The 57671-nt window shown below is 34.0% G+C and carries 50 protein-coding genes, 1 tRNA gene, 1 other RNA gene and 5 pseudogenes (2 of these 57 cut by a window edge); 23 read left to right on the plus strand and 34 right to left on the minus strand.

All coding sequences use genetic code 11. The features are described from left to right. The 3 genes in view from ACE38P_RS04510 to ACE38P_RS04520 are tightly spaced (at most 9 nt apart) and all read right to left on the minus strand, a layout consistent with a single transcriptional unit that may run on beyond the window. On the minus strand, window positions 1-443 hold the beginning of the coding sequence (locus tag ACE38P_RS04510) for a type IV secretion system protein (RefSeq protein WP_374699586.1). 2122 nt of this gene lie to the left of the window's left edge; 443 of the gene's 2565 nt are visible here — the first part of the coding sequence; the start codon lies at window positions 441-443; its stop codon lies off the left edge, out of view. After that, window positions 436-2841: a VirB4 family type IV secretion/conjugal transfer ATPase gene (locus ACE38P_RS04515; protein WP_010402460.1), complete on the minus strand. Its 2406-nt coding sequence runs from the start codon at window positions 2839-2841 to the stop codon at window positions 436-438. The genes ACE38P_RS04510 and ACE38P_RS04515 overlap by 8 nt, the downstream gene beginning before the upstream one ends. Before the next feature lie 9 nt (window positions 2842-2850). Continuing rightward, complete coding sequence (locus ACE38P_RS04520; protein WP_006015054.1) at window positions 2851-3147, minus strand: type IV secretion system protein VirB3; 297 nt, start codon at window positions 3145-3147, stop codon at window positions 2851-2853. A gap of 64 nt (window positions 3148-3211) precedes the next feature. Between ACE38P_RS04520 and ACE38P_RS04525 the strand changes: the two genes are divergently transcribed. Beyond that, entirely contained in the window at window positions 3212-4789 is a 1578-nt protein-coding gene (locus ACE38P_RS04525) for a lysine--tRNA ligase (protein WP_374699587.1), read from the plus strand. A gap of 348 nt (window positions 4790-5137) precedes the next feature. Here the strand turns inward: ACE38P_RS04525 and ACE38P_RS04530 are convergent. From ACE38P_RS04530 to ACE38P_RS04555, 6 genes and pseudogenes are all read right to left on the minus strand, one after another. After that, window positions 5138-5305 (minus strand): annotated as a pseudogene (locus ACE38P_RS04530) (IS630 family transposase); the annotation flags it as partial. Window positions 5306-5311: 6 nt separating this feature from the next. Then, entirely contained in the window at window positions 5312-6769 is a 1458-nt protein-coding gene (locus tag ACE38P_RS04535; RefSeq protein WP_374699293.1) for an IS4 family transposase, read from the minus strand. Window positions 6770-6829: 60 nt separating this feature from the next. Next, a pseudogene (locus ACE38P_RS04540) lies at window positions 6830-7679 on the minus strand (IS630 family transposase); the annotation flags it as partial. A gap of 53 nt (window positions 7680-7732) precedes the next feature. Further along, entirely contained in the window at window positions 7733-8941 is a 1209-nt protein-coding gene (locus tag ACE38P_RS04545; protein ID WP_374699588.1) for a hypothetical protein, read from the minus strand. A gap of 355 nt (window positions 8942-9296) precedes the next feature. Then, a complete protein-coding gene (locus ACE38P_RS04550) occupies window positions 9297-9557 on the minus strand; it encodes a transposase (protein WP_374699589.1) in 261 nt (86 codons plus the stop codon). A 193-nt stretch (window positions 9558-9750) separates the two neighbouring features. After that, window positions 9751-10047, minus strand: a complete 297-nt coding sequence (locus ACE38P_RS04555; protein ID WP_265041731.1) for a transposase — start codon at window positions 10045-10047, stop codon at window positions 9751-9753. A 311-nt stretch (window positions 10048-10358) separates the two neighbouring features. Here ACE38P_RS04555 and ACE38P_RS04560 point away from each other — a divergent pair, with 311 nt between their 5' ends. Beyond that, window positions 10359-11012, plus strand: coding sequence for a glutathione S-transferase family protein (locus tag ACE38P_RS04560; protein WP_010403901.1), 654 nt, complete (start codon window positions 10359-10361; stop codon window positions 11010-11012). Here ACE38P_RS04560 and ACE38P_RS04565 read toward each other — a convergent pair. Next, window positions 10984-11661, minus strand: a complete 678-nt coding sequence (locus ACE38P_RS04565) for an O-methyltransferase (protein WP_264686759.1) — start codon at window positions 11659-11661, stop codon at window positions 10984-10986. The two genes, ACE38P_RS04560 and ACE38P_RS04565, sit on opposite strands and share 29 nt — an antisense overlap. Window positions 11662-11912: 251 nt before the next feature. On the opposite strand from ACE38P_RS04565, the gene ACE38P_RS04570 reads away from it, so the two are divergent. After that, complete coding sequence (locus tag ACE38P_RS04570) at window positions 11913-12191, plus strand: DUF2671 domain-containing protein (protein ID WP_010403908.1); 279 nt, start codon at window positions 11913-11915, stop codon at window positions 12189-12191. Window positions 12192-12219: 28 nt separating this feature from the next. On the opposite strand, the gene ACE38P_RS04575 is transcribed toward ACE38P_RS04570, so the two are convergent. The 3 genes from ACE38P_RS04575 to ssrS form a co-directional block, all read right to left on the minus strand. Then, window positions 12220-12912, minus strand: coding sequence for a thioredoxin domain-containing protein (locus ACE38P_RS04575; protein ID WP_179945644.1), 693 nt, complete (start codon window positions 12910-12912; stop codon window positions 12220-12222). Between the two features lie 53 nt (window positions 12913-12965). Then, the gene (locus ACE38P_RS04580; protein ID WP_254229976.1) at window positions 12966-13427 is read right to left on the minus strand and encodes a type II toxin-antitoxin system RatA family toxin; all 462 of its coding nucleotides are present in this window, start codon (window positions 13425-13427) and stop codon (window positions 12966-12968) included. A 17-nt stretch (window positions 13428-13444) separates the two neighbouring features. Continuing rightward, window positions 13445-13606: non-coding RNA, 6S RNA (ssrS, locus tag ACE38P_RS04585), on the minus strand. A gap of 117 nt (window positions 13607-13723) precedes the next feature. On the opposite strand from ssrS, the gene ACE38P_RS04590 reads away from it, so the two are divergent. Continuing rightward, window positions 13724-14308, plus strand: coding sequence for a phospholipid-binding protein MlaC (locus ACE38P_RS04590; RefSeq protein ID WP_179945643.1), 585 nt, complete (start codon window positions 13724-13726; stop codon window positions 14306-14308). After that, window positions 14305-15603, plus strand: coding sequence for a bifunctional folylpolyglutamate synthase/dihydrofolate synthase (locus ACE38P_RS04595; protein WP_064085350.1), 1299 nt, complete (start codon window positions 14305-14307; stop codon window positions 15601-15603). Before ACE38P_RS04590 ends, ACE38P_RS04595 begins: the two co-directional genes overlap by 4 nt. A gap of 308 nt (window positions 15604-15911) precedes the next feature. Here ACE38P_RS04595 and tnpC read toward each other — a convergent pair whose 3' ends face one another. From tnpC to ACE38P_RS04620, 5 genes are all read right to left on the minus strand, one after another. Next, window positions 15912-17294: an IS66 family transposase gene (tnpC, locus tag ACE38P_RS04600; protein WP_374699327.1), complete on the minus strand. Its 1383-nt coding sequence runs from the start codon at window positions 17292-17294 to the stop codon at window positions 15912-15914. A gap of 51 nt (window positions 17295-17345) precedes the next feature. Next, window positions 17346-17489, minus strand: coding sequence for a hypothetical protein (locus ACE38P_RS04605; protein WP_374699590.1), 144 nt, complete (start codon window positions 17487-17489; stop codon window positions 17346-17348). A gap of 368 nt (window positions 17490-17857) precedes the next feature. Continuing rightward, window positions 17858-18001, minus strand: coding sequence for a hypothetical protein (locus ACE38P_RS04610; protein WP_264686763.1), 144 nt, complete (start codon window positions 17999-18001; stop codon window positions 17858-17860). Between the two features lie 821 nt (window positions 18002-18822). Beyond that, window positions 18823-19302: a DUF4231 domain-containing protein gene (locus tag ACE38P_RS04615; protein ID WP_264376144.1), complete on the minus strand. Its 480-nt coding sequence runs from the start codon at window positions 19300-19302 to the stop codon at window positions 18823-18825. A 62-nt stretch (window positions 19303-19364) separates the two neighbouring features. Beyond that, window positions 19365-19449, minus strand: a tRNA-Leu gene (locus ACE38P_RS04620). A gap of 62 nt (window positions 19450-19511) precedes the next feature. Between ACE38P_RS04620 and tldD the strand changes: the two genes are divergently transcribed. Further along, the gene (gene tldD, locus ACE38P_RS04625) at window positions 19512-20942 is read left to right on the plus strand and encodes a metalloprotease TldD (RefSeq protein WP_264686764.1); all 1431 of its coding nucleotides are present in this window, start codon (window positions 19512-19514) and stop codon (window positions 20940-20942) included. 608 nt (window positions 20943-21550) lie between these two features. Here tldD and ACE38P_RS04630 read toward each other — a convergent pair. The 4 genes from ACE38P_RS04630 to ACE38P_RS04645 all read right to left on the minus strand — a co-directional run bounded on the left by ACE38P_RS04630 (window position 21551) and on the right by ACE38P_RS04645 (window position 27330). Next, window positions 21551-21967 carry a transposase gene (locus ACE38P_RS04630; protein WP_374699591.1) on the minus strand — a complete coding sequence of 139 codons (417 nt, stop codon included), beginning with the start codon at window positions 21965-21967 and terminating at the stop codon, window positions 21551-21553. A gap of 181 nt (window positions 21968-22148) precedes the next feature. After that, the gene (locus ACE38P_RS04635; RefSeq protein WP_264730231.1) at window positions 22149-22445 is read right to left on the minus strand and encodes a transposase; all 297 of its coding nucleotides are present in this window, start codon (window positions 22443-22445) and stop codon (window positions 22149-22151) included. 424 nt (window positions 22446-22869) lie between these two features. Continuing rightward, entirely contained in the window at window positions 22870-26343 is a 3474-nt protein-coding gene (locus ACE38P_RS04640) for an ankyrin repeat domain-containing protein (protein ID WP_374699592.1), read from the minus strand. Window positions 26344-26352: 9 nt separating this feature from the next. Then, window positions 26353-27330, minus strand: a complete 978-nt coding sequence (locus ACE38P_RS04645; protein ID WP_264376140.1) for a hypothetical protein — start codon at window positions 27328-27330, stop codon at window positions 26353-26355. A gap of 98 nt (window positions 27331-27428) precedes the next feature. Here ACE38P_RS04645 and priA point away from each other — a divergent pair, with 98 nt between their 5' ends. Both priA and ACE38P_RS04655 read left to right on the plus strand, forming a co-directional pair. Continuing rightward, window positions 27429-29726 carry a primosomal protein N' gene (gene priA / locus ACE38P_RS04650; protein ID WP_374699593.1) on the plus strand — a complete coding sequence of 766 codons (2298 nt, stop codon included), beginning with the start codon at window positions 27429-27431 and terminating at the stop codon, window positions 29724-29726. A 115-nt stretch (window positions 29727-29841) separates the two neighbouring features. Next, window positions 29842-30621: a hypothetical protein gene (locus ACE38P_RS04655; RefSeq protein WP_374699594.1), complete on the plus strand. Its 780-nt coding sequence runs from the start codon at window positions 29842-29844 to the stop codon at window positions 30619-30621. A 200-nt stretch (window positions 30622-30821) separates the two neighbouring features. Here ACE38P_RS04655 and ACE38P_RS04660 read toward each other — a convergent pair whose 3' ends face one another. From ACE38P_RS04660 to ruvA, 5 genes are all read right to left on the minus strand, one after another. Then, window positions 30822-32234, minus strand: coding sequence for a hypothetical protein (locus ACE38P_RS04660; RefSeq protein WP_374699595.1), 1413 nt, complete (start codon window positions 32232-32234; stop codon window positions 30822-30824). 26 nt (window positions 32235-32260) lie between these two features. Then, window positions 32261-32425 carry a hypothetical protein gene (locus tag ACE38P_RS04665; RefSeq protein ID WP_353281433.1) on the minus strand — a complete coding sequence of 55 codons (165 nt, stop codon included), beginning with the start codon at window positions 32423-32425 and terminating at the stop codon, window positions 32261-32263. Window positions 32426-32810: 385 nt separating this feature from the next. Continuing rightward, a complete protein-coding gene (locus ACE38P_RS04670; protein ID WP_374699596.1) occupies window positions 32811-34022 on the minus strand; it encodes a hypothetical protein in 1212 nt (403 codons plus the stop codon). A 268-nt stretch (window positions 34023-34290) separates the two neighbouring features. Continuing rightward, entirely contained in the window at window positions 34291-35280 is a 990-nt protein-coding gene (gene ruvB / locus ACE38P_RS04675; protein ID WP_007302374.1) for a Holliday junction branch migration DNA helicase RuvB, read from the minus strand. Next, a complete protein-coding gene (gene ruvA, locus ACE38P_RS04680) occupies window positions 35277-35849 on the minus strand; it encodes a Holliday junction branch migration protein RuvA (RefSeq protein ID WP_374699597.1) in 573 nt (190 codons plus the stop codon). The genes ruvB and ruvA overlap by 4 nt, the downstream gene beginning before the upstream one ends. Before the next feature lie 299 nt (window positions 35850-36148). Here ruvA and ACE38P_RS04685 point away from each other — a divergent pair, with 299 nt between their 5' ends. Next, window positions 36149-36673: a c-type cytochrome gene (locus tag ACE38P_RS04685; protein ID WP_007302376.1), complete on the plus strand. Its 525-nt coding sequence runs from the start codon at window positions 36149-36151 to the stop codon at window positions 36671-36673. Between the two features lies 1 nt (window position 36674). Beyond that, window positions 36675-37430 (plus strand): alpha/beta hydrolase, encoded by a 756-nt coding sequence (locus ACE38P_RS04690; protein ID WP_007302377.1) that lies wholly within the window; start codon window positions 36675-36677, stop codon window positions 37428-37430. Window positions 37431-37472: 42 nt separating this feature from the next. Here the strand turns inward: ACE38P_RS04690 and ACE38P_RS04695 are convergent, their stop codons facing one another. Continuing rightward, the gene (locus ACE38P_RS04695) at window positions 37473-39386 is read right to left on the minus strand and encodes an ATP-dependent helicase (RefSeq protein ID WP_374699598.1); all 1914 of its coding nucleotides are present in this window, start codon (window positions 39384-39386) and stop codon (window positions 37473-37475) included. Window positions 39387-39556: 170 nt separating this feature from the next. Between ACE38P_RS04695 and ACE38P_RS04700 the strand changes: the two genes are divergently transcribed. From ACE38P_RS04700 to ccmE, 9 genes are all read left to right on the plus strand, one after another. Then, a complete protein-coding gene (locus tag ACE38P_RS04700; RefSeq protein WP_374699599.1) occupies window positions 39557-40897 on the plus strand; it encodes a hypothetical protein in 1341 nt (446 codons plus the stop codon). Window positions 40898-40961: 64 nt separating this feature from the next. Continuing rightward, window positions 40962-41549 carry an NADH-quinone oxidoreductase subunit J gene (locus ACE38P_RS04705; protein WP_029237644.1) on the plus strand — a complete coding sequence of 196 codons (588 nt, stop codon included), beginning with the start codon at window positions 40962-40964 and terminating at the stop codon, window positions 41547-41549. Continuing rightward, entirely contained in the window at window positions 41540-41848 is a 309-nt protein-coding gene (nuoK, locus tag ACE38P_RS04710; protein WP_064085801.1) for an NADH-quinone oxidoreductase subunit NuoK, read from the plus strand. The genes ACE38P_RS04705 and nuoK overlap by 10 nt, the downstream gene beginning before the upstream one ends. Window positions 41849-41852: 4 nt before the next feature. Continuing rightward, window positions 41853-43700: an NADH-quinone oxidoreductase subunit L gene (gene nuoL / locus ACE38P_RS04715; protein ID WP_064085802.1), complete on the plus strand. Its 1848-nt coding sequence runs from the start codon at window positions 41853-41855 to the stop codon at window positions 43698-43700. A gap of 3 nt (window positions 43701-43703) precedes the next feature. Then, complete coding sequence (locus tag ACE38P_RS04720) at window positions 43704-45146, plus strand: NuoM family protein (protein ID WP_374699600.1); 1443 nt, start codon at window positions 43704-43706, stop codon at window positions 45144-45146. Further along, window positions 45143-46531: an NADH-quinone oxidoreductase subunit N gene (locus ACE38P_RS04725; protein ID WP_353281443.1), complete on the plus strand. Its 1389-nt coding sequence runs from the start codon at window positions 45143-45145 to the stop codon at window positions 46529-46531. Before ACE38P_RS04720 ends, ACE38P_RS04725 begins: the two co-directional genes overlap by 4 nt. A 48-nt stretch (window positions 46532-46579) precedes the next feature. Next, window positions 46580-47797: a hypothetical protein gene (locus tag ACE38P_RS04730; RefSeq protein WP_374699601.1), complete on the plus strand. Its 1218-nt coding sequence runs from the start codon at window positions 46580-46582 to the stop codon at window positions 47795-47797. Window positions 47798-47823: 26 nt separating this feature from the next. Next, window positions 47824-48669, plus strand: coding sequence for a biotin--[acetyl-CoA-carboxylase] ligase (locus ACE38P_RS04735; RefSeq protein ID WP_374699602.1), 846 nt, complete (start codon window positions 47824-47826; stop codon window positions 48667-48669). A gap of 117 nt (window positions 48670-48786) precedes the next feature. Next, window positions 48787-49179, plus strand: coding sequence for a cytochrome c maturation protein CcmE (gene ccmE / locus ACE38P_RS04740; protein ID WP_265041769.1), 393 nt, complete (start codon window positions 48787-48789; stop codon window positions 49177-49179). 75 nt (window positions 49180-49254) lie between these two features. On the opposite strand, the gene ACE38P_RS04745 is transcribed toward ccmE, so the two are convergent. From ACE38P_RS04745 to tnpA, 4 genes and pseudogenes are all read right to left on the minus strand, one after another. After that, complete coding sequence (locus ACE38P_RS04745; RefSeq protein WP_374699603.1) at window positions 49255-49722, minus strand: hypothetical protein; 468 nt, start codon at window positions 49720-49722, stop codon at window positions 49255-49257. Window positions 49723-49812: 90 nt separating this feature from the next. After that, window positions 49813-50118: a hypothetical protein gene (locus ACE38P_RS04750; protein WP_374699604.1), complete on the minus strand. Its 306-nt coding sequence runs from the start codon at window positions 50116-50118 to the stop codon at window positions 49813-49815. Window positions 50119-50200: 82 nt separating this feature from the next. Beyond that, entirely contained in the window at window positions 50201-51703 is a 1503-nt protein-coding gene (locus ACE38P_RS04755) for an MgtE intracellular N domain protein (RefSeq protein ID WP_374699605.1), read from the minus strand. Between the two features lie 275 nt (window positions 51704-51978). Beyond that, window positions 51979-52370 (minus strand): annotated as a pseudogene (tnpA, locus tag ACE38P_RS04760) (IS200/IS605 family transposase). A 240-nt stretch (window positions 52371-52610) separates the two neighbouring features. On the opposite strand from tnpA, the gene ACE38P_RS04765 reads away from it, so the two are divergent. The 3 genes and pseudogenes from ACE38P_RS04765 (at window position 52611) to ACE38P_RS04775 (ending at window position 55578) form a co-directional block, all read left to right on the plus strand. Continuing rightward, on the plus strand, window positions 52611-53999 hold the full coding sequence (locus ACE38P_RS04765) for an ankyrin repeat domain-containing protein (protein WP_374699606.1): 1389 nt from the start codon (window positions 52611-52613) through the stop codon (window positions 53997-53999). A gap of 15 nt (window positions 54000-54014) precedes the next feature. After that, a pseudogene (locus ACE38P_RS04770) lies at window positions 54015-54864 on the plus strand (IS630 family transposase); the annotation flags it as partial. A gap of 60 nt (window positions 54865-54924) precedes the next feature. Further along, window positions 54925-55578: a transposase DNA-binding-containing protein gene (locus ACE38P_RS04775; protein ID WP_374699607.1), complete on the plus strand. Its 654-nt coding sequence runs from the start codon at window positions 54925-54927 to the stop codon at window positions 55576-55578. Here the strand turns inward: ACE38P_RS04775 and ACE38P_RS04780 are convergent. Beyond that, window positions 55553-57010, minus strand: a complete 1458-nt coding sequence (locus ACE38P_RS04780; protein ID WP_374699293.1) for an IS4 family transposase — start codon at window positions 57008-57010, stop codon at window positions 55553-55555. The genes ACE38P_RS04775 and ACE38P_RS04780 overlap by 26 nt on opposite strands. 61 nt (window positions 57011-57071) lie before the next feature. Between ACE38P_RS04780 and ACE38P_RS04785 the strand changes: the two are divergent. Next, a pseudogene (locus tag ACE38P_RS04785) lies at window positions 57072-57239 on the plus strand (IS630 family transposase); the annotation flags it as partial. Window positions 57240-57326: 87 nt separating this feature from the next. Here ACE38P_RS04785 and ACE38P_RS04790 read toward each other — a convergent pair. Continuing rightward, window positions 57327-57671, minus strand: partial view of a citrate synthase gene (locus ACE38P_RS04790; protein ID WP_374699608.1) — the 3' end only. The gene runs 897 nt beyond the window's last position; only the last 345 of its 1242 coding nucleotides appear in the window; its start codon lies off the right edge, out of view — the gene reads right to left on this strand; its stop codon occupies window positions 57327-57329.

Raw genomic sequence — 57671 nt, forward strand, 5'->3', positions numbered from 1 at the left:
TTATCTGTATCACCACTATAACCTGTATCTTTTAGTTTAAAATTTTTATATCTCCCATCATTATCGTATGCAACTGGATGCCTAACAAAACTATGCTGACAAACAATAAGTCCCCCAACTGCCTTCCAGACTCCAACAATTGCAGCTATCATTCCAACGATAACAAGAGCAGTAAATAAACCAGCAGAAGAGACAATCAAAACAATACCAGTAAATATTGCACCAATAGCAATTGCTATCCCAGCAACTGCTGCAGATGTTTCAAACGCCTTACAGTCAGGATTAGAGGCATGGCTAAAGCTACCAGTAGAATTAAATCTGCTAACAAATTCCGTTTTGTCAGTACCACTTACTGTATCTGCAAACACTGGATACGAGAGCAAAAAATCTATATTTAACAAAAATATCGCAACTAACAGTAATGACAGTTTAGTTTTAAACATTTTTCACCTTTTGATAAAACACAGGCAACCACATCTTTGGATCATCTCCGACTTCTTTCAGTATATCATATAACAATAGAACACTTTCCGCACGTCCAGATAACACGTTGACCACATCATCCAAATCTTTCAGATCTATTCTAGCTACTACAGCATTAACTCCCTGCTTTACTAAAAAGAATCTAGTACTTGGATCTGTGTGTTTGATCAGTATGTACTCACGTTCAGTTAACATAAAAACATCTCGATAGACACTAGTAGCTTTCAGATTTGGCAAAAAAATTTGTGTTGCTGTCTGCTGTACAAGCGTATCACTAATAGCACTTTTACTTGCATCTTCAACACTCTGAGTAGCAAAAACTACAAAAGCATTTAACTTTCTCAGCACTTTCAACCAGTCTTTTATCTTAGGTGCAAAAACTGGATTATCTATTAACGCCCATGCTTCATCAAGAACAATAATAGATGGAGTGCCATCAAGCGATATACTAATCCTATGAAACAAATAAATCAAGACCGGCCCAAGAGCAACAGGATCTTTTAGCAAGCTAGCCATTTCAAAGCCAAACACTCTTGCTTTTGAAAAATCTAGCAAATCTTCTTTATTGTCAAATATTGCAGCATGAGAGCCATCATCATGCCACATAGATATTGCTCCAGCTAGAGTATCAGGACCCGCAAGTCCTAAAAATGGTACAAGATTTCTCAAAAATCTGTCTTCTTTTTTTAATTTAAAATTTCCCTCAATTGCATCATTAATTCTAGCAATATCTTCTGAAGTGAATTTATCGTTGTACACTAAAATTAAAGATTTTATCCATTCCATCAAAAATGTTTTATTATCAGGAGTATCGTCAAGTTGCAGAGGATTAAAATTTGTCTTAGTTCTTGGTTCTATTATAGTATAGATACCACCAAGTGCTCTTAAAAAAATTTCTGCACCGCGATCTTTATCAAAAAAGAATATTCTTGGAGAAAATTTCATTGCTTGAGCACATAAAAAATTCATTAAAACAGTTTTGCCAGCACCTGTTGGCCCAATTATCATAGTATGTCCAACATCCCTTATATGAAAGTTGAAGAAAAATGGAGTGCCAGATGTTGTATCAAAAACTGTAACAGCATCTCCCCAGTGGTTATTGAATTTTTTACCAGTAGGATAATTATGTTGAGATGCAAAACCGGCCAAATTAAGACTACTTATTGTACCTTTTCTTACTATATAATCAAAATTACCAGGAATTTGCGCCCAAAATGCTGGTTCTAGATTAACCCTCTCACGAACAGGATAAACACCACAATTAGAAAGCTCCGATTCAACCAATGATAAAGCATTGTCCAATGATTTAGGGCTTTTTTCTATACATAAGATAGTTAAATGGTGTTCACCAAACGCAATTTTACCACTCATTGCATCATCAAGCGCATGAGAAATTTCTGCTATTTGAGAAATAGCTTTATCTGCAGATTGTATCATACGATTTTGCTGTATCTGCATTTTCGCAATTGCCATTTGCCTATTTGTAAATTGAAAAGACTGCGTGATAATAAATTCATAAGGAAGTTGTAAAAAAGAATCAAGCATTCCTGCGGAAGTATTATTTCCATATTCTTTGATACTAACTATTCCAGCATATTTACTTTCATTATGAGTCACAACCTGTATCATCTTATGGCCAAAAAATAACCTATGAACTGGTAAGTATCTTGATATTTCAGTTTTTAGTGGAAAAAGCGTATTTGTAACAAAGCCACAATTTACAATTCTAGACAGAAACTCCATTATTTCACAAAACAGCCCGTTTGGAGTTTCTTTTACTCCAAGGACTTTAGGCGAATAATTCCTAAGGCTTGTTACTATACGATTTGTCGTTTCCTCTAAATCTTCATAGGTATCACGCATATCACTTTCCCAAGCATGTTTTGAAGTTACATGTCCAAATTTTTTCAGTAGATGTGATAAAAATTCTACTCCCTTTGTATCTGCCCTACGAATAATCGTAATGTATAAATCATTAATAAAAGATTGCCTAGTTGCGTGTTTTTCTCTCCATTTTAGATTTACATGGTTAGCAAAAAAATTTGGTAAACTCTGGTTTGCAAATTCATCAGAAAAGATATTCTTCTTACGCCTGATGGTATGAAAGTACAAACTAAATGCTGGAGATGAAATGCTTCTTAGCATCTGATTTCTGATATTATTTTGTATCACCAAGTCTTCATCATCGGCCGTTTCAAACGCAAAGCCATTTAATTTTATAAATTTAACTAACCAATTCTGCTTTGTTATCAAGGTTGTACTATTCCAATAGCAAGAATAAGGTATAAATTCGGCAGCGTGAACCTCTCTACTTAGAATAGATTTATTCTTTGATTGAATAGCTCTAAATCTCAACATTGCATAACATCAAGTAATGTCATAAGAATTGGCTCCATGATAAAACCGATTTAAACATTTGGAACATTTTCCCAACTTTACCATAAATAACTCAATAAACAACGGTTCCTTTGCAGAAGCTATATAGCCAAGTCCATGTATACCTGGTAACATCAGGAGAATTACTCTAAGATCATTTGTATTAATGAAAATTAGCATGCAAATTAGAACGTTTAATATTGCAAACATATAACTCACACCAAAGAGCATTGCAGGTCTTGTAAGACCTTTAAATAATTGATTCGTTTGTATGCTGCCAGTAGACATATCTTTAACCTTCTAATAAGAGCTCTAACACTAATACTACATCATTAATTAAAAATCTATTGAAATGAATAGCACTTTAGGTAAGATAATTAATTTAAATTCAATGATTATAAGCTGGCCATTTCAAGAAGCAGAAAAAATACTACAAGAATTCCCTAATAAAAAAGAGATAATATTTGAGACTGGTTATGGTCCATCGGGTTTACCACATATTGGTACTTTTGGGGAAGTTTTTCGTACCACAGTTATTGCAAACGCTCTAAAAAAAATAGCTCCTAGTATAAAAACCAAAATCATTGCAGTTTCCGACGATATGGATGGTTTGCGAAAAATACCAGATAATGTACCAAATCAGGAAATGCTAAGAGAGAATCTGAACAAGCCATTAACCATGATACCTGACCCATTTGGCACTCATGAGAGTTATGGTCATCACATGAATTCGTTGTTGTGTAAATTTCTTGATTTGTTTGGATTTGAATACGAATTTAGGAGTGCAACAGAGTGTTATAAATCTGGCGTTTACGATGAAAAACTTTTACTCCTGCTGAAAAATTATGATAAAGTGATGGAAGTAATGCTTCCATCATTTCGGGAAGAAAGGCAGCAGACTTACAGTCCATTCTTGCCGATATGCACAAAAACTTCCCAAGTTTTACAAGTTCCAGTAATTGAAACAAATACAGATAAAGGAACAATCACGTATGAAGACCCAAACGGGGAAAAAATAGAAGTTCCAGTGACAAAAGGAAAATGTAAACTGCAATGGAAACCTGATTGGGGGATGAGGTGGGCTGCATTCGGAGTTAATTACGAAGCTCATGGAAAGGATTTGACTCCATCTGCTGTGCTTTCAAGTCAAATATGTAAAATACTTGGAGAAAAGCCACCGCTTTTGTTTTGCTATGAGTTATTTCTTGATAAAGAAGGAAAGAAGATATCAAAATCAAAAGGAAATGGTATTTCAATTGAGGAGTGGCTAACTTATGCACCCACAGAGAGTTTAGCGTTATACATCTTTCAGAGTCCTAAAAAAGCTAAACGTTTATATTTTGATGTGATACCAAAATCAACTGATGAATATTTAGAGTTTGCTAAGCGTTACAATGAGAGTGAAGAAAAGGATGTAAATAGCCCTGTATGGCACATCCACCAGGGTAAAGTTCCAAACGTAGAAACTTCAGGCATAAATTTTTCGTTACTTTTAAACCTGGCAGCAGCTTGTAATGCTGAAAATAAAGAGATTCTTTGGGGTTTTATATCAACTTATGCACCAAACGTTACACCAGAAAGCAACAAAATGCTAGATAGGCTTTCGGATTTTGCAGTTAGGTATTATCACGACTTTATCAAGCCAACAAAAGCGTATAAAGCTTCAAACGAAAAAGAGAAAGAAGCGTTGCTAGATTTAAAGAACAACCTACATTCCCTGCCTATTACAGCCACTGCTGAAGAGATTCAATCTCAGGTTTTCTCCATCGGAAAAAAACATAATTACAATAACTTACGCGATTGGTTTCAGTTTTTGTATGAAACATTACTTGGACAAAAAACCGGTCCTAGAATGGGATCTTTTATCAAGCTTTATGGAATAGATAATACAATCTCTCTTATAGAAAGTGCTACTGAACGTACACTTTAGAGTTTACCTTCTTTCATTTGAGCCCTCTAGTTTTATTACTTGACAAACCTTCCCACTTTCCTTATTATACCAATAAAGGTGTTTATCCTTGTTTTTGGGCTCAACGACAAAATTCAGTAAAAAACTCAGATATTTATTGGCAAATTACATAAAATTATAGCAGCTTTTTTTATTTTTTCTACATTCAGCCAAATCGCGCTTGTTAGCACATTATCAATTTACATTATTAAAACTCGCTATACGGGGATTCTTTTGTCTTTTTTTATTTAGTAAATTTCTTAATATTTGTAGCTAAAGTAATTTTAGAGAGCCAGCGCGTGACCAACCTGGTCATACCAACTCCACTTACTAGACGAACAAATAAGGAATATTACAAACTTGTTTAACCGTAGCAGGGGAAAGACTAACAATAAAATTACATAAAACATCTTCAAGTAGACCGATAGTATCATAGATTTTGTTGCGTAAAATGTTCTGTTTTATATATTGCCAAAACCTCTCTACTGGGTTCAGTTCTCACTTTTACCCACAATTTTGAGAGGTCATGATGTGAAGCATAACTATGCTCTCCTTAAGATTTTCATAGCCCCGCCATAGAGTCATAGCCCCTGGTAAATTATCACTTTTTCTATTCATAAATCCACCTAATTTTCCTAACCAAATAATAGCTTGTTTTATGTTTGGAGGTTCTTCTGGCAATGTAGCTACTTTATGCTCACGTATGAAAAGGGCCTTCCACTCTTCGTTGCTTAAAATTTTAGTACAGGTTTCCATGGGATTTGATAAAGCGACTTTTGTTAAATATAAAATTTTAAATGCAATAATGCTCTTTATAGCAATTAATTTCTGTAGCCTTTCCTTTGTAGTTAAACGAGAGCTTTCTATTTTACATCCTGATTTTAAAACCCTGAAATACTCCTCAATTTTCCATCTTAGCTTATACCAATTTATCCTTTCTATAGCATCTAAAGTGCTATTAACTGGTACATTAGTCAGCAAAGTCCAATCAATAGCTTCCAATCCTTCAGGAGGATTTGTTTCTTTTGCACTTACCACATATACAGGGATTTTATCACTTATTTTATGCACTGTGTCTTTTGATCCATAAATTGAAGAAGATCTGATAGGTATATAGCCTTTCATATACTTAACTTCAATATTAGCTTTCCTTGATCTTTGGTTTCCACCTTTATTAACTTCTAGAGAAATTTTCTTCTTTACTGGCAGTTGAGTGATGCGTGTTTGCAAATCTGTTTTTCCAATTTCAGTACAGATAAATCTTCTATTAGTTCGATTACGGATTACATAAAAACTACCTAATGTCTCAGTGATCCATAAAAATTTGAAGATATCTGCCTCTCTATCACCAAGGGTAACAAGTTGTACATTTGCAGGAAGGTTGTTTATGCTTTCTTTGAGAGCTGTTATCCACTTATAACTTTCTTTTTCTTCTATGGAGGTACGGTATTTCCTGTTTGCTTTTTCTTGTGACGTTTCTTTTTCCCTAATAGAACGTGCCCAACATTGTTGAGAAGATAGACCTAAAGGCAATCCGTCTTTGCTGACTATTAAGGCACTGTGCAACAGTAAACCCATTTTATGCTTCGTATAAGCTTTAGAAATACTACCTAGCCTCTTAGTTTTTATATGAGAGTCAAAATCCAAATAACTTGTATCTTGAACTGAAAAAACAAACTGATTTCCTTTCATTCTCTCCATAGTTTCTTTGTAATGGGAAGAATAAATTTCCTTATCCTTAAGCTTTTCATTGCTAAATAATCTGTATGCACCCTTAGCTTCTTTCCATCCACTACAGCTTTGATTAATTGATCCAGACGCCTTACCCTCTATACAATAGCCTGTTTTAATAAGTCTCTTATTAAGTCTTGTATCTCCTAAATTAACGTGTTTTAACTCTCTTTCCAGCCATTTATCCCCTAAGCCATCAGTATATTGCACATTTGTACTTACTTCACTCATTTTAATCCCAAATTTATTTGGTATCCATTTTACTCACTTTTTTATTTGTGGGTAAAAGTGAGGGTTCAGTTCAGGTGAGTATGGAGGTAAATAAATTATAGTAATATTTTCTGGAATTTTTAGACTTTTTGACTTATGCCAACTGGCACAATCCATGATAAGAAAGGCCTCTTTGTTTCCCAAGCTTTTCGACATCTGTTCTAAAAATATGTTCATACAGTCGGTATTTACATATGGAAAAAGTAAGCTACAGTCCTCTCCGCTCCTGTAATTTACTGCGCTGTAAAGATAGAAATTTTCCCTACCAATTTTTACTTTAATTTGTGTTCTTGATCCCTTTTTAAACCATCCGTGCCCAACTTTCGAGTGTGTTCCAAATCGCGATTCATCGAAGAAAAATATCTCCTTTTTTGGGTTCTTCTGTACAATTTTATTGAGATTTTTTTTTGTACTCTTCTTGCTTGTTTTTGTCTTGTTTATGGTGCACTGGACGTGGCGTGATGTAAGAAAACTTCATCTTTTGTACTTCACTGTGTACTGTAGATTTACTAATATTTAAAGCAAATTCTTTCTGGATTTTTAACCTTACTTCCTTGATAGTAATGTTTGGATTTTTCTCCACCCACATCTCGATTTGCTTGCGTTGACTCTGGTTTAATATACTTTTTTTTCGCCGTTCAGGTGGGACAAACAATCTTTCTACCCTTCCAAATTTTAAATGTTTTATCCATTCTTTCAGCGCAGTTCTTGAGATACACCATACCCTTGCTACCTCTGATATACTATATTTTTTCGCTGCAATTACAGCCTGTAATTTTTTTGAAACATATGCGTTATTTCTCACCTTTTTTAACATTTCTTTTGCCAAGTTTACAACTTTTTCATCTAATAATTTTGACCTTAGTGCCATTCTTAACCTCAATGATTATACCTGCTTGAGTATAACTTCATCACACATATTGTCTATTTGTTTGTTTTGTAACTGGAGTTGGTATTACTAGTTGATGTCTGCTTTTTTGCAGAACATTGGTCAGGCTGTGATATAGAAGGTTGGTTAAATGTTGTTTTGGGCTTATTAAAAGAAGATCGTGCTGAAGATCGTGCTGAAGAAGGGCCAAAGCCACTATCTTTAGCCGAAGCATCATCCCCACCTTTACCTTCACCATAGTAGTCGGGCCTAAGGAATTTGCTTGAGTTTTTAGCATGTGATTTACCTATAACTGAATTCTTAGGTGAATCACCAAAACCACTATCTGCACTTGTATCTGCACTTGGTCCATCCGTCCCTACTTTTTCTTCAGAAGGGGCAAGAGTTTGTGGTTTCATAGCTGGCACACGCGCAGGATCAATGGACAGTTTATAATCCTCATTGATTACAGAGCTCTCTATGATCTTATCCATCACGCAGTAAGCAATGTCTCGGTTAAAAAAGTCTATTGCATATATTCGTCCGTCACCATATGTTGGCAGACCTCTTTCTGCAATATCATCTTTTACATCACGCAATACTTTTGTACCACCAAACACCTTATTATTAATATGATCAACTTCTTTTTCATTTAAAAACTCTATGTAATTATCATAATCAATAACAGGAGCCAAAATTGAATACTCATCTTCACTTTCTTTATGGGAAGTATGCCACATAGAATCAATTGGTAGGTGCGGTAGTGCCTTACAAATTAAATCAACAATTGCGAACTTCAGAGTTTTATTCATTTCATCCTCGGTATTTGGATTATCATCCTCGGTATTTGGAGTATCAAAACAACGGCATGTCAGAGATACTATATGCTTTACTATGTCTTTAACAAGCTTAGGATTATCAAAAATGCTTTTCTTTAGATATACATAATTTCCTTTCTCTTCTAAAAAATCCTTAGTTTTTTTAGGACCATTTTCATAACCTGTTATCCTCGATGAGAGCAAATCTACAAAAGAACGTTGCAAATTTCTATCAACACACTCCGCACCATATAGATAAGATCCCTTATCAAAGACTTCATCAATTATATTATAATCTACATACTTTTCTATCTCCTTCTCTATATCATTTGGTAGCTCCTCAAAACCTAGTTCCGATTTTTTGTCTTCTTTTTTTTGCTCTTTAATAAGATCTGTTGCAAATCGCGCGATTTCATTGGCTAGTAAAAACTTTAGATTAGAAACCACCTCTTTCCTCATTGGCACCAAAAATTTATTACCTTCAGGCAATTTCTTTTGGTAAGAGTTAAAAGGAAAAAACTCTGTATAAAAACAATCATCACTAATAGTGTCATCAGAATGCCTTTTTTTCCTGTCATCCCAGTCTGGGATGGCTTTGTTGCATCACACTTTATGAGATGGTGATTTATGGTAAATTCATGTAACTATCTCAAATTTAGCCATACCAATATCAGTGAATTTATTAAGCAAATAGCATTTAGTTCTTTTTCTCGATTTATCTCAGATTTATTCCTAAAACTAAATCCGAATATTTGCTTTAATCTTGAGAAAAATCCTTCTATATAAGATCTTTTCCCATAATTTACTTCTTTTTCCATTCTTTCATGCCATCTTCACCGTATAATTTTATTAACCTAATAGCAGCATTTCTGTCAGACATATAATCTATTTTTGAATGTTCTGCTGCATCCTTTTTTGGTAGAACTTTTGTCTTTATATCGTATTTCTTACACAATTTATAAAGTTTTTGCCTATCGTATGCCCTATCTGCATATAATGCTTTTATTTTGTGCTGAAAATTAACTTCTTCAAGCAAATCGCAAGTGGTCAGAGTAGACGCCATTACTGTATCTTGCAGCTATAGCTTTTTTACTATTCACACTTAACATAACATGTAACTTTCTTACTTGCTCGTAGCTTCGGTACTTTCTATCTGCACTGTTTTCCTTACTGTGGCCAGGAGTGTTACTGTAAATTTGTGCTATCTATGATAATTTCAATATTTTCCATGTTGCTTTTATCAATCCTGCAATCATTTATCTTAATATTAAGTTTTTTTTGATGCTTGTGAATAGCTGCAAATTTTTTCCTATTTGTTGCAGATATCCTTTTATAAACCCGACTGTTTGTCTTAAACCAATTCTAAAGAAACTGACGATTATATGCACTAAAATCACAACTTTATCACTATAAATATAGTTGCCGCCCTGCATTTTTGGACAATTCTCGTACCAATTTTCTATGGCGTCATTGATATAACAAAAAATGCTTCCTCTTTCTTGGAGAAATTTGTTATATTCATGGCAGTTACTGACTCTCATTTTTTGTGGCATATTTTTTCTTCAACAGTTAAATGGCTATTTATAATGAATTTTGTCAGTAACTGCCAGTTCTTTTCACTTGAGCGATGCAACAAAGCCATCCCAGTGTCACGCACTGAAATGACACCCTTCCGGTGGGGATTGCTCTCAGACTACAATGTTCGTACAGTTGTACTGGGATTCAAGTATAAAAATATTTGGAAATTATACAATGGACAATGGATTCTAGGAGTATATGTTAAACATAATGAAATAAGCTGGATTCCAATGTCACGTACTGGAATGACAACATATAGGTATTGGAATAACAAAAGAGGAATATTATGATTTTATATCATTTTCCTCTTTGTCCGTTTTCACGAAAAGTTAGAGCTCTTCTCAAGGAAAAAAAGCTGAGTTGTGATTTGGTATATGAAAATCCATGGGAAAAGCGGAATGAATTCATGGAGATCAATCCAATCGGACAAGTACCAGTATTAATAGATAATAACTTTGTAATAGCGGATAGTAATGCCATTTGTGAATATATAGAAGAGACTTACAATAGCGACGTCAAATTACTTGGTTCATCCACTATTATTAAGTCTAAAATACGCGCTTTAATCAATTGGTTCGATAGCAAATTTTACAATGAAGTTACTAAGTATATTATGAATGAAAAAGTAATTACTAACCGCAGCCCTGACTCTAGATTTCTTCATGCAGCTCAGAATAACCTGCCTTGCCATATGGAATACATCGAACACTTAATTAACAAGAACGTTTGGCTTGCAACCGATAAGTTCACTTTAGCCGATATTACTTTAGCATCACATATTTCTATAATAGACTACGTAAATAGTTTCCCATGGGAAAAAAGTAAGATTTTAAAAGAATGGTACTCCATTGTTAAATCAAGGCCTTGTTTTCGCGAAATATTATTAGAGAGAGTTTTTGGCTTAACTCCCCCTAGACATTACGCTGACCTTGATTTTTAACTTGCGTGAGTTTTAAAGCTACAGTCATTCCTTCGTCAGTAGGAATCAATATGGAGAAATATTTTTTTTCATCTGACAATCTATCGTTAAACTCTCTCATAGCACGCCATGACTTTTCTGATACTTCTTTTGGAGGAGATTCTAAAAATACTGTATCAAATAATAGAGTGTTATCTGCAACGATTAGCCCATCTTGTTTAATGTATGACTCTGCCCAATCTAAATACTTAGGATAACTACTTTTGTCAGCATCGATGAATATCATGTCAAATGGTGCCTTTGCTGATAATTCATTAATTTTTTCCAGTGCATCACCTTCTATTAGAGTAATTTTATCACTTAGATTAAAAGCACTAAAATTTTTTTTTGCTATTCTTGAGTGTTGAGGATTATTTTCTATTGTATATATATGACCATCTTTCGGTAAAGCTTTTACCATACAAATTGACGAATAACCATATAACGTGCCAATTTCAACTATGCTTTTAACTTTATGGATTTTGATAAATAAATTTAATAATTTTCCTTCTTCAGGAGTGATTTGAATACGTTGTTTCTTATCAAGAGTACAATGTTCTTCTATTTTTTTATACTCTTTTGCAAATAAGCTTCTTATGTACAACGATTTTCTGCTAAAGTTATGACGCATTAAGTTTTATAATATAAACTAAGGAGGTTTAATCTATATAAGATTTATAAATATAACAATAGAGTTAAGAATAATAAAATTTTTTTATTTTAAGTTGTTATTTTATAAAGTAAAATTTTAAGTGACAAAGATTATTATATATTTTACTATGGTTAACTAGTATAATAACCAATTGTTATACTAGAATTAAGGGATCGTTTATTTACATCTCTCTTAAAATGTAATTTTTATAATCAATTAGAGGGGGTTATATGTCTTATAACATTGCTAACGAAGTTGAAACGTTAAGCAAGAAATCTAATAATAATGAAGGAGTGAAATTACTGCACAATCCAGCTTATCGCGAGAAGTACAAAGAACGCTTTAACGAAGCTCAGAAAAAAGTTATGGATATGGTCCAATTTTATGATGGAACGATAGTATTAATAGAGAATAAAATTGCTATGTATTATTATGCTTGGCACAGTAAAAAAAGAGAGTTTGAGCGTAAAAAGCAACAAACAGTATCAAAAAATACTGATTCAGCATAGGGTTTTTATATGGTAAGCTAAAGTGTTATTACTTCACTATAGCTTTTCCATATAACTCATCTATTACATTAGTGAAATATTCCAGCTCTCTATATCCTTCATGTTTAATTTTATTATTCTCTACATATGATTTATTATTGTTAAGCTTGACGATAAATACTGGAGTAGCTGTTATACCAAGTTTATTAATTGCAAGTGATTTATCATTTATAATTTTGTCCATCATCTTTTTATCATTAATGCATTGGTTAAATACATCTTGCTTCAAATTGCTTAGTGCAGCAATTTTTTGTAGTATAGTTAAATCACTAAAATTAGAGTAGTTCCACGAGTCTATTGCATTAAACACAGCTTTGTTAAAATTAAAATAGTCTTCTTCTTTTTCATAGCAATAACTTAGCATTGCAGCTTTTAATCCTCTGTAATCTAGAGGAAAATGACGGAATATGTATAACATCTTACCTGTATCTATATACTTCTCTTTGATTTTAGGAAAAACTTTCTTATGAAAAAGAGAACAGTGATAACAAGTGAGCGAAGCATATTCTATCATTAAAATTGGTGCTTTTGGATCACCTAATAATTTATCATCAGGCAGTAGTGACAGTAGTTCTTTTGATGTTATTTCATCAGTTTTTTGAGTGTTGGGTAAGTTTTGTTCAATAGCTGCATAAGAACTAACACTTATAAAAATAAGTAAGAACAATAATCTAAAAATCATTACAATGGAAACACTTAACTTATTAAAGAATTTATGCATTTATATAAATAATGTCAAGATAACTTTTTCTCGGCAACACTTTCTACTCTGTCTTTAAATGCAGCAATTATTTTACTTTGTGTGTATTTATAAACTGAGTTTAATAAGGTGGAAAACAAATTGGATTTAAATTCAAACTTTATATAGAACTCTACCATAGTTTTACTTTCATCTATAGGAGTGAATTTCCATTCGTTGTATAAATGTTTAAATATTCCATTTGACGACACAGCTTTTATCCAACTTTTATTTGCTCCATTTGGAGAAAGAAAGGTCACTTCTGATGTGTAACTTCCTTTAATGCCATGAAAAGCTGCAAGGAGGTCCACAATCATTTGGCTATCAGTTTTTTCTTTTATATAAACAGCTTTGCACCAAGGAACAAAATCAGGATACTTCTCAACGTCAATTACAACTTGAAATATCTCATGAGATGAACAGAAAAAAACACCTTGTTCTTTGTATTGGTGTAACATAAACCTAAATAATGGAAAAGGGATCCATATCTACCGTCAGTCTTAGTAGATTCCTGAGACCTAAAGTTAAGGTGGGCATCACGTACTAATTTCAATGAAATTAACAGAGGCAATTCCCTTGATCAGAAATTATCGCTCGGGAAATTTAACTTAACTCATAACGCATAGCACAGACCCCTAAATTAATTATAGATTATTTATATAGAGTATGTCTATAGATATATTAAAACTAGCGATCATTATTTTGCCTTTGTTAAATTTTGCATTTTAAGTATCATAGCTAATAAATATATCTTATGAATCTTATTAAGTTCTTAACCATTTTTATTGTAATCTCCTCAAGTGCTTACGCGAATTGTATAGGGCACAAAACTTTTGTGCTTGCCATGAAGCAGCAAGTAGACAACACGTCTATGAAAGGGAATAGAAAAAATCTAGAACATGTACAAGAAGAACTTCTGAAAATTATTCAGAATAATGTTGACCTCAAAGGAATATCTCGATTTGTCATAGGGAAATATTGGAATTTATCTACTCAGAAAGAAAAAGAAGAGTTTCTAAAAGAATATGAAGTATATCTCGCGCGCTTGTGCGCTAAAATTTTGTATAAATACATAAATAATAGTGAAATGATCATAATGAGTACAAAAGCAGTTGACGATGAAACTTGTCTGATAGGAACAAGATTTTCTTATGGTGATGAGGAATTTACAAACATTGACTTTAAAGTGACTAAAAATGACAATTCTTTCTTAATAAACGATGTTGTAATGAGTGGGATAAGTATTGCTATTAATCAACGTTCTCAATTTAGTGAAAAAATCGACACGCACGGCATGGCAAGTGTAATAGATGAATTAAAATGTAACAATAATCTATGATATACATGCCTCATTGGCCTAAGCCGCTTGGCAGTAGACCAAAGGATTTTTCTCTTGATCGCATAAAAAGCTCTCTCAATAGATTAGGCAATCCTGAGAAAAAAATACCGCCAATAATTCACATAGCTGGCACTAATGGCAAAGGATCGACACTATCATTTCTAAGATATATAATGCAAGCAGCAGGGTATAAAGTTCATACCTACACTTCTCCACATTTAGTGAATTTTAATGAAAGAATAGTTATTGCAGGCAATGATATCGATGATAGTGAATTACATAACTCACTAGAAGAATGCCGTATAGCAGTCGCAGAACAACCCATCACTCTATTTGAAGCCGCAACGACTGCAGCCTTCTTAGCTTTTTCTCGTCATAAAGCTGATATTACTTTAGTTGAAGTGGGTCTGGGTGGAAGGCTTGATGCAACAAATGTTATAGATAATCCAATTCTAACGATCATCACTTCAATTGCCCTTGACCATACAGAATATCTTGGTCCTACCGTAGAAACCATAGCAGGTGAAAAGGCTGGAATAATGAAACCTAATGTTCCTTGCGTAATAGCACCACAAGAAAAATCTATAATGAACACGCTAGAGCATCATGCAATAAATAAGAAATCTCCTCTGTATAGAGGAGGACTTGAATGGAATTGCGAAAAACAGAATAACAGAATGGTCTTTCAATCGGCTATTCAATCAATAGAATTTTCTTTGCCATCTTTAAAGGGTGAACACCAAATAATCAATGCAGGAAACGCCATTGCAGCATGTAGCATTTTGAGTGGAAAATATGGATTTGATATTGGAGAAGAGGACATTGCTTCAGGTTTACAGAGCACTTATTGGCCTGCGCGGCTAGAGTCTATAAAAGAAGGTAATTTAATTTCTTTATTACCAAAAGATTGGCAATTATTTCTAGATGGTGCACACAACAATGATGGTGCCAGAGTGTTAGCTAGGTGGGTAAAAGACAATTTTGCTGAAGGTGTTTATATGATCTTTGGTGTCACTCGTAACAGAAACGTCGCAGAGTTCTTAGAGCACTTAAAGCCATACATCAAACTACTATGCGCCGTTTGTGTTAAATCTGAACCTAAAGCAACAAGTACAGATTTAATCAGAGAAGGAGCTAATAATATAGGAGTAAATGCTATTGAATGTGAATCAATCGGTGATGCAATATCAAATCACATACTAAAAGCCTCTATTCAAAACGTCAAAACCATACTAATTTGTGGCTCGTTATTTTTAGCCAGAGATTTGAGTATGGAGAATAATCAACCTACTTGATGAGCCGAGACGTTAAAAGCACCATCAGGATTTACAATGCTGCTTGGCTTTTCGGTTGATGCTCCTATAGGTACATTTTGTTCATCACCTATTCCTTCAGTTTTTACAAGATTTACAACTTTTCTCTAGTAGATTTCACTTGCTAAGTGTAGTAATAAACTACAACCTAGTACTGTAGCAAATCCAATGAGTATTTTACTGTCTACGCAACTAGATTGATACTGTAACACCAAACCTGCTATTAATAAAATAGGAGGGAGATAACTCGAACATTGGGAAGTAAAAATGTATCCGTTCAGCAGAGTGGTTTAAGAAACGATAGATAGAAGATTGTGAAAAGGGTTTAGCCTCCTCTGTTTCCATGTTAAGTATAACGAAATTATTTGCTCAAGGAATGAGTTTCCTCGTTCTGATTGTGTAAAATATGAATTTTTGCGATAAACGACATAATGCCGTATTTGCCGTTCAGCGTGATTATTTGTCAGCGGAGTATTTTCTGGGTCATCTAAAAATTTCCACATCATTCTTTCAGATTTCAAAATATTCTTTGCAACTCGAGACGCTCCAATTGCTTCAGGTAAGCGAGATATTTCCTTCAAATAATACCTTGTACGTTTTCGCAATTTCTTGGCACGTCTAATAAATCTTGAAACATCTATCTCATTTTTTAGTAAAGCTTTTTTCAGTGCAAATAACTCAGTGGCTACATTTCTCAAGTAACAGCCCAGAACTTTAACTTCAAATTTCCAACTATGCGCTAATCTTTCAAAATCCCTTGCTAAGTGTGCCCAACAGATTTGCCTTCTTTCATTAGCAAAGTAGTTGTATGCTGCATATCTGTCGGTTACTACCAAGCTATTACGATTGCAGCATACACTATTTTTTAAAACTTTCATTCCCCTTGACTCTGTCAACTTCACAAAACTTGCCGTATTGCTTGCAAACATCCAACACCAAGCGAGTTTACCTTTGTTATAATGGCTCGTTTCATCAATATGTAGAACTTTACTCCTACTTATCTCTTGTTCGATCTGCTCATACATTTTTTTGCATTTTGAAGCAACTCTATGTTCACTATTTGATATGCTACCGACGCTTATGTTCAAATTGAAGATATCATTTATGATGCTAGCTACTTCGCGCTTTGAATTTTTATAAAACCCACTGAGTGCTGCAACTACTGACTTAACCCTTGGGCCAAATGTATCTGGCGTAACACCCTCTGGTAACTTGCTACTTCTTCTTTTTCCGCATCTCTGACAACGGCCATGTTCCAACTGATATTCCATTACATAAGCCTTAATCTCCGGAAGATCTACTTTCTGATGAATATAAGGTTTTTCGCATATTGCAATCTTCCCTCCGCATTCGCAAGTAGGTGACAACTCTATCTTTATCACCTCATCTGCTTCCATTTTAGCACGATAATTACCCTTATGCCCAACTTGACCACCAATCTTTCTTTCGCTTTTTGGCTTTTCCTTTTTCATTTTGTATAATTCTTTTGAATTGGGAATTGATGAGTTTTTTGAATTTAAACCTAGCCTTTCCTTTAATTCAGCGTTCTCTATCTTTAAAGCCTCATGCTCTGCTTTTAAACTTTCATTCTCTCTTTCCAATCTTTCTATTTTTGCTTCTAACTTTTCTATTTTTTGCTGTAAATTTTTGCAGAGTTCTAAAAGGTTTACCATATTACCTCATATTTACCCTATGATTATCTTTATTATCTTGCTTTGTCTACCTTATTTTGCCGCTCTGCTGAACGGACACGTAAAAATGAAATATTTAAATCTTTTACTTTTTAATATTTCTTCCCATCTCTCTTCTTGATCTAAATTTTCACTTTGTTCCCGTTGAGAATTTTGCAAATCTACAATTTCTTTCATTAAAGGTGATATCAAATAAATAGATAAGAAAAAAGTTGTAACAAATGTTATTAGGCTCGCACTAAACAAAATGCCAGGTGTATCAGTAAAATTAGCAGCCTTATATAGCTTACACCCCAAGTAAATATACGACACTAATGACGAGATGAACAGTAGGAAGCTTACTAAACTAAAAACAACATAATACTTTGTATGCTTATCATTCTGACCTTGCTAAATTGATTGTAAATACCTTTTCCATTCCTCAGGAATGATTAATCCCTGATTCTTTCCACTTAGTGGTTTAATATATTGCAAAAGTGCTGCTTTATTTCTGTTAAGGGCCTGTATTTTTTCATCGCTACCTCCTGGTTTATCTGGGTGACACTTTATTGATAACCTTCTATAATTTTTGCTATTATATTAGATATTTCTAAGAAGTTACGACCTTCTACTTCTTGCACTTGAATGCCTATCTCTTTAAATAAACTTTCATTATAATCATATTCTCTTTTTCTTAGCTTATAGCCCATGTCTCCACCTCATAAATTAACTAACTATTAATACTTTATAATATATAAATTTCCAAATCATTTCATTCATGCTTATTGTATGAATTATTTCTTTCACGACTACCATGACAAGTGTATGAAAGTTATCATTTAGTGCATAATAGTGCTTCAATGTTTAGGGTTACAGTTTTCATTGGTCATTTGAGTTACTCAAATCCAATTCATGCCAGTTCTATCTATCCTGTCATTTAAGTAGCCCTTTTTGTGTAATCCCAGTACCCTCTCTTTGATGTCATCCAAGTAGCTTACACTGGCTTTCCGTAATCTCAAAAAACGTTGTGTTTTAGCATAATTTTGTGCTCAATATGCTTGTTTATAGTAAAAATTTCTGGATTTCAGCATCAAATGCTGGAATATGGGTATCATTCAAGTAGCCCTTTGTTGTCATCCCAGTGCTCCGACACTGGGATCCAGGAACCAGCGTCACGCGCTGGCTCTCTAAAATTACTTTAGCTACAAATATTAAGAAATTTACTAAATAAAAAAAAGACAAAAAACCCCCCGTATAGCGAGTTTTAATAATGTAAATTGATAATGTGCTAACGCTTAAAATAAGCGCGATTTGGCTGAATGTAGAAAAAATTTAAAAGACATGCAGCCGCTATAATTTTTATGTAATTTGCCAATAAATGTCTGAGTTTTTTACTGAATTTTGTTATTAAATCCGCGGAGATTAAAAACAAGGATAAATACTCTTACTTTCATAGTAAGGGGGATGGCGTAATTTGTCAAGTTAAATAAGCTAATTTATTAACATGTGATAATTAGACAGCTATCGTGGATTAAATGTTCAAATGACTACTAGATTTTAGATTATTACTTTCATCTATTTGCGGCTGACTAATCATAGTACAAACGAAATTGGTTGCCATAAAGGTACAGCCTAGAATAAAAAAAGCAGTAGAAATGAAAGGAATAATAGGAGATTCGAGAGGCAATATATATATTATTCCTCCTATTAAAAATGAAACGCTAGATGCAATATCAAGACAGATCTTCATTAGTTTCTCTTGCCGAGGAACGAGTTGCTTATTAAGGTCACGCTGCCTGAAATGATCAGTTAATGACCATACATTTAAGACAAGAGAAAGTGCACTTAGTATAGTGCTGGCAATAGTAAAATACAAGCTTAAGGCAGAAATATTCAAAGCTAATGCTGCTATGTACCCACTCAAAGAAGCAATAGATAATGCAGTAACTAAGCGTTTTGAATAAGTTCTTATTTTCTTTCTGTAAACAAGCCTCTCTTTGTCGCAACTCATAAACTTAAGTATAGTAAATATGTTATATTATAGCATTAATTAACTCAAAAATCAATATAGAGTGCCCGAGAGAAGACTTGAACTTCCACAACTTAAAAAGTTACTAGCACCTGAAGCTAGCGCGTCTACCAATTCCGCCACCCGGGCTTTTTGTGATTTACTATGTTAAAATTAAATAATATACTTAAACAATTTTTAGCTCAAAGGTAATGCCAAATCTAGATCAAATATTTTTTGCTCAGAACAATGTTAATATTAATAATGTATATAAAATAGTCAACAACGCTTTGAGCAATAGTGATGGTGGTGAGCTATTTTTAGAGTTTTGCCAATCAGAGTCCCTGGTTTTTGATGATAACATATTGAAACACATGGATTTGAATATCAGAAGGGGATTTGGGTTAAGGTCCTTTTGTGAGGATAGTACGTCTTTTGTTTGCTCTTCTGAAATTAGCGAAAAGGAAATTAGTAACGCTGCTTCTATAGTGAAAAACTCAGTATCTTTAAACAAAACAAATTCAATAAACTTAAATGAGGGAACAAGAGAGCTGTATTCAAAGATTAATCCCATAAATGAAATGGATCTGAACTCAAAGATTAAACTACTCAATGAGGTTAATGAGTATGTAAGGTCCAAGAATAACTACGTGAAGCAAGTAAAAATAACTCTAAGTGGAGAATGGCAAGTTGTACAAATAATAAAGGGTGATCACAGGTTAAGCGATATTAGGCCTTTGGTACGTTTTAATGTATTAGTCATCCTAGAGAAAAATGGCCGAGCTGAGAAAGGCTCTTCAGGGCACGGTGGAAGAGACTCTTATAGTAAGTTTGTTTCTGAGAAGAAGTGGAAAGAAGTTGCAAATCAAGCGTTAGAGCAAGCGCTGGTAAATCTTGAGGCAATTCCAGCTCCGGCTGGAGAGATGACAGTTGTTTTAGGTTCAGGTTGGCCAGGAATATTATTGCATGAAGCTGTAGGTCATGGACTTGAAGGTGATTTTAACCGTAAAGGAATCTCGGCATTTTCAAATTCTATGGGTAAACAAGTGGCAGCCAGTAACATTACTGTAATTGATGATGGAACTCTACCTAATTTGCGTGGTTCTATTAGCATAGACGATGAAGGTACTTTACCTGGCTATAATGTGCTTATAGAAGATGGAATTCTAAAAGGATATATGCAAGATCATATGAACGCTAAACTCATGGGTGTAAGCCCAACTGGTAATGGTAGAAGAGAAAGTTACAAAGAAGTTACCATGCCACGCATGACAAACACCTATATGTTGCCAGGAAAATATACACCAGAAGAAATAATATCCAGTGTAAAGAGAGGCCTATATGCAGTAAATTTTGGTGGTGGACAAGTTGATATAACATCAGGAAAATTTGTTTTCTCATCTTCGGAAGCTTACCTAATAAAAAATGGTAAAATTACACAACCAGTCAAAGGAGCAACGCTAATTGGTGATGGGCCAACAGTGCTAAAAAAAGTATCAATGATTGGTAATGATCTAAAGTTAGATCCTGGTGTTGGTACGTGCTCAAAAGACGGACAAAATGTGCCTGTTGGAGTTGGTCAGCCAACACTCAAGGTCGATGCAATAACTGTTGGTGGAACTGAATATGTAGATAAGGGCTAAGCGAACTCAGCTCATGCTGTACAATTATATTGTAACCATTATTCAAGTAGCTCATATAGATGCAAAAACTACTTAACAAATCTCTCTGCCTTCCTTGCTATAACGTGTATAACAATCTCACAAAAAATAATATCATAGAATTCAATAGGTGATCTTTAAAAAATCCTTAAGGAAAGTAAAATACTGTTTAAATAGGCCGATATAGATGGTTTTACGATATAATAAAATTATTATAAACAAGAACTTATAAACTCTAGCAAATGAATTTGTGAGTTTAGTGGTGTTAGGAATACCTGGCTCTTTTATGTGGATTGACATTCTCAATAACCTGCTCTAGAGATAGATTATATAATTTTGACAAGGTTCTTGGCATGTGATATTTTTCTCGAATATAGGTAATGGTATAAATGACTTTATATCTATATCCAGCTCTAGGGGAAGATCTTCAATGTTTACGTCCATCCCTGATAAAGGATATTCTATGTCCATGTGCAGCTTTGGGGGATAGTTCTACTTTGAAGATTTCTTTCACTTTTACTATTGCGACTCCCGATTGGCTTTGTTGCATCACACTTTATGAGATGGTGATTTATGGTAAATTCATGTAACTATCTCAAATTTAGCCACACCAATATCAGTGAATTTATTAAGCAAATAGCATTTAGTTCTTTTTCTCGATTTATCTCAGATTTATTCCTAAAACTAAATCCGAATATTTGCTTTAATCTTGAGAAAAACCCTTCAATATAAGATCTTTTTCCATAAATTGCTTCCTTTTTCCACTCTTTTACACCATCTTGTCCATATAATTTTATTAACCTAATAGCAGCATTTCTGTCAGACATATAATCTATTTCTGGATGTTCTGCCGCATTGTTTATTGGTGGAATTTTTGTCTTTATATCATATTCGTTACACAACTTATAAAACTTGTGCCTATCACATGCTCTATCTGCATATAGTGCTTTTATGGCATGCTGAAAATCAACTTCTTTTAGCAAATCACAAGTGATCAGAGTAGACACCGTTACTGTATTTTACAGCTATGGCTTTTTTGTTGTTTATATTCAACATTACGTGCAATTTTCTCGTTTGCTCATAGCCACTCTGTCAGTGCTATTTTCCTTGCTGTGTGTTGTTGTATATACTAATTCCTGTACTGTCTATAGCAATTTCGATATCTTCTATATTATTTTCTGCAATCATTTATCTTAATATTAAGTTTTTTTTGATGCTTGTGAATAGCTGCAAATCTCTTCCTATTTGTTGCAGATATCCTTTTACAAACCCTACCGTTTGTCTTAAGCCAATTCTAAAAAGATTAACGATTATATGCACTAAAATCACAACTTTATCACTATAAATATAGTTGCCGCCCTGCATTTTTGGACAATTCTCGTACCAATTTTCTATGGCGTCATTGATATAACAAAAAATGCTTCCTCTTTCTTGGAGAAATTTGTTATATTCATGGCAGTTACTGACTCTCATTTTTTGTGGCATATTTTTTCTTCAACAGTTAAATGGCTATTTATAATGAATTTTGTCAGTAACTGCCAGTTCTTTTCACTTGAGCGATGCAACAAAGCCATCCTATGGTCAAGCCATAGGATGACAGGAGAAGGAAACACTGGGATGAAAGCAAATGAAACCACTGGAACGTTTATTTTTGAAAGTAAGTTGCATAGTAGATGATGTCATTCCAGTACTTGATACTGGAATCTAGGAATTTTGATTCTAAATTAGGTATTGGTATGGCTAAATTTGAAATCATTACATAAATTTGTCGTAAACCATCACTGCTTAAGGTGCTATGCAACAAAGCCATCCCAGTGTCGAAGCACTGGGATGACAGGATAAGGAAACGCTGGAATAAAAATAGAAGATCTAATTCCTTATATCAATTAATTCTCATCCACCTTTTATGTTACATAAACTCATCACTTTTATAGAACATCTCATTAAAATCATTCAAAATTCCAAAATCTTGATTTTTAATAAATAGATGCCCATCTGCAATATAGGACTCAGCAAGAGTAAATGGTTCATCATGATGCTGTGATGCTGGCCTAACAATTTCATTGTACAAAACCATTACTTGCTCATAATTGTATCCACTACCATCATGATATTTACCACGTATAGTGTCATAAAAATTTCTTACATCATCATACGTAACTTGCAGTTCTACCTTATATTTCCCTATTTCAACAGCCTCACCCACTTTGATTTTTAAAGGATGTTGTGATTCTTCTTTCACATTATCTATAACAATTGTTTCCTCTTGCTTCTCTTCGTCTCCTCTTATCGATCTTTTACTCCTTTCTTCACTCGCAGGTTGATCTGCTGGCATTTGGTCTATATCGTTAGATTCTTCTTCTTGCATAGTAATTTTTTTGAGATAGCTAAGCATATCCTTTCCAGCTTTTTCCCAAGTTGCAGCTTCTTTTGAAAGCTCACGATAATAAGAATCATTATCGCCTTTGCTATCTATTACATCTCTTGCTAGTCCTTTCTCTTCTGCCCATGACTCAGCATGTTCAACAAGTGTCCTGCCATCTTTGCCTACAACGTCAACGTCAGCTTTGTTTTTTATTAGATATTCTATTGTATCTAACTTTCCATGCCTCACTGCATGAACTAAAGGTGTCCAACCATCATTATCCTGAGCATTAATATTCGCACCTTTTTCAACTAACTGCTCTATCATCTTCTTATTCCCAAGATCAACAGCAAGATGCAAAGGTGTTAAGCCGTAGCTATCCTGAATATCAATATCCGCATTATGCTCTATGAGATATTTAACTACTTCCATATTTTTCATGTGCATGGCAAAATGTAGTGGAGATTTACCAGAGCTAATATCACGGGTATCAACATCTATACCACGATCTATTAAGTATTTAGCAATTTCCGTATGTTTTAGCTCAATTGCATAGTGCAGCAGTGTTTGAGCTGACGTGTTTTTGATACCAAGATCTGCGCCATGCTCAATTAAACTCTTAACTATTTCCGAATTCCCTAGCTTAATAGCAGCAAGTAACGGAAAAGTATAATAACTTTTACTATTAGAATCTGCGTTATGATCTAATAGATACTTCACTATTTCTGTATTACCTGAATAAATAGCACTGTATAATGGTGTTTGGGAATAAGCATCTTGAATATTAGGATTTGCACCACGATCTATTAAGTATTTAGCTATCTCTATATTTCCAGACTCAATAGCATAGTGTAAAGGTGTCTTATAATACACATATTTAGTATTAGTTTTCTGATAATAATTGTCATGAACATTAAGATTTGCTCCATGATCAATAAGATATTTTGCTACTTCCGTATTTCCTGACTGAATGGCATAATGTAGTGGCGTTTGTCCATTATGGTCTCTTGTATCAATATATGAATTGTGTTTTAGTAGCGTTGCTACTTTGCTTAAATCTCCCAATGAAGCAGCAAAATGTAAACTAGTCGCACCTGTTACCTTATTTATCTCGTTTACTTTTCCTATAGTATTTTCTACATTATTGTCATCAATATTCACCTTTAAGAAAGGCTGTTTATTATACTTCATAACTTTTGTTGTAACAGCTTTTCCTTGTTCGTCTTCACTCGCTTTTTTAGCAGGTTGCATAGAATCTTCTCTACTGACACTTGATTTAGATTCTATCTTGGTTTTATCACCACTTACATTATGTACTGGGCTATAACCATATAGACCCTTGCCTGCACTTTGTTGGCTTGTTGAACTTTCAACACTGTTAGATTCAACAACATTATATTCCATATGTTGTTCACCACTCAGCTCAGCCTTAACCCATTGTTTAAATTCTTGATCATAACCTTTCAGCTCAGCCAAAAAATCCTCAAATAATTTATTACCTTGAGACCTATTTGCACCAGATTTAGAAAGGCTCTTGAGCAAATTATCAATCATATCTGGGTGTTTATCTTCAAGAAATTTGATCACTTGTTCAGCATCCGAATGATAATGTTCCCCTTTATTACTCCAAATATTATTGCGCAATATTTCATCTGGTTTGAGACCTTTATTCTTTATTGCAATCAAGGCCTCTTTATCTCCGTGGTCATTGACATGCCGACCATCTTCTAAACTTGCCATATAGTTAGCAACCCCTTCATGCATAGCCTTAGATAAGACATCACCTGTACCATAATAGGAATTAATGATAGTTAAGGCGTGTCCCAATTCGTGTTTCAAAGTTTTACACGAGTCATCAAATTGGTCTTGTAGATAAAAATAAACATGAATTTCTGAGCCACGCCCTTGAACTGTTAAGCCAGAAGCGCCTTTATAGTTAACGTTCAACTCCTTAAGATAATTTTCGTAGTCACTCTTTGTATTAAATACGAAAACATTAACTTTATTTGGTATGTTGTGCCAAAGCTGAGAATTATTAATGCCAAATGCTGAATCAAAATCTTTTATAGTACTCTCGATGGCATTTTTTACACTACTCAATTTGCTCTGAGTTAATTCCTCATCATCATATTTTATATTTATTTGAAGCTTGTGTTCGCCAAAAGTCATAACTTCACTATCTGGCACAAGATCTGCCACAATTTTATCGCCACTTTTTACATCCATCCACTGCTTAAATTCTTTTTCAACTTCTGAGTTATTCAAAAGATGCTTGAATTTTGATATCGCTTCTACTCTATCGAAGGACATCTCAGTAAGCAATTGCTTTATGAATTGAGGATGTTTTTCTTGTAGGAATGTCACTAAGCAATCTGATATTCTATAGTCGTTAGACATACTTGCTATTTTATATGGTGTATCATGCCCAGATTCATGCATTTTATTGTATGCTTCTTTTGTATAATGCATATCGCGAGTGCTTTCTTTTTTAGCTGCATCATAGCTCCACATGAAAAGCTTCATACCGGTACGTAAAACTTCAGGTACTGTATCCATATTACCGGTAGAGTACTCAAGAAATGCATCGCTCATTTTTTCCATTAAAATTTTAGATTTTGCACAAAGTAAGCCATTTACATCTCCAACAATAAAAGTCTTTGCTATCGTGCCGTCAGCTTCGTGTGCTCTTACTGTTCCACCACCCCATAATTCTCTATGGTCCTTACCACCTGAAAGTTCCTTGATGTGAGCTTTGTAATCATCGTAATTTTTCAGCACATAAAGCTGCAATTTTACTGGACCAGAATGAACGCTTTTTTGTGAATAGAAATTATCAGACCAGGCTCCGTAAGCATCTTTTACAGTTTGTTTTATATACTCAGGGGTATAACTAGCTAATCCCCCATATTTTACTTCTATTGTAAGCTGATCGTTTATTACTATACTTTCTTTATTTGGAAATAATTTTTTAATCAAAGTTTGTGATTTATCATATTCAGAATTTGTTTTAAATTTCATATCCACCTCTTAAAAATTTTCACTATAAATAAGTCTTGAGAAAAATGCGTTAACTGTAGATTCAGCCTTTACCTTGTTTTTGCACAACTGCTGAGATAGTTGATCATCGCTGAAAAGCCGATTCTTAGTATTGAGATATTTAGCATAGCTTCTAGAATTAAATTCAGGGATTGAGTAGAAACCGCTTTCAAGTTCAAGATAAGAGCTGCTATTCAGAACAAAAAATAAATCGCTCTGGTCAAGCAGTATGTCATAACCAGAGCTCGTGCAATGTAAGTATTCATTGCTTTCATACTCTGCTATGTAGTATTTACTTGCATCAAGATCACCATTAAGCTGTAAAATTGCCGCTGAACGTCCATTCCCAATACTATGGCCTTTTATTACTTTAAGTACTTTAATCTCATCATTTTCTATGAGTTCTCTTAACTTTTCATTCTTTTGATTTAATTCTTCCTCTGCTTTTCTTCTGTCTTCTTCTAATTTTGTTTCTTTTTCAACAAGCTCATTTTGTATTTGCAAAAACATATCTTGAATGGTTAAGCCATTTAGAAAGTAATCCAATACACTTGACACAAACGGCTGCAATTCACCATTATCTTCAAAGCTCTTTTCCTGCTTTTTGTCATATTGAGTGGGATTATAGATTGCATACAGAGGATAAAAACCATAATTCACCTCGTCGAATGATAACTCTATCGAAAATCCGCTCTGATCAAGTGGAAGTTTAGTAGCTAAATATCTACCATTATCATCTCTGACATATAGCTCATTTATACCATAGTGACCACTATATTTGTTGTAATAAATATAAAAATTCTCAGGATTAAGATTAAAGTAATCATCTAAATTGTTAGGTTTACCGAGCTTTTCACGTAGAAAACTCTTGCTCTTATCTGTAAGTTTGATGCGTGTAGAGAAGTAACACCGATCTATTCGGTCACCTTTTTCTATTTCAAAGTCTAGGACTATTTTATCGCTAAACATACAGAATTTCCTCACATTTCCAATATTTATGATTATAAATTGTGTACTATGAAAAAAGCATTAAGGCTTCTTTATGTATCTAAAAACAGCGCTAACTTATGACAAGAACAGTTGACGTATTACTGCCACTTCCAATTGATCAGCTATTTTCATATGCAGTTGAGGAAGATACTGAAGTTTCAATTGGAGATTACGTAGTGGTGCCGTTTGGCAGAAAGCGTTTGATTGGAATAATTTGGAAATATAGTGACGAGAGTGATCAGAAATTAAAATTTGTTGAGCAAAAGATTGATTTACCGAGTATTAGACCAAAACTGATCGAATTTGCAGAGTGGGTTGCGCAGTATAATGTAATACCTATTGGTATGCTTGCGAAAGTGATAATGGGGGGAGTGCTAAAAGTAAATCAAATAAATAAACTAGTTTATGCTGAACAAAAGCAGGAAATAAGCAAAATAGACTACCAATTAAACCCTGAACAGCAAGTAGCTCGCGATAAAGTAATAAGTAATTTGAATGAGTATTCAGTGACTTTACTTGACGGTGAAACCGGGTCTGGGAAAACGGAAGTTTATCTCTCTGTAATTTCACAGTTAATTAAGAATCATAGTATTTACGAACATTGTCTATCCTTCTCCTGTAATTCCAGTGTTTCCTTCTCCTGTCATCCCAGTGCCTACTTTTTTTGCAATTCCAATGCTCTCTTCTCTTGTCATCCCAGTGCTCCGACACTGGGATCCAGTTTTTCATATAATCTCATCACAAACGTTTATTTTAATTTAAGACCAATACCTAATTTAGAATCAAAATTCCTGGATAAACACCGGAATGACACCTTTGTATTTAAGGCAAAACCCACTGTAACACTTAGCATACTGCCTTTGCCAAGCACTGGAATGACAACAGAAGGAGGTAATGCACAAGTCCTTATCCTTCTGCCAGAAATTGTCCTAACTTCACAATTGGTAAATCGTGTTCGCAGTCAGACATCTGGCAATATAGCTGAGTGGCATTCAGGACTTACTCCCAAAGCTCGCCGAAATAATTGGCTTAGTATTGCAAATGGAAGTGCGCAGATCATTATTGGGGCAAGGTCAGCACTTTTTTTACCTTATAAAAACCTAAAATTGATCATCATTGATGAAGAGCATGACTCATCCTTTAAACAAGAACAGGGAATTATATATAATGCTCGAGATATGGCAATTATCTTAGCCAAAATTGAGAACATTCCAATAATTTTATCATCAGCTACTCCGCTGCTTGAAACAATTTATCACGTTAAAAAAGGGAATTACAATCATGTAAAGCTAACCGAACGATTCGGTGGTGCGGAGTTACCGCATATAAAAGTAGTGAATAATAAGCAATGGATTTCCAATGAGCTTTTCGAAGGGATAAAACAAACCATAGAGAAAAAACAGCAAGTTATGCTCTTTCTAAACCGCAGGGGATACGCGCAACTTGCAGTTTGTAAAAAGTGTGGATACAAAATTTCCTGCTCAAATTGCTCTGTCTGGCTTACATACCACAAAAAGAAGAACGTCCTTTTGTGTCACCATTGTTCTTATCAATCAAAACTTCCAGAAAAATGCTCCAATTGTCAAAGTGAGCAGTCATTGCTTCTTTATGGTGTGGGAATTGAAAGGTTAGTTGAAGAAATAGTGAAATTAATACCAAATGCAAAAACTGCGATTATCAGCAGCGATCAGAAGTCGCTTGGTAGCGTCATTGACTCAGTGCTTAAGGAAGAGGTGAATATTATAATCGGTACACAAGTGATTGCCAAAGGGCATAATTTCCCTAAGTTAACTTTGGTTGGAGTGATAAATGCAGATTTAGGACTTGAAAATTCTGATCTTAGGGCAGCAGAAAAGACGTATCAATTATTGCATCAAGTTGCGGGTAGATCTGGGAGGTTCAACGAAAAAGGAACGGTAATAGTGCAAACTAATAATCCTGAAAGTTTGATAATAAAAGCATTGCAGCAGCAAAAAAGGGATTTGTTTTATGAAGTTGAACTTGAGTCAAGACGCAAAGCTAAAATGCCACCATTTAGTAGATTAATAGCGCTTATAGTTTGCGGTAAGGATCAATTTGCAACGCAGAAAGCAGCAAGTGAGATAACAAGCTTTTTGCATGATCAATGTTCAGCTACTATTCCTTCTGCGTTGTCATTCCAGTGCGTGACTAGAAAAAAAGAACTCGAAATTTTTGGCCCATCACCAGCAGCAATAAATTTCTTAAATAATAAATATCGGTATAGAGTGCTACTCAAAATACACAATAAACATAGTTTATCTATAAAGAAAAAGCTAAAATATTGGATTAAAAATTACAACTTGAATTCAAATATTGCAGTAACAATAGATGTTGATCCTGTGAGTTTTTTTTGATGTTATTTGAATTTATTTGACATTCACAGAATTAATTATATTAATTTTTTAATCAATGATTTGACTTTTATTAGAGTTTATTATATTATTGATATAACTAGAATAAGGAGATGGTATGAATACTTTACTTGAAATCGTCTGTAGGCCAGGGATAAAGCATAAAGAAAAAACTAGAGAATTGAAGGCATTTCTTAATAAAAATATCGAAATACCTATTGATAAGGAGTTATTTAAATCAGCTTTATCTATAGAGGATACTGTAGATATAAGAAAAAAGATGGTGTATCTTATTTTGCAACACTGCATTGTATACGATAGTACAAGGTCTAAGAAAGCAGAGATATTGTCATTTAAAAACGTGATGAAGATTTTAGATAAAGCGGTGAATAGATCTGTTACTCCTCAGTATTTCTACAAATTGATCAATTTTCAAGATCAAGATCGAGAGACGTTATTACACCAAGCTGTTAGAAATAATAACACTGGTGCTATAAGAGCCCTTTTGGAACATGTTACAAATCCTTTGATAGAGAATGTAAATAAGCAAATTCCATTAGATTTAGCTCAAGGAAATACAAGAGAAGTACTCATTGAATGTATGAAAAACCAAGCTAAATTGAAAAAAGGAGATGCTAGATGTAATAGTTTGATTGGCATTGTACCTGGAGTTTTTCTTGGCATTGGACTCGGTGTTGGTGGTGCTTTAGTCCCTTCAATGACTATTATATTATGCGCACTCGCAGTATCTGCTCTTGTTGCTGGAATAGCAGTTGGACTGTCTATATATTTCCTAAGTCAAGACTATAAACAGGCTAAATCGATAGAAAAAGCTGTTAACCCTCAACTCTCTTTTGTCAAGCATGAAAAGGCTTATACAAATGAAGCAATGCTATAAGAATAATAACTGTGAGTTTTTTAACATTAGATTTCTTGCATAATCAAGTGTGATCCCAGTGTCAGCTACTTGTATAACAAGAAAGAAGGCACTGGTCTCACATGCATCTAAACGGATACATAACCTTTCATTCACAATTCATCTTTGAATAGCCTAATTTCCTTTAGCTATGAAATAGAGCAAATTGATTTTTTATTAGTTTATGTCTGCTTTTTTGCAGAACATTGGTCAGGCTGTGATATAGAAGGTTGGTTAAATGTTGTTTTGGGCTTATTAAGAGAAGATCGTGCTGAAGATCGTGCTGAAGATCGTGCTGAAGAAGGGCCAAAGCCACTATCTTTAGCCGAAGCATCATCCCCACCTTTACCTTCACCATAGTAGTCGGGCCTAAGGAATTTGCTCGAGTTTCCATTATGTGATTTACCTATAACTGAATTCTTAGGTGAATCACCAAAACCACTATCTGCACTTGTATCTGCACTTGGTCCATCCGTCCCTACTTTTTCTTCAAGAGTTTGTGGTTTCATAGCTGGCACACGTGCAGGATCAATGGATAGCTTATATTTAACTTTATCTTTAACTTTATATTCGCTGATTAAAGAGCTCTCTGTGATCTTATCCATCACACAGTAAGCAATGTCTGGGTTAGCAAAATCTATTCCATACACTCCTTTACTGCCCAATAGCGATTTCTGTGAAGTCCGACCTTCAAAGCTATTTAATATATACATACCAAACATATTATTAACGTGATTCACTTCTTCTCTTGTTAAATATCCCTCCTCATTATTATAACTTACAATAGGAATTAAAATTGAATCTTCGTCACTGTTCAAGTAAGAGTCACGCAATATACGATCAACTGGTATGTTTGCTTTAAGAAACAAATTAACCACTGCAAATTTCAGCATGTCACTAACTCCAATCTCGCCTTTTGGAGTATCAAAACAACGACACATCAAGGATGCTCTATGTTTTACTATGTCTTGAACAAACTTAAGATCATCAAAAACGCCTTTCTTTAAATATACATCATTCCCCTTCTCTTCTAAAAAACCCTTAAATCTTTTAGGACTATTTTCATAACTTTCCATTCTCGATGAGAATGATTTTACAAAAGAGTCTTTTAATTCTCGATCATCAAAGCCCTTACAGTATAAATAATATTTTCTTTCAAAACCCACATCGTATAAATTGTTTTCCACATAATCTGGACCTTTAGGATGATCGTCTATAATACTCTCTATTGTGAATCTTATAAGTTCATTAGCTAGCAAATATTTTAGATTACAAACTACCTCTTTTTCAATTGGCACTGAAAACCTATGTCTGCTACTATCTGTAGTCCATTTTCCTTGATTAAAGTTAAAAGGAAAAGAGTCTGTATAAAAAAGATCATTGGCAGCCCTTTCACTTCCACAAAACTTTTCTACTATACTCTCTCTCATATTTTTCAAGTACTCTCTACGCTGATCAATATTCATATTTTTATCAAATGAGAGAACAACATGATCTTTTTCTATAGTGAGATTAGTAATAGCAGTATTATCAGAAAGAAGAACACTATTAAACGCTTTTACTAATTCTCGATTTATTTTACTTTTATTAGGCATAACGCCACCCCCCTAAACTAATATAATTATTTACTGCTGCTCTGACCACTAGATTGATTTTTCTTTCTTTCCTCTTCACGTCTAATCATGTCTCTAAAGTCATCTATTTTCTTTGGATCTATTTTACTCAGATCAATCTTTATTCTCCCTGAATCAGGTACTTTTTTATTTGGATCATTATTGCCATGCATATCAACCTCTAAATTAAATTATTATGTAATGAGTATATTAAGAATCAATTATTAGCACAAGCAGTTTTTTAACATAAATTTTATTCACCATTTTTATACTCCTGGATTCCAGACTGGGATGACAAGAGAAGAAGTACTGGAATAACAACTTTTTAAATTAAGTTTTCTGGATCCCAGTGTCAGCTACTTGGATGACAAGAGAGAGAGCTACTTGTCCGCCATGTCATTCCAGCACTTGATGCTGGAATCCAGATGAAAAACCAGTGTCACGCACTGGGATGACAAGAGAGAGCTACTTAGATGACATTCCGCCATGTCATTCCAGCACTTGATGCTGGAATCCAGATAAAAAACCAGTCTGGAATGAAAAAAAGAGAGAGAACCTTTACACACCTCTCTCTTTGACTGAAGAAGCATGGTTTTCAACTTTTACGTCCTCAGTTAATCCTCCTGGCAGTTCCATAGAAGCATTAGACTTTTGCTTACTACCATTAGAAGATCCTTTTCTTTTAAATCTCATCCCATGAGCATCATTCGATGTGTTTCTTTTAACTCTCCTGTGTCGCTCTGGAGCAGGTGGACAGACAGCTAATTTTGGTTTTTCAGTTTTCTCTTCTTTTGCTTCTTTCTTTTCTTTATTCATTTTTTCCAGTTTTTGTACTTCACTATTTTTGTGACTTATAACAGGTTTAGGTAGAGTGTCTACTAATTTTTCTATAGGCTTTGGTAAAATAGCACGTTCTTGCTTGTCTAGAACAATTGGCATTGGAACTTGAGATGAAAAATTAAATAGGGAAATTGGTATGATTTCATTCACTTTTGTTTCTATTTCTTGACGAACTTCTTTTGATTCTGTTTTTTCTGCTTTTTTGTCTCTTTTTTCCTCAGTTACATCTTGCTCTACTACTGCTGCTAAATCAACTGCAAAAATTTCTGCAAACATTGCAATGACTGAGCCCACGAGAAAAGTTTGAAGCTTCAATTTTAAATTTTGCAACGCTTGCAAACGTTCGAGTATTGCTATTTCTTCTTCAGGAGATAACTCACCGCTGAGTAATTTCTCCTGCAATTCTTTTATCTCTTTGTCTAGCCTTTTATCCCAACTTAAATCTAAATCTTTTTTGAAGATCTTTTTAACTAATTCCTTAAGCTTATCACGCAAAAACTTAATTATCGAAAGAAGCAGATTTTTCTCTTTCTTCTCCTTGAGCATTTTGTAGACTTTCGGATCTACATTTACTTCAAAAAGATTAAAGAGGGATTCAAAGAAATTTGCGAATACCCCTTGATTATTATCAGTAAAGTAATCCTCATTATCTTGTATCTGTAGCTCTACTTGAGATAATGTTTCATCAATGCAACTCGCAGCCTGACGCTCAAGCTCTATTCTCTTGAGCTCAGCTTTCCTAGCAAGCTCCTCCATGAATCCTTTTAATTCATTGAGCTTCTGCTCTGCAGAGAGATCTTGCTCTCTGATTCGATTAATGTAGATTGAGCTACCGTCCTCTTCGTTGTTATTGATTAAAAAATTTTTCATTGCTTTTTCTCCATTAATTGAATTACTGTTTCTATAATTGTTTAGAAAGCTTTTTACCATTTTATCTTAAGTCTATAAAATACAATAACTCAATCTTACAATATGAAGTATTTAATAAGTATTAATCTTAAAAAATATCAATAAATTATTGATATTTTTACATTCATACTATATACAGCCTAGCATATATTACGTAATTTTTCAAGAACATATTCACTATAACAGAAGACTTTCTTATTTGCCTCTAAAACACCTGCAAATCATATAATAAAAGAATATTATAATGTTTAATGTAATACTATACAATGTTATAAAATATAGTATAATACTAGCATACCACTGAATTAATGCTGAGATATTCCCTTGCTTGATCAGTTAAAACACGTCCTCTTGGTGTGCGCTTTACGAAACTGACCTTGATTAAATAAGGTTCTACTGTTTCTTCAATATTGCCAACATCTTCAGATAGTGCAATAGATATGGTGTCAATTCCAACAGGTCCTGAGGTGTTAAACAAAAATCTCAGATAATCCATATCTAATTTATTTAGTCCCATTTTATCTATACCCAATTTTGATAGTGCAGAACCGGCAATTTCACAGGTAATTTTTTTATCATCTTTTACTTCAACAAAATCTCTTATTCTTCTGAGTAATCTCAAAGCAATTCTTGGAGTACCACGGGCGCGGCAGGCAATTTCCTGCACAGCATCCTTTTCGATTTCAGCACAAAGAACTCTTGCACCTCTTTTTATAATATCAACCAGTTCCTCAAAAGAATAAAACTCAAGATGCAGGGGAATACCAAAACGATCCCTCAGCGGTGCAGAAAGCAGTCCAAGCCGTGTTGTTGCCCCAATCAGTGTAAATGGTGGTAAATCTATTCTTAAAGTTCTGGTAGATGGGCCCTCACCTACTAGTATATCTAGGCAAAAATCTTCCATAGCAGTATATAAAACTTCCTCAATGCTACGATTTAATCTATGGATCTCATCGATAAATAGAACATCTTTTGCATTTAAAGTAGTGAGCACTGCAGCTAAGTCCCCAGCTTTACTAAGCAATGGACCAGAAGTTGCACGAAAGCTAACCCTTAACTCCTTAGAGACAATTTGTGCTAAAGTTGTTTTACCAAGCCCTGGAGGACCATAGAGCAATACGTGATCCAAAGCTTCAGCTCTCGTCTGTGCAGCATTTATAAACACTTTTAAATTTTGTATTAAGTCTTTTTGCCCGACAAAATCATCAAGTTGCTCAGGCCGGATATTTAAATTACGTACATCTTCAGAGTATTCCTTACTACATGATATTGACTTCATATTGTTTTAAGCGCCATACGAATAATATCTTTAGTGTCCAAGTTTGGTGATTCATCTTCTATTTTTTTTATTGTATCATAAGCTTTTGTTCTTTCATATCCAAGATTGATCAAAGCTGAAAGAGCATCTTCACTAATTGAGTGAAAATGATTGTTATTTATCTCTAATTTACTTACTTTGCCATTCAGCTCAGTAATAATTCGATTTATGAGTTTCAGGCCAAGTCCACTCACCTTAAGTGCTAGTTTATCCTCACTTATAATTGCCAAAAACAGTTGCTCTGGAGTTAATTTGCTCAAAATTGACATTGCGGTTTTATAGCTGACACCGCTCACTTTAACTAATAAACGCAGACACTGCTGTTCTTCTTTACTTATAAAGCCATATAGCTGAGTAACGTTTTCTCTGCTATTTGCATAAGTGTCGATAAGTAATTTTACTCTACTTCCAATTGAACAAGCACTTAAAGTTTTGGCTGAAAGATATACTATGTAGCCAACATCATTCACATTCAGGATTATGTGATCGCTACACACCTCATCAACTATTCCTCTTAGATTTCCTATCATTTCTAGTACTTTATAAAATTCAGTTTAAATGCTCCTGAATCTTAGGTCAAGCAAACGAACATTATAGAAGTAGTTCCAGTTTCAATCATTGCAGACAAGTTTGCAGGAAATCTATTTTAATATGTTATTCCAGATCATTATGTAATTGAACCACAAGTTACTCCGATAGAAATAGAATTGCAGTCTCCTAACTTAGCTAAGTAATAGAAATTTCTATCTTTGGTGAAATAAAGGTAATTGTTTACTGTTTGCGAAAATATTTGCATAATTTAAGTAACATTACTTGATAAGAATTAACTATGGAGCTTAATAAGATTGCAGCATCGATTTTACTTTCTGGATTAATAATTATGATAGTTAGTAATGTAGTTGATATGCTATACAACCCAGAGGATTATAAAATTGAACACCAAACAATAGTAGCAGCCAGCAATGAGCCTCAACAAAAGATTGAACAAGTGGCACTTGATATTGGAGAGCTCATGCAGAATGCTAGCTTTGAAAAAGGCAAGTCAGCAGCAAAAAAATGTATAGCTTGTCATAGTTTTGAGAAAGGTGGAATGAATAAAGTGGGGCCAAACTTATGGAACGTGGTTGGAAATAAAAAGGCCCATCTTGGCAGCTCATTCAATTACTCAAAAGCACTACTTGAAAAAGGTGGGAAATGGGAGTATGAGGAGTTATTTGCTTTTTTAAAAAATCCAAAAGCCTACATAAAAGGTACACGTATGGCATTTGCAGGCATTTCCAATCCACAAGAGATTGCAGATCTAGTCAGCTATTTGCGTTCGATGAGCGATAGTCCGGTTGCCTTGCCAAAGTAGTATGAATTATTGTAAATTACTCGATGGAAGTAATGGCCATATAGCATATCGAAAGCTACAAGGAAAGAAGGCTTCTATAGTTTTTTTTAGTGGTTTTGCATCCAATATGGATGGAACTAAAGCAACTGCCGTTTACAAATTTTGCCAAGAAAATGATATAGCACTTGTGCTCTTTGATTATTTTGGCCATGGTAATTCAAGCGGTGATTTTGCTGATTATACAATAAGTGATTGGCAAAAAAATTGTGCTAAAGTGATAAGTGAATTAACTAGCAATAAACAAATAATTATAGGTTCAAGTATGGGAGGATGGCTGATGCTGCTCACTGCTCTTCAATTTCCAGAAAAAATTGCAGCATTAATCGGCATATCGTCTGCTCCTGATTTTACTGAAGATTTGATATTCAAGCAATTGTCAGGCAAGCAAAAAGAAGAACTAGGTTCTAAAGGTGTAATAGATTTTACTTCGGAGCATTGTGCATACAAAATAACTAAAAATCTGATCGAAGACGGTAGAAAGAACCTTCTTTTAAACAGAGAAGCAATAGATATAAACTGTCCTGTGCGCTTATTGCATAGCATTAATGATAAAGATGTTCCTTATCAAACTTCATTGAATTTAGCTGAAAAAATTAAGTCAACAGACGTTGAAGTACACTTAATAAAATCAGCAGAACACAACATGTCTGATAATCATTCACTGAAAATTTTATTTAAGACCATCAGAGAATTTTTGCCAGGAGAAATATATAATTGAAGTAATTCAGATGTGTTTGTCGTAAGAGCTGCAGTTATAGCTTCAACAGTAGGCACTATTCTTGATCACCTCAACATTTTCTCTTGGCAATTCTTTAATAAATCGAGAAGTGCGCATTGGTTGCCACTGATTATTAATTTCCCTCCTATCTGCACATGAAATGATCAACCTTTCTTTTGCTCTAGTTATGCCAACATATGCAAGTCTTCTCTCTTCTTCTAAAGCTTTACCATTTTTATCTTCAAAAGATCTTTGATGAGGAAATAATCCTTCTTCCCAACCAGGTAAAAACACGCACGGGAATTCAAGCCCTTTAGCCGCATGAAGAGTCATAACATATAAAGTGTCATCGCTATTCATATTATCCACTTCCATCACCAAACTAATATGCTCCAAGAAGGTTATAGTGCTGTCAAAATTCTTCAAAGATGAAATGAGCTCTTTAACATTTTCTATTCGCGCTAAACCCGTCACTCCTTCATTCTCAAGCATTTCCATATATCCTGATTGATTTGCTACGATTTTAACAAATTCATGCAGTGGTTTTACGCTTACTATTTCTTCCCAAGCTTTAATTTTATTTAAAAAATCATTTAGTGAGAGTTTAATTCTTTCGGTTACTTGATCACTATTAACCAATATTTTTGCTGCCTCAAAAAAAGAAATTTTGTTATCCTGAGCAGTCGTGTATATTTTCTTTAGAGTTGTAGCTCCTATGCTTCTTTTTGGACGATTTACGATCCTTTCAAAAGCGAGATCATCATTATTATTTGTAACAAGCCTCAAATATGCAATTATATCCCTTACTTCTTGACGTTCGTAGAATTTTACGCCACTTATAATCCTATAGGGAATTGAATATTTTATAAAATACTCTTCGAGCACTCTAGTTTGAAAAGTCGCTCTTACGAGCACTGCAATGTCACTAAATCTGTATTTATTGAGCTTTAATATCTGTTCGCTTATGAACCTTGCTTCAGCTTTCCCGTCCCATAATTTTATTAGATTTACCTTTTCCCCTTCAATGTTTGTTGTCCACAACTTTTTTTCTAAGCGAGTCTTATTGTGATTGATAACATATGATGCAGTTGCAAGTATGTGGAATGTTGACCTGTAGTTACACTCCAGTTTAACGGTTTTTGCATTTTTAAAATCATCGGAAAATTTCAAAATATTTTCAACTTCTGCACCACGCCAACTGTATATCGATTGATCGTCATCTCCTACACAACAAATATTTGAGTGCTCTTTTGCAAGGTATTTTAGCCAAAGATATTGTATTGCATTTGTATCTTGATATTCATCTACCATAATATATTTAAACTTGTTTTGGTAGTAGGACAGAACCTCGGTCTTTTGATTAAAAAGTTGTATGTTATATAACAATAAGTCACCAAAATCAACAGAGTTAAGAAATTTCAACCTTTCCTGATATTGGTGATAGACTTTGAGTGCAGTCACGTATACTTGCCTAAATGATTGAACATCTTCCACTTCAGACGGCAATAAACACTTCTCTTTCCATTGCTGAATAATATTCATAATGGTCTTACATTTTTCTGATAGGTAATCAGGGCTGATTTCATTAATAATATTTTTTATTACCTGTAATTGATCATCCACACCAATGATTGTGAAATTGGAATTTAAGCCAACAATTTCAGCATGATAACGTAAAATTTTTGCTGCAATTGCGTGGAAGGTGCCAAGCCATGGTATATTTGTGCCCGTAAGTTCAAGCACTCTTGATATCATTTCATTTGCTGCTTTGTTCGTGAATGTAACTGCTAAGATCTCATCGGAGTAAGCGTAGCCATTTCGAATTATGTGCGCTATTCTTGAAGTGATCGTTCTTGTTTTTCCCGTTCCGGCTCCTGCCAGTATTAAAACTGGTCCATCTATGTTAGTTACAGCTGATTGTTGTTCTGGATTTAGCAGCGAGAGATAATCGTTCATTGTAGCCCTATAAATTATAGCTGCAGTAAGTTAATCTTACTACTTGCGCTCTGTAAAGTTTTTGTTGCTTGCTTCCAGTTTATTTCAAACAGTAGGTGCCTGGATTGACAAATGTTAAAATTTTAGGTAATATTGAAATATATACTAATAATAGTAAATAGATAATAAATATGTTTGCTAATTTAAATGGTCAAGAACAATTACAACAAAGAAAAGTGCGTTTTGCAGACCACAATGAGCTATCAGAAGATAAATCTGAATATGACTGGTATGGCTGGATCGATCACTTGATATCTCTGGAGTTTCACAAGGCTATAGAGGAGTTAGAAAAAGAGATCAGTGAGTTAGAAAAAGAACTCGAAGAATTAGAGGATAAAAATAAAAAGAGGTTAAAAAGTGATACGGAAACAGACCTCAAATTTATCAAATACCTAACTAAGCATTTTAATAATCCTGAAGAGATTATAAAGGAGTTAAAATCGTATGTTGATGAGGATAAATCTAGAGCGTCAAATAGGATGAAAAGTCATATTGTATTGGTCAGATATTTTGCTGAAAAGGTGCAAATAAAAATGACTGAAGAAACCAACGAATTTATAAAAGGCATTAAAATTAAATACGAGAAAAAAACAAGAACTAAAAGATTGCGTAAAAAAAACCCTCAATCTCTTTATGCTACTTCAGATAAAAATACAGCTAAACAATATGACGAAGAGGCTTACGATAATAAGCTAAAAGAATTAAGGAATTTAATTATTCATTCAAAAAATAACTTTAATCATGATATCCATGTAAGTCTGCTTATTAGAGTCAATAATGGTATTGTAGGTGATATTTGGGATAAACCTAATAAACTAGGAAAATCTAGTCATGAATGGAAGCTGATACATTGTGTAAAAGAATTGCTAAAGATTAACCATGGAAATTTTAAACAAATATTGGGTAGCATTGAAGATCTCATGGAACCATCATTAAAGCAATATAAAGAGCTAAGCCCTCCTATCAACATAACACAAGATCAAAATCTTAAAACAACAGCACTTGCAGAAGTAAGTTTGCAGTCTAAGGAATCTTTTCCAGGCGATACTGAGAATGATTTACAAGGCACCCAACCTACACCAGGAGGCTGTAAACCACTAAAGCGTGAAGGAACAGAAGGATTAGCTGTTCCTTCAGCTGGCACTAAAATAGATATGAATAGTGGCCAATTACAAACAACCTCTCACGAACTGCAAAACCCTTATGATAATGCAGGTATGTATAGCGCTTTAGGTGTTGCTGTTGTCGGTTTTATAGCAATTGGAGTGATGTTATGTGCTACAGGTAATCCAGTTCTTGGAGGAGTCTTTATAGCAGTCCCTGTAATTAGTGCATTAATACTTGGTATTGCAAAAATTTATGAAGAAGTCAGTAAAAAGAAGGAAAAAAAGCCAGAAATAGATACATTGACCGCCTTGAGAGAAGTGCTTACCCCTCAATGGTTAAGTAAGGGTAGAGTTTCAAATATTTAATATGATATTGACTTTATTGTAATAGTGCTTTAATTAGGTAAGTAGCGTTGAAAGTAGTACGTTAATGCCTTTTTTCTTTTATTTTTTTGCAATTCTTAGCATTTTATCTGCTGTATGCGTAATTAGTGTAAGAAATCCTGTGCATGCAGTATTATTTTTAATTTTCACCTTCGTTAATTCTGCAGTTCTTTTTATTCTCCTTGGAGCTGAATTCATCGCTATGATGATGCTGATAGTATACATCGGTGCAGTTGCAGTGTTATTCCTCTTTGTAGTCATGATGCTCGATATTGACTACATAAGATTGCATCAGGGTTTTGCAAAGCATTTCACTCTTGGTGCTATATTATGTGTTGTGTTTTTTCTAATCATCAGCTTTGTAATTCGCAGTTCAGAACCGAATATAAGCAATGTTATAAACTATAATAACAATAACGTGAAAGCTATCGGTAATTTGCTCTACACTGACTACATGTACGCTTTTCATCTTTCTGGTATTCTGCTGCTTGTTGCAATTGTTGGTGCAATTGCTCTTACTTTGCAGGAAAAGAAAAAAGGAGTTAGAAAACAGAACGTGTTAAAGCAATTGACACAATCTTCATCTGTAAAATTGATTAAGGCTAAATTTGGAAAAGGAGTAGAATGGAAATAGGATTAAATCATTTTTTGATAGTTGCTGCTATTTTGTTCACTATTGGCGTGTGTGGTATTTTCATTAACCGTAAGAGCATAATCAATATACTGTTATCAATAGAAATATTATTGCTGGCGATTAACATCAATTTAGTTGCTTTTTCTGCCTTTATGAATGATATAGTTGGGCAAATTTTTGTGATGTTTGTGTTGACTGTTGCGGCAGCAGAGTCAGGAGTTGCGCTTGCAATATTGGTTGTATATTATAGAAGCCGTGGCAATATAGACGTTGAACAAGCAAATTTAATGAAAGAATGAAAGTATGATGGATATACTGAAATTAATAGTATTTCTGCCACTTTTTGGTTCATTCTTTGGAGCATTTTTTAGAAAAAGTCAGTTAGTTACAACGGCAGGGATTGGAATATCTGCAGTTTTATCTTGGTATGTTTTTCTCACCTTCTCTGAAAATTATCACTTGAGTTTATTTCCTCTATTTTCATTAAGTGTATTAAAAGTAAATTGGGCAATTAGTGTGGATGCTCTCTCATCCTTAATGCTTATTGTTATTACCACCGTTTCACTGATAGTACATCTCTACTCTATCGGTTATATGGAGCATGATAAGGGGAAGTCGAGGTTTTTTTCTTACCTATCGCTATTTACGTTTTGCATGATTGTGCTGGTTGTAAGCGATAATTTCGTGCAGCTTTTTTTTGGCTGGGAAGGGGTTGGCCTGTGTTCTTATTTACTCATAGGATTTTGGTTCCAAAAATATTCTGCAAATAATGCAGCAATTAAAGCATTTGTTGTGAATAGGGTAGGAGACTTTGCACTATTGATTGGAATCTTTCTTATTTATTATACATTTCACTCTTTGAATTTTACTGAAGTTTTTGATACAACTGATCTTCTTGGCACGCAGAACATTAGAGCATTCTGCTGTGAATTCAAAGTAACTCATATAATATGCATATTACTTTTTATTGGCTGTATGGGTAAATCTGCACAGCTTGGTTTACATGTTTGGTTGCCAGATGCAATGGAAGGGCCAACCCCTGTTTCTGCACTCATTCACGCAGCAACGATGGTAACAGCAGGTATATTTTTAGTAGCAAAATGTTCTCCATTATTTGAGCTATCAAATGTGGCACGAGAATTAATAGTTATTGTTGGGGCACTTACTGCTTTCTTTGCAGCTACGGTTGCGATTACTCAGAACGATATAAAAAAAATAATTGCTTATTCAACCTGCAGTCAACTTGGTTATATGTTCATGGCATGTGGGCTTTCTGCTTACAATGTTGCTATTTTTCATTTAATGACACACGCTTTTTTTAAAGCTCTACTATTTCTTGGTGCTGGCAATGTGATTCATGCAATGCATCATGAGCAAAACATTCAGAAAATGGGAAATTGCTGGAAGAAAATCCCTTGCACTTATACTCTCATGTGGATTGGATCTCTTGCGCTTTCTGGAATATTTCCATTTGCAGGTTTTTACTCAAAGGATTTGATAATTGAACATGCTTATAGCACGGATAGCTTTGCTTTTGTAATAAGCTTAGTTGTTGCATTCTTCACAGCGTTTTACTCTTGGAGGTTATTGCTTATTGTGTTCCACAGCCAAAAACAAAGTAAAATTAATATACATGAGGCACCAAAGATTATGCTTATACCATTACTGATACTTGCTTTTGGATCAGTATTTTCTGGAATATGGGGAGCAAATATTTTGAACATAACTAGTAATGCGTTTTGGAAATCAAGTTTAGTGATGATTGATGAGCATGGGGTTCATAATTTCTTTATAAAACTACTGCCAACCTTAGCAAGCCTAAGTGGAATAGCACTTGCGTACCTAATTTACCAATATCAAGTAATTAGGCAAATTAAGAGTAAATTTTTACTTAAGTTTTTGCAGAATAAATGGTACTTTGATGAGGTGTATGAGTTTGTTATAATTGCACCGATAAGGTTTATATCTAGGCTTCTATGGAAGTTTGATGTTAAGGCTATTGATTCATTTGGACCAAATGGTGTTGTAAGGTTGGTTAATGAATGTTCAAAAAGTTCTATAAAGTTACAAACTGGTTATATATTTGATTATGCATTTATTATGTTTGTTACTTTAATAATCGGTGCTTTGTATATTATTGGAATTAAATAAAAAGTGTTGTTACTTATTATATTCTTGCTTCCACTGATAGGGGCATTGATTTTATCCTCGATCAGGATTAATCATCAATCTATATACCTAAGATTCCTTGCCCTATTTTTTGTTGTACTTCCATTTTTACTTAGCATTGTAGCTTGTATAGAATTTGATTATAACGATGCGGACTTTCAGTTTGTCAGCTATCCAGTAAGAGATATTGGAATAGGAGTGGATGGAATATCGTTGCTTTTCCTTCTGCTTACAACTTTCTTGTTTGTTATTTGTATGCTCTATAATTGCAAAATGAGTTATACGACCCTAAAAGCCTATATGGCATTATTTCTACTGCTTGAGAGTTTTGTAGTCGGTTTTTTCGTTTCACTGAATGCTATAAGCTTTTATGTGTTTTTTGAAGCTGTCTTAATACCAATGTTCTTTATTATTGGCATTTGGGGAGGGAAGCAAAGGATATATGCGACGTTTAAGTTATTTCTTTATACATTAACTGGCTCATTATTATTTCTACTGGGGTTAGTATACATCTATAGTGTTTTTGGAACGTTTAGTATACAAAAATTAGCTACATTAGTGCCAAGCCTTGATCTTGAAGTGCAGTCATTGCTGTGGATTGCATTTTTTATTTCTTTTGCAATAAAAGTACCGATGTTTCCATTTCACACTTGGCTTCCTGATGCACATGTGCAATCACCAACTTCTGGATCTGTGATTTTAGCTGGCTTGCTTATTAAAATGGGGGGATATGGATTTTTAAGATTTTCTATTCCAATGCTTCCTCAGGCAAGTTTGTATTTTTCAAATTTCGTTGTTGTGCTGAGCATTATTGCGGTGATATATGCTTCTCTAGTTGCGTTTGCTCAAGATGATATAAAGAAGTTAATAGCTTATTCTTCAATAGCACATATGGGGATCGTTACCGCTGGCCTCTTTTCATTTTGTGAGGAAGGAGTACTGGGTAGCATATTTCAAATGATTAGTCATGGCCTTATTTCTGCTGCTTTATTTTTGTGTGTTGGAATGCTATATACTCGAACTGGGACTTTGGAGATTGCAAAATATTTTGGCATAGTAAACACAATGCCAAAATTTGGTTTTATGTTCATTTTATTTTCAATGGCTTCAATAGGGCTACCTGGAACATCTGGATTCATAGGTGAGTTTTTGGCTATGGTTGGAATGTTTAAGAGCATAGGGTTTTTTACAGGATTTATCGCACTTGGCACTATTTTAAGCGCAGTTTATATGCTGAATTTATGTAAGCAAATAATATGGGGGGTTAGCTATTCTAAATTATTAAATAATCGCTTGGATAGCATAGAATTTTCTGTCTTAATTCTGCTTGCAGTGTTTGTTATTTTGCTTGGATTCTACCCAACCCTTGCACTGAATTATTTGAAGCCATGTATGGCAAATTTGTTAGTCAAATATAATGCGCTATGAATTATATACAGATATTGCCGGAAACGTTCTCTATTATCTCCTCGTTAGTGTTGCTACTGCTTGGAATTATATTTAACCGCCGAACTATCAACTTATTAGCACTTGGCTGCACAGTGGTAACTTTGATTATTTTAATTATTTCGGCAGAAAACAATGAAATTTTTCTCTTTAATTCGTTGTTAAAACTCAATTTATACATCAGGTCAGCCCAAGGGTTAATTCTCAGCACAGGAATTTTAATACTTTTGATGCTGAATTTATCAAAATATGACTATAAATATGAATTTTCAATACTGATTCTTTTTGCGCTATTTGGCATGATAACTTTGGTTTCAGCAAATAGTCTGATTTCTTTTTATTTAGCTTTTGAGTTGATGAGTATATCTTTGTATGTTCTTGCGAGCTTTAATAAAGATTCAGCTTATTCATGTGAAGCAGGAGTGAAATATTTTACACTTAGTGCACTATCTTCCTGCATTATGCTATATGGAATGTCGCTGCTTTATGGATATACAGGACAAGTCAATTTCTCTGAGCTCGGTTCATTCTTGCAAAACCATCAGATAACTTATGGAATAGTTTTTGGGTTAGTTTTTATCCTTATTGGTTTGTGTTTCAAGCTTGCTATTGCTCCTTTTCATATGTGGGCTCCAGATGTCTATCAAGGTGCACCTACCATAGTAACTGCGTTTTTTTCTACGGCCCCAAAAGCTGCACTTGTAACATTTTTAATTCGATTGATGAATGAAGAGTTAGTAAATGTAAAAAGTTATGTTCAGCCTATTTTCTTATACGTTTCAGCATTGTCTGTGCTTATCTCAGCTTTTGGGGCCTTGCGTCAGCAAAACTTAAAAAGGCTGTTTGCTTACAGTTCAATTGGTCACATTGGTTTTATATTTGCTTCACTTTCTATTTTTACACAAGCAGGAACAGATAGTGCCTTAATGTATTTGGTGATATATATCATCACAAGCATAGGGCTATTCTCATATCTCGTACAAATTGACGATGATGATTGTGATATTGCAAATTTATCTGGTATAGGAAAAAAGCAACCAATTTTAGCATTCCATCTTTCTATACTATTACTCTCGATGTCGGGAATACCTCCACTTGCAGGTTTTATCGCTAAATTTTTTATATTCAAAAGTTTAATAAATTCTGGCTTTATCAGCCTGTCTTTGATTCTTGTAACAGCGAGTGTGATATCATGCTACTATTATTTAAATATCATGAAAGTTATGTATTTTGATAAAGCTAGTGGTAATAAGGTTGCTTATTCTAAGAGTCTATTCATTATCACTTCAGTGGCTTCACTGATCAACCTCGTTCTTTTCTTGTACGCAGAAGATCTTTACTCATTGATTAATTCATTGACAAATTAACAATTTAGTGTTTATAATTAGTGATTAATTAATATTTTGTGGTGAAAAATGAGTAAAAGAAAAACTGTTTTGAAATTTTCAATTGCCGCTCTCTTGCTAGGAGGATCGAGCACTGTAGCTGTTTTATATTTTCCTTATGTTGCTTTAGCAATTAAATTTGGTATTGTAATCTCTACAGCTCCTCTGGCAATTTTTGCCATTTCTGTAGTTGCTGCATTAGTTTCAGTAATTACATTAGCAGCATTTACTATTTCCGCCATACGCAGTAAGGGTAAATCTAATAAGGTTAGTAGCGAACCAAGAAGTAAAAATGAAGAAGAAGGAGAAAGTCTAGTACAAGAAAAAGAGCAAGCTGTGCCTATTCTTACGCCACCGTTGCTTTCGCAAGAGCCTGAAAAGTCGGTTATTCCTATTCCACAACAACCACCAGTTGATGATCCAGTGAAAGAAACAGAAACACCGCAACCTGAAAACGTTATGGTTAAAGGTGCTGATCAGCAAGCTAACCAAACAGAGGAATCGTTGCCATCATATCCAGAAACTAACTCGCCTCTGAATAGCATGAATCAATTTGAATCATTTCCTAGCTTGTCATCGATAATCATGGGTGCGCACAACAATTTGGAAGATGGTAGTAATTCCATCAAAAATTATCAAGAAAATATGTCACTTCCACCGAATCTGCCAGAGCAATCTCTAACTTCACAGCAACTTTCCCTAGCGCTTAGAGCTATATTAGATGATTCGAATTCGCTCTTGAAATTTAAGGCTGCATTTGAGGAATTTCAAAAAACAAGACAGAATAATTTACGTAGATCCAAATCACTTCCAAATCTGAATGTGATATTACCGATGAGTTTAAGTGAGGTGAAATCGAAGTGGAGAGAAACACAAGCTAGTATGACAGATAGTTATATTTCTTGGGGCAGTGACTTTGAGAGCTCAATACAAGAACCAGATAGGCTACAAGCAAGTTTAGGAAGTGACAATTCATCAGTGCAGTCCTTTCAACCAAAGAAGAAGCTTTTATATGATGTAAATAAAAAAAATTTTGATAGCGTTGGTTATCAAGTAAATTCTAGACCTTCTGAGAATGCAGGGGAAGCTCCTAATGACAAACGGGAATTTCCACTTACTGAAACAAATGTTAACAGCGGTCCTGAAGCAATGCCCTATGACGTAAATGAAAATAGGGCTTCATATAGCAGTATGCAATCACCTGTATTATCAAGTTCTGCTAGCCGTGGCAACAGTTTTTCTGGATAAGAGAGTTTTTTGATAGAATTAAGAAAATGATCCCTGAAACATTTGAGGGCTTTCATATTCATCATTACAAAGAAGTTTCAAGCACTAACGAAGAAGCATTGGGTTTAATTGAGAAAGGGATATCAAATGAAACTGTCATTATTGCTGATAAACAAACAGAAGGTAGGGGACGCACTGGAAAAAGCTGGATTTCTCCAGAGGGTAATCTCTATGCGAGTTTGATAATTAACCAAGAAAAGGATGTCAGCAAATTGACAGAATTGACTTTTGTGACTGCTCTTGCTGTTGGAAATACTTTATTATCGTTAAATTTCTTGAATAATCAAACCCACTGCGGTGTCATTCCAGTGCGTGACACTGGAATCCATACTTTTTCTTCTGGATCCCAGTGTCAAAGCACTGGGATGACAAGAGATCAATTCATAAACGATCTCAATCTTCAACATAAATGGCCAAATGACATTCTAATCGATGGCAAGAAAATAAGCGGAATATTGCTTGAAAAAAAATCCAATTCAAATTGGCTCATTATAGGAATTGGAATTAATGTCAATCATGCGCCACTTCCAGGCACAACGTGCATTAGCAATTACGGTGAATCTGTGTCTAACATGGATCTGTTAAAGGAATTAATAATAAATTTTAATAAGCTAAGAAAGCAATGGCTATTTGATGGGTTTTATGCTATAAGAGAAATGTGGTTAAAAAAAGCATTCAAAATGAATGAGCAAATCAGTGTAAAGTTAGCTGACAAATTGTATGAAGGAATTTTTGCTGATATAGATAAAAGTGGTAAATTGTTGTTGCAGCAAAAGGATGGAAGCTTAATTTATTTTGATGCAGGTGAGTTATTTATTGGCAGTGCATTATGAATACATATGTAATTTTTGCTTACCTTATTAGTTTCATACTGATTGGTGGAAATTTGATTTTTACCGTTTCTTGCTATACTAAAAGTAAAAAAATTCTAGAAAGCCTGAAAGATAATAATGAAGAAGAAACATAAGCGATTACTTATAACTTCAGGAATTTTCTGCTTTTTAAGTTGTGCAGTTTTTTTTATTTTAACAACGCTCAAAGAAAATATCTCATTTTTCTATACAGTAAGTGAGGCAATAGTTTTACCAAATAATCAAAAGCCAATCCGTGTTGGTGGAATGGTTGTTGAAAATAGCGTGATACGGAGCGAAAGCGAAGTGATTTTTCAAATGACAGATTTTAACAAAAGCGTTGTGGTGAAATATCAGGGAATACTTCCACCAATGTTTTCAGAAAAAAGTGGTGTTGTTGTGCAAGGTAAAATGTTTGATAATAGTACTTTTCTTGCAGATACGGTGTTTGCAAAACATGATGAGAACTATAAGCCGAAAGTCCTAAAATAGATTTCCTAATTCAGTTGTATTGAAATGGTATGTGAAAGAAAGCAACAGCCTGCTAGCAAGCTGTTACTTTCCTAACTACCACAATATATCAGAGTGAGCTGGTGCTTCCCATTCTACGTTATTATGGTCAATTATTGCTGCTTTTAATCCTTCAACTTCGCCCCTTAGGTGATCAAGTTCTTCTGCCCATGTTCTATATTCTTTATTATTATCAATAAATCCATCCTGCTGAATTAACTTATTCAAATGAGATAAACCATTAGCCAATGCTTTACTCATATCAAGAGACTCTTCTCGAAGTTGTAATATGTTGTTCATAAGTGAGGCATTTAAGTCAACAACAAACTTCTTATTTAAATCGCAGACTAACTTATCCATAACTTGATAGACGTAATGAATTGTTGCAATTTTATCTGCAATGTCCTCAAAGTTTGTGGGCTTAACTTCAACTTCTATATTGTCTATTTCTTTAAACTTGAAACCGCTCATTTGGTTTATTGCTTCAAAGTTATTTTCGCTTTCTTGTTTACTGTTGTTACTCATGTTAGCTCCATAAAATTTTAAAATCAACTCAGCCATATTGAAATGGTATGTGGAGAAAGTAATAGCCTAGAGACTATTACTCTTTCCAGTTTAACCCCAATCTGGTTCATTAGTGGTATTGTCTTCTAATTCTTTTACTCTTGTCTGTAAGTTATTCAGGCTCTGTACTAAACCACTATCTACATTACCAACGTCTTCAATCAGTTTTTTGACTTTTTCTTGTTCTCCATGCAAGTTAGTATTTACTTGCACAACAAGTCCGTCATTCATACTTTCAATCAGTTTATCAATAACATTATGAGTATAACCAACTGTCGCTTTTGTACCTTTACTCGTTTCATAATTTATCGGTTTTGCAAGGGTAACTTTACTTATAATTTTTGGTTCATTGGCCATATAAACTACCTCATTAAAATTTAAAATTTCAAACAAAATCAACTATAGAAATATAAAAAGCTCTTTTCAAACCCATAAATATTTAGCTCAACAATACTTCGTATCCAGTCTGAAAGTACTCTTCCATTACCATTAGTTCAGCATTGGCGTTTTGAAGAGGGCCCTCCCATTCAGGTTTATCAGTAGAATCTCCAAGTTTCTTAATCAGCTCAAGGATTTCCTTTTGTTTTTCATTTTGTTTTTCATTTTGTTCATCAAACTTCTCCTGAAATGCATCAATAATAGCTTTAGATTGATCTTTACTGCTAAGATCGCCAATCACAGATATGACTTTCTCATGAGGCAGTTTGTGAATGATGTCTTTAAGCTCTTCTGCATCTACGTTATCCAAAAGTTCTTTAAACTGCTCACGAGACATATTATGAGCAAAAGCTTGAAGTTTTTCTGGTTTGTCAACTAAAGACTTAATAACCATCTGAATCTTATTAGGATCAGTTAAATCTCGAGCTACTATTGCAAGTTTCTCGTGGTCTAGCTTATTAATTAAATCATGTAATGTATCTTCTTCTAAAGTTTTTACTAAGATTGGAAGTTTACTTTTCAACGCTTCGTCCAAAATAGTGTTTATCATTTTCTCATTTGCATTTTTTATTAGTTCTACAAACTGGTCATCCTTCATTGTCTTGACCGCTATCTCGAACTGATCCATTTTAAGGTGAGGGAAAATTTGTTTTACTTGATCTGGATTTAAGTCTCTAACTAGAGCTTCAAGCTGAGCATCATTTAAAATAGGAACAATTATTTGTAACTTTTCTGGATTTAGTTCCTGAGCGAGGGTTTGTAATTGGTGATTGGTTAGATGATCCACTAAAGCTCGAAATTGTCCATCTGTTAAGTTCTCTGCTAAAACCTGTAGTTGTTTATTTGTTAAGCTCTTTGCTAAAATCTGTAATTTCTCATTATTAAGAATATCGGCAAGAGTCTCTAACTGATTTCCTGTTAAGTTCTTAAAAAAAGTTTTGGCGAACTCACTTGATATTAGTACACTCTTTGGTATCTTAGACGATGTTATATCTTCTATCAACTTTGCTGTATCATGGTGTGGCATACTGTATTGTAATATCTTGTTGTCAGGTGAATCGATTATGTTTCCTTCCTTATCTGAAAAATAATATTTATCGTCACCAAGACCTGATTCCTCCCATGTTAAATATTTGTACTTCAATTCTTCACCTACAAAATTATGATAACCAGTTTTATCTCCTATGCCCCAATTTAATGATAGTTTAACTAATCTATCATTGTCATATGCAAATGAATTACTGTTCTCGGAATAACCAGGTGTACCACGGTGAACATATCGATTTTGTTTTTCTTCTACGCAGTACATTACTCCGTTCTGAAGAAAACTGTTACATAATCTTATAGATAACTCTAGGTTATTGTCTTCTTCACTGAGTGGTGTAAGCTTGACTTTTTTCATAGATTGAGGATTTTTAATGTTAGAATACACTTCATATTCACTAGATCCGCATGAAAATTGCTGTCCAGGTACCATCTTAAAGACATGTTTTTTTCCACTCATAAGTATTATCTAATAAATTTAATTATAGCTATTCTAGCATTTAATGATTAATTTATAATTAAATTAGCATGTATTGGAGTCATAATAACAAATATCACTAGAATAAAACCCCGATAGAATAAATAGGCTGGCTTTATGGTATGTTGAAACCTATATTGGTGGGGGTAAGCGTACTTTTCGAACTCGCTCTCTCGAATATTATACAAAATGAGTAAAGTGAGTAAATAAAAGAATTTAATTTGTACTTAATGACATCTCAATTCAACCACTATGGATTAAAATCCAAAGATTGAAAGAGAGCGTAGAATGCTAACTTTCAACTTACCAAATTTATCTTCTTTTTTAGAGTGATTTTCAATATGATTTTTTATCATTACAAAGTAGCCTACTAACCATAACTCAGTATCTTTTTCTCAGCTCTGGAAAGTTTTGCTGGAACTTTTTCCTTTTATTAACTGCACTAACTTACTAATACTGAAGTATGGGGTACAGAAACGTATACATGTTGACGTAACTCTACCTCTGATAATTTCTACTTCCACATACTTCTTGTACAACTTCTTTAGTTTTCTGACCAATATCTCCAACTCATAATGGATATCGATATTTTGTTATCCACACTATGTGATATATATACAGAGTGACTGCTTTTTCTATAATATTCCACATTCTTTCAAATTTTTCACCTTAAGATTATATTCTTGAAAGGATAGTCCAGGGTTTTTCTCCCAAATTTGGGAGAATAAAGAAAAATTGAGATGATTTACAGCAAAAACGAAATTAGAACAAAGCCCTTCTACAAGGAAGCTCAAAAACTTCAACAAAATACCATAATATTCAAAAATCCTTTGTTTTTCTGATGTATCTAATTACTATACAAAAGCTTTAGGTAATATAGGGGGTGTGTATGCTGAGGACACAACATCGAATAAGTAATCTAAAAAAAGAGATTAATTCAGAAATCATTGATCGGTTGAAAGAGCAGCTGAATAAGCAACAAAACAGTAAATCTTTTCAATTTAAAAATAGAATAAGACGTCAATATAATCCTGATGATACTAACATTGCTAAATTGTTTCTGGCGATACGTGAGCATAGAACGGATAATCCTCAGCTAAATAAGATTAGTGAAATTGAAGGGTTACTTACTCAAGTACAAAATATTAATGATATTGATCTCAATGATGATGGTAATACACCACTACATGTTGCTGTAAGCAAAAATCATCAAGACATTGTTGAACTTCTTTTGAATGTGTCTGGTATAGACCCAAATATTAAAAATAATCAAGGTAAAACTCCACTAGATATTGCTAAGCAACAAAATAAGGGAGAGATTATTAGGACTCTAGAAGAACATTTAAAAAAATTTTCTGATCAAGTAAAAAGACTTTCTGCACAGGAGGAGGAAGTACATGAAAAGCTAAGAAAGTTTGTTGAAGATTTTGTTTTTATTTATGAACGCTCTTTATCAGAGTACTATGAGAGACTAGAAAATCAAAGAGGAAAGCAAGGTAAATGGGCTGATTTTGTTAATATGATAATATATATAGGAAAAGGTGGAACAGAACAAGGAGAAGCGGAATCAAAAGTAATTCCTCTTATTGGAATTAACATTCTTCGAGCAACAATATCCAGCATTGGTAGTAGTTATAATAGAGCAGAGCTTAAAAAGCTGATAGATCAATTGTATATATTTAAAAAGGATCCAATCAAAGTCAGGGAAGAGTTAGTAAAATCTGGTATTGAGATTTTTCAAAGTTTTGAGAGCCAATTTATACAAGTAACAGCAGAAGGAAGTTGGCAGAGAGCAATGACAAAATTAGCAGAAGATGCTGTGAGTAGAGTGGTTGATTACTATAGAAAAAATACTGAAAAAGAGCTTTGTGCTTCCTCAATTACTGAGGGTATTATTTTTGGAGAATCAAAAAGATATAAACAAACCTACACTGGTGTTCCTCATATTAAGCTAGGACATACTTTAGAAAGTAAAAACTCGAATTCATGGAGTACTGCAGAACTATTTGATAAAGCGGGATTAGTAACAATAAAGAGTGACGGTAGTGCTGATAAATACTATAGGAGAATAGATGGAAAGAGTGATACTAGCAAATATGGCTATCGTCTTCTTTTTAAATGGGAATTGGAAAGTAAAATAAAAAAATTAGCTAGAGAATACATTGAAGAAAATCCTTCTAGGGAGGAGTATAGGTATATTTTAAAGTTATACCAACTCCAGTTACAAAACAAACAAATAGACAATATGTGTGATGAAGTTATACTCAAGCAGGTATAATCATTGAGGTTAAGAATGGCACTAAGGTCAAAATTATTAGATGAAAAAGTTGTAAACTTGGCAAAAGAAATGTTAAAAAAGGTGAGAAATAACGCATATGTTTCAAAAAAATTACAGGCTGTAATTGCAGCGAAAAAATATAGTATATCAGAGGTAGCAAGGGTATGGTGTATCTCAAGAACTGCGCTGAAAGAATGGATAAAACATTTAAAATTTGGAAGGGTAGAAAGATTGTTTGTCCCACCTGAACGGCGAAAAAAAAGTATATTAAACCAGAGTCAACGCAAGCAAATCGAGATGTGGGTGGAGAAAAATCCAAACATTACTATCAAGGAAGTAAGGTTAAAAATCCAGAAAGAATTTGCTTTAAATATTAGTAAATCTACAGTACACAGTGAAGTACAAAAGATGAAGTTTTCTTACATCACGCCACGTCCAGTGCACCATAAACAAGACAAAAACAAGCAAGAAGAGTACAAAAAAAAATCTCAATAAAATTGTACAGAAGAACCCAAAAAAGGAGATATTTTTCTTCGATGAATCGCGATTTGGAACACACTCGAAAGTTGGGCACGGATGGTTTAAAAAGGGATCAAGAACACAAATTAAAGTAAAAATTGGTAGGGAAAATTTCTATCTTTACAGCGCAGTAAATTACAGGAGCGGAGAGGACTGTAGCTTACTTTTTCCATATGTAAATACCGACTGTATGAACATATTTTTAGAACAGATGTCGAAAAGCTTGGGAAACAAAGAGGCCTTTCTTATCATGGATTGTGCCAGTTGGCATAAGTCAAAAAGTCTAAAAATTCCAGAAAATATTACTATAATTTATTTACCTCCATACTCACCTGAACTGAACCCTCACTTTTACCCACAAATAAAAAAGTGAGTAAAATGGATACCAAATAAATTTGGGATTAAAATGAGTGAAGTAAGTACAAATGTGCAATATACTGATGGCTTAGGGGATAAATGGCTGGAAAGAGAGTTAAAACACGTTAATTTAGGAGATACAAGACTTAATAAGAGACTTATTAAAACAGGCTATTGTATAGAGGGTAAGGCGTCTGGATCAATTAATCAAAGCTGTAGTGGATGGAAAGAAGCTAAGGGTGCATACAGATTATTTAGCAATGAAAAGCTTAAGGATAAGGAAATTTATTCTTCCCATTACAAAGAAACTATGGAGAGAATGAAAGGAAATCAGTTTGTTTTTTCAGTTCAAGATACAAGTTATTTGGATTTTGACTCTCATATAAAAACTAAGAGGCTAGGTAGTATTTCTAAAGCTTATACGAAGCATAAAATGGGTTTACTGTTGCACAGTGCCTTAATAGTCAGCAAAGACGGATTGCCTTTAGGTCTATCTTCTCAACAATGTTGGGCACGTTCTATTAGGGAAAAAGAAACGTCACAAGAAAAAGCAAACAGGAAATACCGTACCTCCATAGAAGAAAAAGAAAGTTATAAGTGGATAACAGCTCTCAAAGAAAGCATAAACAACCTTCCTGCAAATGTACAACTTGTTACCCTTGGTGATAGACTCACTTTTACCCACAATTTTGAGAGGTCATGATGTGAAGCATAACTATGCTCTCCTTAAGATTTTCATAGCCCCGCCATAGAGTCATAGCCCCTGGTAAATTATCACTTTTTCTATTCATAAATCCACCTAATTTTCCTAACCAAATAATAGCTTGTTTTATGTTTGGAGGTTCTTCTGGCAATGTAGCTACTTTATGCTCACGTATGAAAAGGGCCTTCCACTCTTCGTTGCTTAAAATTTTAGTACAGGTTTCCATGGGATTTGATAAAGCGACTTTTGTTAAATATAAAATTTTAAATGCAATAATGCTCTTTATAGCAATTAATTTCTGTAGCCTTTCCTTTGTAGTTAAACGAGAGCTTTCTATTTTACATCCTGATTTTAAAACCCTGAAATACTCCTCAATTTTCCATCTTAGCTTATACCAATTTATCCTTTCTATAGCATCTAAAGTGCTATTAACTGGTACATTAGTCAGCAAAGTCCAATCAATAGCTTCCAATCCTTCAGGAGGATTTGTTTCTTTTGCACTTACCACATATACAGGGATTTTATCACTTATTTTATGCACTGTGTCTTTTGATCCATAAATTGAAGAAGATCTGATAGGTATATAGCCTTTCATATACTTAACTTCAATATTAGCTTTCCTTGATCTTTGGTTTCCACCTTTATTAACTTCTAGAGAAATTTTCTTCTTTACTGGCAGTTGAGTGATGCGTGTTTGCAAATCTGTTTTTCCAATTTCAGTACAGATAAATCTTCTATTAGTTCGATTACGGATTACATAAAAACTACCTAATGTCTCAGTGATCCATAAAAATTTGAAGATATCTGCCTCTCTATCACCAAGGGTAACAAGTTGTACATTTGCAGGAAGGTTGTTTATGCTTTCTTTGAGAGCTGTTATCCACTTATAACTTTCTTTTTCTTCTATGGAGGTACGGTATTTCCTGTTTGCTTTTTCTTGTGACGTTTCTTTTTCCCTAATAGAACGTGCCCAACATTGTTGAGAAGATAGACCTAAAGGCAATCCGTCTTTGCTGACTATTAAGGCACTGTGCAACAGTAAACCCATTTTATGCTTCGTATAAGCTTTAGAAATACTACCTAGCCTCTTAGTTTTTATATGAGAGTCAAAATCCAAATAACTTGTATCTTGAACTGAAAAAACAAACTGATTTCCTTTCATTCTCTCCATAGTTTCTTTGTAATGGGAAGAATAAATTTCCTTATCCTTAAGCTTTTCATTGCTAAATAATCTGTATGCACCCTTAGCTTCTTTCCATCCACTACAGCTTTGATTAATTGATCCAGACGCCTTACCCTCTATACAATAGCCTGTTTTAATAAGTCTCTTATTAAGTCTTGTATCTCCTAAATTAACGTGTTTTAACTCTCTTTCCAGCCATTTATCCCCTAAGCCATCAGTATATTGCACATTTGTACTTACTTCACTCATTTTAATCCCAAATTTATTTGGTATCCATTTTACTCACTTTTTTATTTGTGGGTAAAAGTGAGAACTGAACCCAGTAGAGAGGTTTTGGCAATATATAAAACAGAACATTTTACGCAACAAAATCTATGATACTATCGGTCTACTTGAAGATGTTTTATGTAATTTTATTGTTAGTCTTTCCCCTGCTACGGTTAAACAAGTTTGTAATATTCCTTATTTGTTCGTCTAGTAAGTGGAGTTGGTATAAAAAATCAATTTGCTGTATTTTATAGCTAAAGAAAATTAGACTATTTGAGGACGAATTGTGAATGAAAGTTTATTTGCCAAGGTATAGCTGCCTTGGCCTACAAATCTTGGTTTCTTTATCGTTTACCATTTCATACCACTGGGCAACCCAACCAGTGGTTCTTGCAAGTGCAAAAATGGGTGTAAACATACTTGAAGGGATACCGATAGCATTCATTATTATACCTGAGTAAAAATCAACATTTGGATACAACTTACGTGTAATAAAATACTCATCCTTTAAAGCTATTTCTTCAAGTTTTTTTGCAATTTCAAGTAATTTATTGTTTTGCTCTAGTTTGCTTAAAATCTCATGACAAGCATCCTTTAATATAAGCGCGCGCGGATCATAGTTTTTATAAACACGATGTCCAAA

It is taken from the genome of Wolbachia endosymbiont (group A) of Limnophora tigrina, from assembly GCF_964263225.1.
GTDB lineage: Bacteria > Pseudomonadota > Alphaproteobacteria > Rickettsiales > Anaplasmataceae > Wolbachia.

Excerpts from the sequence above, each read along its gene's own strand:
- ACE38P_RS04515 (WP_010402460.1), bottom strand. The coding sequence starts at position 2,841 with ATGTTGAGATTTAGAGCTATTCAATCAAAGAATAAATCTATTCTAAGT.
- ACE38P_RS04520 (WP_006015054.1), bottom strand. The coding sequence starts at position 3,147 with ATGTCTACTGGCAGCATACAAACGAATCAATTATTTAAAGGTCTTACA.
- ACE38P_RS04525 (WP_374699587.1), top strand. The coding sequence starts at position 3,212 with ATGAATAGCACTTTAGGTAAGATAATTAATTTAAATTCAATGATTATA.
- ACE38P_RS04535 (WP_374699293.1), bottom strand. The coding sequence starts at position 6,769 with ATGAGTGAAGTAAGTACAAATGTGCAATATACTGATGGCTTAGGGGAT.
- ACE38P_RS04550 (WP_374699589.1), bottom strand. The coding sequence starts at position 9,557 with ATGGCGTCTACTCTGACCACTTGCGATTTGCTTGAAGAAGTTAATTTT.
- ACE38P_RS04555 (WP_265041731.1), bottom strand. The coding sequence starts at position 10,047 with ATGCCACAAAAAATGAGAGTCAGTAACTGCCATGAATATAACAAATTT.
- ACE38P_RS04560 (WP_010403901.1), top strand. The coding sequence starts at position 10,359 with ATGATTTTATATCATTTTCCTCTTTGTCCGTTTTCACGAAAAGTTAGA.
- ACE38P_RS04565 (WP_264686759.1), bottom strand. The coding sequence starts at position 11,661 with ATGCGTCATAACTTTAGCAGAAAATCGTTGTACATAAGAAGCTTATTT.
- ACE38P_RS04570 (WP_010403908.1), top strand. The coding sequence starts at position 11,913 with ATGTCTTATAACATTGCTAACGAAGTTGAAACGTTAAGCAAGAAATCT.
- ACE38P_RS04575 (WP_179945644.1), bottom strand. The coding sequence starts at position 12,912 with ATGATTTTTAGATTATTGTTCTTACTTATTTTTATAAGTGTTAGTTCT.
- ACE38P_RS04580 (WP_254229976.1), bottom strand. The coding sequence starts at position 13,427 with ATGTTACACCAATACAAAGAACAAGGTGTTTTTTTCTGTTCATCTCAT.
- ACE38P_RS04590 (WP_179945643.1), top strand. The coding sequence starts at position 13,724 with ATGAATCTTATTAAGTTCTTAACCATTTTTATTGTAATCTCCTCAAGT.
- ACE38P_RS04595 (WP_064085350.1), top strand. The coding sequence starts at position 14,305 with ATGATATACATGCCTCATTGGCCTAAGCCGCTTGGCAGTAGACCAAAG.
- tnpC (WP_374699327.1), bottom strand. The coding sequence starts at position 17,294 with ATGGTAAACCTTTTAGAACTCTGCAAAAATTTACAGCAAAAAATAGAA.
- ACE38P_RS04605 (WP_374699590.1), bottom strand. The coding sequence starts at position 17,489 with ATGAAAGAAATTGTAGATTTGCAAAATTCTCAACGGGAACAAAGTGAA.
- ACE38P_RS04610 (WP_264686763.1), bottom strand. The coding sequence starts at position 18,001 with ATGGGCTATAAGCTAAGAAAAAGAGAATATGATTATAATGAAAGTTTA.
- ACE38P_RS04615 (WP_264376144.1), bottom strand. The coding sequence starts at position 19,302 with ATGAGTTGCGACAAAGAGAGGCTTGTTTACAGAAAGAAAATAAGAACT.
- tldD (WP_264686764.1), top strand. The coding sequence starts at position 19,512 with ATGCCAAATCTAGATCAAATATTTTTTGCTCAGAACAATGTTAATATT.
- ACE38P_RS04635 (WP_264730231.1), bottom strand. The coding sequence starts at position 22,445 with ATGCCACAAAAAATGAGAGTCAGTAACTGCCATGAATATAACAAATTT.
- ACE38P_RS04640 (WP_374699592.1), bottom strand. The coding sequence starts at position 26,343 with ATGAAATTTAAAACAAATTCTGAATATGATAAATCACAAACTTTGATT.
- ACE38P_RS04645 (WP_264376140.1), bottom strand. The coding sequence starts at position 27,330 with ATGTTTAGCGATAAAATAGTCCTAGACTTTGAAATAGAAAAAGGTGAC.
- priA (WP_374699593.1), top strand. The coding sequence starts at position 27,429 with ATGACAAGAACAGTTGACGTATTACTGCCACTTCCAATTGATCAGCTA.
- ACE38P_RS04655 (WP_374699594.1), top strand. The coding sequence starts at position 29,842 with ATGAATACTTTACTTGAAATCGTCTGTAGGCCAGGGATAAAGCATAAA.
- ACE38P_RS04660 (WP_374699595.1), bottom strand. The coding sequence starts at position 32,234 with ATGCCTAATAAAAGTAAAATAAATCGAGAATTAGTAAAAGCGTTTAAT.
- ACE38P_RS04665 (WP_353281433.1), bottom strand. The coding sequence starts at position 32,425 with ATGCATGGCAATAATGATCCAAATAAAAAAGTACCTGATTCAGGGAGA.
- ACE38P_RS04670 (WP_374699596.1), bottom strand. The coding sequence starts at position 34,022 with ATGGTAAAAAGCTTTCTAAACAATTATAGAAACAGTAATTCAATTAAT.
- ruvB (WP_007302374.1), bottom strand. The coding sequence starts at position 35,280 with ATGAAGTCAATATCATGTAGTAAGGAATACTCTGAAGATGTACGTAAT.
- ruvA (WP_374699597.1), bottom strand. The coding sequence starts at position 35,849 with ATGATAGGAAATCTAAGAGGAATAGTTGATGAGGTGTGTAGCGATCAC.
- ACE38P_RS04685 (WP_007302376.1), top strand. The coding sequence starts at position 36,149 with ATGGAGCTTAATAAGATTGCAGCATCGATTTTACTTTCTGGATTAATA.
- ACE38P_RS04690 (WP_007302377.1), top strand. The coding sequence starts at position 36,675 with ATGAATTATTGTAAATTACTCGATGGAAGTAATGGCCATATAGCATAT.
- ACE38P_RS04695 (WP_374699598.1), bottom strand. The coding sequence starts at position 39,386 with ATGAACGATTATCTCTCGCTGCTAAATCCAGAACAACAATCAGCTGTA.
- ACE38P_RS04700 (WP_374699599.1), top strand. The coding sequence starts at position 39,557 with ATGTTTGCTAATTTAAATGGTCAAGAACAATTACAACAAAGAAAAGTG.
- ACE38P_RS04705 (WP_029237644.1), top strand. The coding sequence starts at position 40,962 with ATGCCTTTTTTCTTTTATTTTTTTGCAATTCTTAGCATTTTATCTGCT.
- nuoK (WP_064085801.1), top strand. The coding sequence starts at position 41,540 with ATGGAAATAGGATTAAATCATTTTTTGATAGTTGCTGCTATTTTGTTC.
- nuoL (WP_064085802.1), top strand. The coding sequence starts at position 41,853 with ATGATGGATATACTGAAATTAATAGTATTTCTGCCACTTTTTGGTTCA.
- ACE38P_RS04725 (WP_353281443.1), top strand. The coding sequence starts at position 45,143 with ATGAATTATATACAGATATTGCCGGAAACGTTCTCTATTATCTCCTCG.
- ACE38P_RS04730 (WP_374699601.1), top strand. The coding sequence starts at position 46,580 with ATGAGTAAAAGAAAAACTGTTTTGAAATTTTCAATTGCCGCTCTCTTG.
- ACE38P_RS04735 (WP_374699602.1), top strand. The coding sequence starts at position 47,824 with ATGATCCCTGAAACATTTGAGGGCTTTCATATTCATCATTACAAAGAA.
- ccmE (WP_265041769.1), top strand. The coding sequence starts at position 48,787 with ATGAAGAAGAAACATAAGCGATTACTTATAACTTCAGGAATTTTCTGC.
- ACE38P_RS04745 (WP_374699603.1), bottom strand. The coding sequence starts at position 49,722 with ATGAGTAACAACAGTAAACAAGAAAGCGAAAATAACTTTGAAGCAATA.
- ACE38P_RS04750 (WP_374699604.1), bottom strand. The coding sequence starts at position 50,118 with ATGGCCAATGAACCAAAAATTATAAGTAAAGTTACCCTTGCAAAACCG.
- ACE38P_RS04755 (WP_374699605.1), bottom strand. The coding sequence starts at position 51,703 with ATGAGTGGAAAAAAACATGTCTTTAAGATGGTACCTGGACAGCAATTT.
- ACE38P_RS04765 (WP_374699606.1), top strand. The coding sequence starts at position 52,611 with ATGCTGAGGACACAACATCGAATAAGTAATCTAAAAAAAGAGATTAAT.
- ACE38P_RS04775 (WP_374699607.1), top strand. The coding sequence starts at position 54,925 with ATGAGTGAAGTAAGTACAAATGTGCAATATACTGATGGCTTAGGGGAT.
- ACE38P_RS04780 (WP_374699293.1), bottom strand. The coding sequence starts at position 57,010 with ATGAGTGAAGTAAGTACAAATGTGCAATATACTGATGGCTTAGGGGAT.